At 49.8% G+C, this 53567-nt stretch carries 45 protein-coding genes, 1 pseudogene and 1 riboswitch; of the genes and pseudogenes, 39 read left to right on the top strand and 7 right to left on the bottom strand.

Translation table 11 applies throughout. The features are described 5' to 3' along the window. Positions 1–248 precede the first annotated feature (248 nt). The 9 genes from FYJ45_RS20255 to FYJ45_RS20215 all read left to right on the top strand — a co-directional run bounded on the left by FYJ45_RS20255 (position 249) and on the right by FYJ45_RS20215 (position 9924). Entirely contained in the window at positions 249–1445 is a 1197-nt protein-coding gene (locus tag FYJ45_RS20255) for an ATP-binding protein (RefSeq protein WP_154466990.1), read from the top strand. 33 nt (positions 1446–1478) lie between these two features. Further along, on the top strand, positions 1479–2531 hold the full coding sequence (locus FYJ45_RS20250; RefSeq protein ID WP_154466989.1) for an NAD-dependent epimerase/dehydratase family protein: 1053 nt from the start codon (positions 1479–1481) through the stop codon (positions 2529–2531). A gap of 148 nt (positions 2532–2679) precedes the next feature. Further along, positions 2680–3525 (top strand): hypothetical protein, encoded by an 846-nt coding sequence (locus FYJ45_RS20245; protein ID WP_154466988.1) that lies wholly within the window; start codon positions 2680–2682, stop codon positions 3523–3525. A 48-nt stretch (positions 3526–3573) separates the two neighbouring features. After that, on the top strand, positions 3574–4422 hold the full coding sequence (locus FYJ45_RS20240; RefSeq protein ID WP_154466987.1) for an SAM hydrolase/SAM-dependent halogenase family protein: 849 nt from the start codon (positions 3574–3576) through the stop codon (positions 4420–4422). Positions 4423–4554: 132 nt separating this feature from the next. Beyond that, complete coding sequence (gene hisC / locus FYJ45_RS20235) at positions 4555–5607, top strand: histidinol-phosphate transaminase (RefSeq protein ID WP_021634497.1); 1053 nt, start codon at positions 4555–4557, stop codon at positions 5605–5607. Between the two features lie 37 nt (positions 5608–5644). After that, positions 5645–6145, top strand: a complete 501-nt coding sequence (locus FYJ45_RS20230; protein ID WP_021634498.1) for a COG2426 family protein — start codon at positions 5645–5647, stop codon at positions 6143–6145. 81 nt (positions 6146–6226) lie between these two features. Continuing rightward, positions 6227–7006, top strand: coding sequence for a class I SAM-dependent DNA methyltransferase (locus FYJ45_RS20225; protein ID WP_276891994.1), 780 nt, complete (start codon positions 6227–6229; stop codon positions 7004–7006). Beyond that, positions 7003–7887: an Hsp33 family molecular chaperone HslO gene (gene hslO, locus FYJ45_RS20220; protein ID WP_154466986.1), complete on the top strand. Its 885-nt coding sequence runs from the start codon at positions 7003–7005 to the stop codon at positions 7885–7887. The genes FYJ45_RS20225 and hslO overlap by 4 nt, the downstream gene beginning before the upstream one ends. 120 nt (positions 7888–8007) lie before the next feature. Beyond that, a complete protein-coding gene (locus tag FYJ45_RS20215; protein WP_154466985.1) occupies positions 8008–9924 on the top strand; it encodes an NAD(+) synthase in 1917 nt (638 codons plus the stop codon). 42 nt (positions 9925–9966) lie between these two features. On the opposite strand, the gene FYJ45_RS20210 is transcribed toward FYJ45_RS20215, so the two are convergent. Further along, on the bottom strand, positions 9967–10626 hold the full coding sequence (locus FYJ45_RS20210) for a hypothetical protein (protein WP_320620462.1): 660 nt from the start codon (positions 10624–10626) through the stop codon (positions 9967–9969). A 663-nt stretch (positions 10627–11289) separates the two neighbouring features. Between FYJ45_RS20210 and FYJ45_RS20205 the strand changes: the two genes are divergently transcribed. The 11 genes from FYJ45_RS20205 (at position 11290) to FYJ45_RS20155 (ending at position 23963) form a co-directional block, all read left to right on the top strand. Beyond that, positions 11290–11517: a hypothetical protein gene (locus FYJ45_RS20205; protein ID WP_154466984.1), complete on the top strand. Its 228-nt coding sequence runs from the start codon at positions 11290–11292 to the stop codon at positions 11515–11517. A 212-nt stretch (positions 11518–11729) separates the two neighbouring features. Then, entirely contained in the window at positions 11730–13073 is a 1344-nt protein-coding gene (gene glnA / locus FYJ45_RS20200; RefSeq protein ID WP_035322982.1) for a type I glutamate--ammonia ligase, read from the top strand. Between the two features lie 147 nt (positions 13074–13220). Then, positions 13221–13766, top strand: a complete 546-nt coding sequence (locus FYJ45_RS20195; protein ID WP_276891992.1) for an ANTAR domain-containing response regulator — start codon at positions 13221–13223, stop codon at positions 13764–13766. A 63-nt stretch (positions 13767–13829) separates the two neighbouring features. Beyond that, a complete protein-coding gene (gene dapF / locus FYJ45_RS20190; RefSeq protein WP_334296513.1) occupies positions 13830–14669 on the top strand; it encodes a diaminopimelate epimerase in 840 nt (279 codons plus the stop codon). Positions 14670–14685: 16 nt separating this feature from the next. Continuing rightward, positions 14686–15900: an LL-diaminopimelate aminotransferase gene (locus tag FYJ45_RS20185; protein WP_154466982.1), complete on the top strand. Its 1215-nt coding sequence runs from the start codon at positions 14686–14688 to the stop codon at positions 15898–15900. Positions 15901–16410: 510 nt separating this feature from the next. Further along, positions 16411–17742: an aspartate--tRNA(Asn) ligase gene (gene aspS / locus FYJ45_RS20180; RefSeq protein WP_154466981.1), complete on the top strand. Its 1332-nt coding sequence runs from the start codon at positions 16411–16413 to the stop codon at positions 17740–17742. A gap of 185 nt (positions 17743–17927) precedes the next feature. Further along, positions 17928–18221: an Asp-tRNA(Asn)/Glu-tRNA(Gln) amidotransferase subunit GatC gene (gatC, locus tag FYJ45_RS20175; protein ID WP_154466980.1), complete on the top strand. Its 294-nt coding sequence runs from the start codon at positions 17928–17930 to the stop codon at positions 18219–18221. Positions 18222–18321: 100 nt separating this feature from the next. Further along, positions 18322–19875, top strand: coding sequence for an Asp-tRNA(Asn)/Glu-tRNA(Gln) amidotransferase subunit GatA (gene gatA / locus FYJ45_RS20170; RefSeq protein ID WP_154466979.1), 1554 nt, complete (start codon positions 18322–18324; stop codon positions 19873–19875). Continuing rightward, positions 19876–21312 carry an Asp-tRNA(Asn)/Glu-tRNA(Gln) amidotransferase subunit GatB gene (gene gatB, locus FYJ45_RS20165; protein WP_154466978.1) on the top strand — a complete coding sequence of 479 codons (1437 nt, stop codon included), beginning with the start codon at positions 19876–19878 and terminating at the stop codon, positions 21310–21312. It abuts the gene before it with no gap. Between the two features lie 313 nt (positions 21313–21625). Then, positions 21626–22585 carry a GGDEF domain-containing protein gene (locus FYJ45_RS20160; RefSeq protein ID WP_154466977.1) on the top strand — a complete coding sequence of 320 codons (960 nt, stop codon included), beginning with the start codon at positions 21626–21628 and terminating at the stop codon, positions 22583–22585. A gap of 142 nt (positions 22586–22727) precedes the next feature. After that, positions 22728–23963, top strand: a complete 1236-nt coding sequence (locus tag FYJ45_RS20155; RefSeq protein ID WP_154466976.1) for an AfsR/SARP family transcriptional regulator — start codon at positions 22728–22730, stop codon at positions 23961–23963. Here the strand turns inward: FYJ45_RS20155 and FYJ45_RS20150 are convergent. Both FYJ45_RS20150 and FYJ45_RS20145 read right to left on the bottom strand, forming a co-directional pair. Then, entirely contained in the window at positions 23944–24369 is a 426-nt protein-coding gene (locus tag FYJ45_RS20150; RefSeq protein WP_154466975.1) for a hypothetical protein, read from the bottom strand. The genes FYJ45_RS20155 and FYJ45_RS20150 overlap by 20 nt on opposite strands. A 500-nt stretch (positions 24370–24869) precedes the next feature. After that, the gene (locus tag FYJ45_RS20145; RefSeq protein WP_154466974.1) at positions 24870–25556 is read right to left on the bottom strand and encodes a hypothetical protein; all 687 of its coding nucleotides are present in this window, start codon (positions 25554–25556) and stop codon (positions 24870–24872) included. Positions 25557–25945: 389 nt separating this feature from the next. Between FYJ45_RS20145 and FYJ45_RS20140 the strand changes: the two genes are divergently transcribed. The 6 genes and pseudogenes from FYJ45_RS20140 (at position 25946) to FYJ45_RS20115 (ending at position 31670) form a co-directional block, all read left to right on the top strand. Continuing rightward, positions 25946–26440, top strand: coding sequence for a DUF6106 family protein (locus FYJ45_RS20140; protein ID WP_021638158.1), 495 nt, complete (start codon positions 25946–25948; stop codon positions 26438–26440). Positions 26441–26842: 402 nt separating this feature from the next. Further along, positions 26843–28297 carry an IMP dehydrogenase gene (guaB, locus tag FYJ45_RS20135; RefSeq protein ID WP_154466973.1) on the top strand — a complete coding sequence of 485 codons (1455 nt, stop codon included), beginning with the start codon at positions 26843–26845 and terminating at the stop codon, positions 28295–28297. Positions 28298–28812: 515 nt separating this feature from the next. Further along, positions 28813–28999, top strand: a pseudogene (locus FYJ45_RS20130) (sugar O-acetyltransferase); the annotation flags it as partial. 292 nt (positions 29000–29291) lie between these two features. Further along, entirely contained in the window at positions 29292–29894 is a 603-nt protein-coding gene (locus FYJ45_RS20125) for a TetR/AcrR family transcriptional regulator (RefSeq protein ID WP_021638163.1), read from the top strand. Positions 29895–30023: 129 nt separating this feature from the next. Then, complete coding sequence (locus FYJ45_RS20120) at positions 30024–30773, top strand: biosynthetic peptidoglycan transglycosylase (RefSeq protein WP_102288583.1); 750 nt, start codon at positions 30024–30026, stop codon at positions 30771–30773. 111 nt (positions 30774–30884) lie between these two features. Then, on the top strand, positions 30885–31670 hold the full coding sequence (locus tag FYJ45_RS20115) for a sensor histidine kinase (RefSeq protein ID WP_195841903.1): 786 nt from the start codon (positions 30885–30887) through the stop codon (positions 31668–31670). A 102-nt stretch (positions 31671–31772) separates the two neighbouring features. On the opposite strand, the gene FYJ45_RS20110 is transcribed toward FYJ45_RS20115, so the two are convergent. Further along, positions 31773–33203, bottom strand: coding sequence for a hypothetical protein (locus tag FYJ45_RS20110; RefSeq protein WP_154466971.1), 1431 nt, complete (start codon positions 33201–33203; stop codon positions 31773–31775). Between the two features lie 167 nt (positions 33204–33370). Next, positions 33371–33449, top strand: a riboswitch (ZMP/ZTP riboswitch). A gap of 125 nt (positions 33450–33574) precedes the next feature. Here FYJ45_RS20110 and FYJ45_RS20105 point away from each other — a divergent pair. Next, the gene (locus FYJ45_RS20105) at positions 33575–34288 is read left to right on the top strand and encodes an IMP cyclohydrolase (protein WP_154466970.1); all 714 of its coding nucleotides are present in this window, start codon (positions 33575–33577) and stop codon (positions 34286–34288) included. A 15-nt stretch (positions 34289–34303) separates the two neighbouring features. Beyond that, entirely contained in the window at positions 34304–35482 is a 1179-nt protein-coding gene (locus FYJ45_RS20100) for a phosphoribosylaminoimidazolecarboxamide formyltransferase (RefSeq protein WP_021638171.1), read from the top strand. Positions 35483–35635: 153 nt separating this feature from the next. On the opposite strand, the gene FYJ45_RS20095 is transcribed toward FYJ45_RS20100, so the two are convergent. The 3 genes from FYJ45_RS20095 to FYJ45_RS20085 all read right to left on the bottom strand — a co-directional run bounded on the left by FYJ45_RS20095 (position 35636) and on the right by FYJ45_RS20085 (position 38495). Next, positions 35636–36481 (bottom strand): Rpn family recombination-promoting nuclease/putative transposase, encoded by an 846-nt coding sequence (locus FYJ45_RS20095; protein ID WP_154466969.1) that lies wholly within the window; start codon positions 36479–36481, stop codon positions 35636–35638. A gap of 308 nt (positions 36482–36789) precedes the next feature. Further along, positions 36790–37362, bottom strand: a complete 573-nt coding sequence (locus tag FYJ45_RS20090; RefSeq protein ID WP_154466968.1) for a hypothetical protein — start codon at positions 37360–37362, stop codon at positions 36790–36792. A 128-nt stretch (positions 37363–37490) separates the two neighbouring features. Beyond that, on the bottom strand, positions 37491–38495 hold the full coding sequence (locus tag FYJ45_RS20085) for a DUF975 family protein (RefSeq protein WP_102287797.1): 1005 nt from the start codon (positions 38493–38495) through the stop codon (positions 37491–37493). Between the two features lie 501 nt (positions 38496–38996). On the opposite strand from FYJ45_RS20085, the gene FYJ45_RS20080 reads away from it, so the two are divergent. The 11 genes from FYJ45_RS20080 to gtfA all read left to right on the top strand — a co-directional run bounded on the left by FYJ45_RS20080 (position 38997) and on the right by gtfA (position 53215). After that, positions 38997–40679: a glutamine--tRNA ligase/YqeY domain fusion protein gene (locus FYJ45_RS20080; RefSeq protein WP_330588771.1), complete on the top strand. Its 1683-nt coding sequence runs from the start codon at positions 38997–38999 to the stop codon at positions 40677–40679. Positions 40680–40753: 74 nt separating this feature from the next. Next, positions 40754–42169: a MocR-like pyridoxine biosynthesis transcription factor PdxR gene (gene pdxR, locus FYJ45_RS20075; protein WP_154466967.1), complete on the top strand. Its 1416-nt coding sequence runs from the start codon at positions 40754–40756 to the stop codon at positions 42167–42169. Between the two features lie 24 nt (positions 42170–42193). Beyond that, positions 42194–43606 (top strand): aldehyde dehydrogenase, encoded by a 1413-nt coding sequence (locus tag FYJ45_RS20070; RefSeq protein ID WP_268890960.1) that lies wholly within the window; start codon positions 42194–42196, stop codon positions 43604–43606. A gap of 93 nt (positions 43607–43699) precedes the next feature. Beyond that, a complete protein-coding gene (locus tag FYJ45_RS20065) occupies positions 43700–44077 on the top strand; it encodes a DUF3783 domain-containing protein (RefSeq protein WP_025488793.1) in 378 nt (125 codons plus the stop codon). A gap of 985 nt (positions 44078–45062) precedes the next feature. Further along, positions 45063–46046 carry a LacI family DNA-binding transcriptional regulator gene (locus FYJ45_RS20060; RefSeq protein ID WP_154466965.1) on the top strand — a complete coding sequence of 328 codons (984 nt, stop codon included), beginning with the start codon at positions 45063–45065 and terminating at the stop codon, positions 46044–46046. A 662-nt stretch (positions 46047–46708) separates the two neighbouring features. Next, positions 46709–48061, top strand: coding sequence for an ABC transporter substrate-binding protein (locus tag FYJ45_RS20055; RefSeq protein ID WP_154466964.1), 1353 nt, complete (start codon positions 46709–46711; stop codon positions 48059–48061). 180 nt (positions 48062–48241) lie between these two features. Continuing rightward, complete coding sequence (locus tag FYJ45_RS20050) at positions 48242–49126, top strand: carbohydrate ABC transporter permease (protein WP_021638196.1); 885 nt, start codon at positions 48242–48244, stop codon at positions 49124–49126. After that, positions 49126–49986 (top strand): carbohydrate ABC transporter permease, encoded by an 861-nt coding sequence (locus FYJ45_RS20045; RefSeq protein ID WP_021638197.1) that lies wholly within the window; start codon positions 49126–49128, stop codon positions 49984–49986. Before FYJ45_RS20050 ends, FYJ45_RS20045 begins: the two co-directional genes overlap by 1 nt. Before the next feature lie 117 nt (positions 49987–50103). After that, positions 50104–50622 carry an alpha-amylase family glycosyl hydrolase gene (locus tag FYJ45_RS20040; protein ID WP_154466963.1) on the top strand — a complete coding sequence of 173 codons (519 nt, stop codon included), beginning with the start codon at positions 50104–50106 and terminating at the stop codon, positions 50620–50622. A gap of 133 nt (positions 50623–50755) precedes the next feature. Next, a complete protein-coding gene (locus FYJ45_RS20035) occupies positions 50756–51745 on the top strand; it encodes a LacI family DNA-binding transcriptional regulator (protein ID WP_154466962.1) in 990 nt (329 codons plus the stop codon). Between the two features lie 21 nt (positions 51746–51766). Continuing rightward, entirely contained in the window at positions 51767–53215 is a 1449-nt protein-coding gene (gene gtfA / locus FYJ45_RS20030) for a sucrose phosphorylase (RefSeq protein WP_154466961.1), read from the top strand. Positions 53216–53567: the final 352 nt, after the last annotated feature.

Below are 53567 nucleotides of genomic sequence, written 5' to 3'. Positions count from 1 at the left end.
GCACTCATCCGTAGGGTTTTTCCTTTCATAAGGATAAGGCTATTGTAAAAGAAAAAGAGCACCGTGGCAACGGTGCAGAGAAAAGATAAGAAAGGCTATTGCACAGCATGTGCGATTTGGTTCAAAATTAATTAAAGCTTATGAAAATTTGAATTCTAGCAAAGTCTAATGTGTTTTACAACGTAAAGTTACGGCAGAGTATTGACATCCACATGAAAGTACGGGATACTATAGTAGGAGGTGGTAAAATGTTTAAGGTGAATCCATATAGGCCGGGGGCAGGATTAATGCCAACCTACCTGGCAGGACGTGATGAAGAAATTAATAACGTGGAACAGATGTTTCAGGCACTCATATTGAATATACCAATGCAGTCGGTTATCTTCAGCGGTTTACGCGGCGTCGGGAAAACGGTTTTAATTAATAAATTACAGAAAATAGCAGAAGTAAAAGGCATTTTCTGCAAACATATTGAAGTGGAATCAAGGAATGATTTTATTTCCCAGATTGCGGCCTGTTCACAGATGTTTTTAAGAGAAATAAGTACAAAGGAAAAGGTTAAAAATCTTGTTAAAAAATCACTGGATGCGATTAAATCTCTTGTAATATCTTTTGATCCGGATGGAAGTACATTTTCATTGTCCATACAGGACAGGGAGTTATATAAGTCTAATAATCTGACCCAAAGCCTGACCGATGTGTTTACTTCTGTTGGAGAGATGGCATATGAGACAGAGACACCAATTTGCTTTTTTATCGATGAAATCCAATATATGAGAACAGAAGAACTCGGCGCGCTGATTGCGGCACTGCATCGTGCCAATCAATTGGGTTATCCGATAATGATTATTGGTGCCGGCCTTCCCAAAATATATAAAATGCTTTCAGATGAAAAAACGTATTCGGAAAGGCTGTTTATTTATAAAGAGATTGATTCTCTTACTTTTAAGCAGGCAGAGAATGCGATTATAGAGCCTGCCAGACCATTTAAAGTGACTTATACAGAAGATGCGGTAAAAAAGATAATAGAGATAACAAAAGGATATCCGTTCTTTATACAGCAGTTCTGCCAGCTGGTATATCAAAATACTGATACAAATTATATAGGAATTAATGAAGTTAATGATACGGTTGATTTATATTATAAAACGCTGGACAGCGGATTTTTTAAAGTAAGATATGAGAAATGTTCAGATGGGGATAAAAAATTCATTTTTGCTATGGTGAAATGCGGCGAGCTGCCATGTACCATTTCTAATATATCAAAGCAGCTTGGCAAAAGAGGAAAGTCATTATCTCCTGCAAGGGCACAGTTAATCAATAAGGGAATCATTTATCCGGTCAAATATAGTGAACTTGATTTCACTGTTCCGGATTTCAGCGGATTTATTCAAAGGCTGGAGGAATATAAGGAATGGTGTAAGTCTAAAAATAAAATGGTTTAAATAATAAATCATATTACACGGACAGGAGGGACTATGAAAATATTATTTATTGGGGGAACAGGCACTATCAGTATGGCGATTTCCAGAAGGCTTCTGGAGCAGGGCCACGAACTGTACCTGATTAACAGAGGAAACAGAAACGCAGGGCTGGCGGCGCAGCTGCCAGGCACGGGAGAGTGGAACCGGCCGAAGGAAATTCTGGTGGATATCAATGACGAAGAAAAGGCTTCGGAGCTGCTGGAGGGACTTGAATTTGATGTGGCAGCGGATTTCATTGCTTTTCGGAAGGAACATCTGGAGCGGGACTACAGGCTTCTTCGCGGAAAAACAAAGCAGTTTGTCTATATCAGCTCCGCTTCGGCCTACCAGAAGCCGCCGGCAGATTATCTGATTACGGAAAGCACGCCGCTTGCCAATCCTTACTGGCAGTATTCCAGAGATAAAATCGAAGGAGAGGATTACCTGATGAAGCTTTACAGAGAGGAGGGCTTCCCGGTTACGATTGTAAGGCCGAGCCATACCTTTGACGAGCGTTCCGTTCCGCTGGGGCTTCACGGAGCCGGCGGCAGCTGGCAGGTGCTGAAACGGATGCTGGAGGGGAAGCCGGTGATTATCCACGGCGACGGAACCTCCCTGTGGACAATGACTCACAACAGTGATTTTGCCCCGGGCTTTACCGGGCTTCTGGGCAATCCCCATGCCCTGGGACAGGCGGTTCAGATCATGTCCCCGGAAAGCATGACCTGGAACCAGATTTATCAGGTGATCGCGGATGCTTTGGGAGTGAAACTGAATGCGGTCCATATTTCCACTGAATTCCTTGTGGCTGCGGACGGCGGCAGATATGATTTTAACGGATCCCTTCTGGGAGATAAGGCAAATACGGTGGTCTTTGATATCTCAAAGCTCAAAAGGCTTGTCCCCGGTTTTGCACCGGAAAAGAGCATGGAGCAAGGTCTCCGGGAAACCGTACAGAACGTTTTAAAGCGCCCCGAGCTGCAGAGAGAGGATCCGGAATTTGACGCCTGGTGCGACAGGGTAATTGCGGCCAGACAGATGGCGCTTGACAGCCTGAAGCAGGAGTGATACACTGGATATCACCAATTACCAACTGAATGTAAACGAAGCTTAGTGACCTGTCTGCCTGATTCGGCGGACGGGTCTTTTTTGTCCTGCCGCAGGGATATCTGCGGTCGGGACGGTACATGTTGACAGTCACATTCAGGAGGTATCTATGAAACAAATCAATGGCAAATTAAAGCCGGATAATAATTTTAAGTGGAAATTCAGAAAGCAGCTTCTGGCCGCCTGTTTTTTTCTGCTCGTATGCATCACAGGCATAACCGCCGCGGCAAAAGGGATGACAGAGAATGCGGGAACAAATCAGAAAGAGAGGATTCCTGGCTGCGGTCTTGCCACTGCGGCCTATTCCTACGACGGCGGAAAGACCTGGACATCGGATTCCTTTCTTGAGGTTGCCGGGAACGGCACGTATGAAGTAATGGTGAGGGATCGTCTGGGGAATATATCCTCAGGCAGCTTCCGTGTGGATAAAATAGATCGGACGGCGCCGGCTGCGGAGGCTGTGGTACGCCCGGAGGGTTTTGTGAAGGACAAGGCCGTGATCATACTGTCGGCATCGGACGATGGCTCCGGCCTGGCCGGAAGGCCTTATTCCTATGACGGAGGAAGAACCTGGACTGCGGATTCCATGCATGAGGTGGAGGAAAACGGCAATTATCAGGCGGCGGTAAGGGATGCGGCCGGCAACATCACCAGGCTGACGGTTCCGGTAAAAAATATAGACAGGGATCCGCCGGAAATCAGTTTTTCGCTGACGCCCGAACACTGGCGGAGCGGAAGCGCCGTGCTGACGGTGCACGCCGTGGATCAGGGCTGCGGGCTGGATGCCAAGGCTTTTTCCTTTGACAATGGAAGAACCTTTCAGATATCCGGAAGGAAGGTAATTCAGGAGCCGGGAGAAATCAAGGTGCTTGTCAGGGACGCGCTGGGCAATTTTTCCCATGGCTATTACCGGGCCGTACCGTTACGTAAGTTAGAATGGACACGGCCGGAATAATCTGTTACCATCAAGAAAAGATGCAATTGAAAGGAGAGAGAAAACAGTATGAATCCACTTATATTTCAATCCGATTTCGGGCGGGCGGACGGCGCCGTCAGCGCCATGTACGGCGTTGCCTATTGTGTGTTTGGTGATTTGAAAATTTCCGATTTGACCCATGAAATTCCCCAATATGATATTTGGGAGGCCTCCTACAGGCTGATTCAGACGGTAAGCTACTGGCCGGAAGGCGCGGTATTCGTATCTGTTGTGGATCCGGGCGTTGGCTCTACACGCCGCAGCATTGTGGCACAGACAGAGGGCGGACAATATGTGGTAACTCCGGATAACGGAACGCTCACCCATATCAAAAAGCTGTGCGGCATCCGGGCAGCCAGAGTGATAGACGAATCGGTGAACCGCCTTCCCGGCTCAGGGGAAAGCTATACCTTCCACGGCAGGGATATCTATGCCTATACCGGCGCCAGGCTGGCTTCCGGTATTATTGGTTTCGAGGGCGTGGGCCCGGAGGTGCCGGTGGAGAGCGTGGTGGAAATCCCTTTCGTCCCTGCGAAGCTGGAGGAAAATGAAGTATCAGGAACCATCGATGTCCTGGACGTGCGCTTCGGCAGCCTCTGGACCAACATTCCCAGGGAGCTGTTCCTTAAGATGGGAGTCTCCTACGGGGAACGTATTGAAGTTATTATAGAAAAAAGAGGACATACTGTTTACCGTACCTCCCTGATTTACGCCCACTCCTTTGCAGATGCCTTTATTGGTGAGGCGCTGGTCTATGTGAACAGCCTGGATTTTATGGCGGTGGCCATCAATCAGGGTAACTTTGCCAGGGCCTACAACGTGGGAACCGGGCTTTCATGGCGGATTACCATGCGAAAATCAACACTTAACAGGTAATTATTGCTATTGAAACATTTTCATACTATAATAGAAAAGTTAAAACCGGACCGCCTGTCATAAACCGGGCGGAGATTGAATATGCGTCTGCCGGACGGAAGGCCGGGGACACAGGAAAAGAGGTAGCGAAAGATGGGCTGGGAAGAACAAGTACGTCGGGTGGTTCCCTATATTCCCGGAGAACAGCCGAAGCAAAAAGGGATTATCAAGCTGAATACCAATGAGTGTCCGTATCCGCCGTCACCGCTTGTGAAGGAATATGCGGCGGCGTTTGAAACGGAGCTTCTGCGTCTGTATCCCGATCCGGAGGCATCCCTTCTGGTGAATGCGCTGGCAGACTACTACGGCGTGGATGCGGATCAGGTTTTTGTGGGAGTTGGCTCGGATGATGTGCTGGCAATGAGCTTTCTTACCTTTTTTAATTCGGAAAAGCCGGTGCTTTTTCCTGATATTACTTATTCCTTTTATGATGTCTGGGCGGAGCTTTTTCATATACCTTATCGTTGTCCTGAGCTGGACAATGATTTCCGGCTGGTAAAGGAAGATTATCTTACGGAAAACGGCGGAATCGTCATCCCCAATCCCAATGCGCCCACCGGTTTATTTGAAAGCCTTGATACCATTGAGGAGATTGTGGCCGGCAACCCGGATTCCATGGTGATTATTGACGAGGCCTATGTGGATTTCGGCGGCGTCAGCGCCATGTCCCTTGTGGATAAGTACGATAACCTGCTGGTAGTCCAGACCTTTTCCAAATCCAGGGCTATGGCGGGAATCCGTATTGGCTTCGCCGTAGGAAGCAAAAAGGCAATCGGTTATCTGAAGGATGTGAAGTTCTCCTTTAATTCCTATACCATGAACGCGCCTTCCATTGCATGGGGAACGGCAAGTATCCGGGACGATGGGTATTTTAAGGAAACAGTGGGAAAGATCATTAATACAAGGGAACGGGTAAAAAAAGAACTGGCGGGCCTTGGCTTTACCTTCCCGGACTCCATGAGCAATTTTATTTTTGCCTCCCATGAAACCATTCCGGCAGCAGAGCTTTTTCAGGCGTTAAAACAGGAAGGAATCTATGTCCGCTATTTCAACAAGCCGCGGATTGATAATTACCTGCGTATCACCGTGGGAACGGATGAGGAGATGGACAGGCTTCTGACCTTTTTAAAACAGATAATACATTAACAAATAAGCAGTCAACGAACGGAGGATAATTTATAGTATGGATTCAATAGCATTGTGGTTTGCCTCAACTCTGGGACAGTATGTGTCCAAGGAAGTGGTTATTTTCATCATTTCCATGATTCCCATTCTGGAGCTGAGAGGAGGCCTTCTTGTGGCCTGGTCTCTCGGGGTGCCGATCCTGAAAGCGATTCCCATCTGCATTATTGGAAATATCATCCCGATCCCTTTCATTTTGCTGTTCATCAGGAAGATTTTCCAGTGGATGAAAAAACTGCCCTTTTTTGCAAAGCTGATCGGTAAGCTTGAGGACAGGGCGATGAAGAAGAGCGACAGCATCAAGAAATATGAATTCTGGGGCCTTGTGCTCTTCGTAGGGATTCCGCTTCCCGGCACAGGCGCCTGGACAGGCTCCCTGATTGCCGCACTGCTGGAAATAGATTTCAAAAAAGCCGTCCTGGCCGAGCTGCTGGGCATTATTATTGCAACTGTCATCGTATCCCTGGTAAGCTATGGCCTGCTGGGAAGTATTGTGGGCTAAGCCAGTTTGAAATTTGCTATGGGAATTTATGACGTGCCGCAGCCGGGCGTGTCAGAGTGCTGGGACAGGAGGATACGGTAAGTGGAGGCTTATTCGGATTTCGCTTATGTATATGATATTTTCATGGATAATACGCCCTACGAAAAGTGGGGCGGATTTGTGCTGGACAGATTAAGACGGGCCGGGATTGAGGACGGCATCCTGCTGGATTTGGGATGCGGCACCGGAAATATGACGGAGCTTCTGGCGGATGCAGGCTATGATATGATTGGCGTGGATTTGTCGGAGGAAATGCTGAATGTGGCCATGGAAAAAAGGGCGTGCTCCGGCCATGAAATCCTTTATCTTGCACAGGATATGAGGGAGTTTGAGCTTTATGGAACGGTGCGCGCCGTTGTCTGTTTCTGTGACAGCCTCAATTATCTTCTGGAGGAAGAGGAGCTGGCGCAATGTTTCCAGCTGGTGAATAATTATCTTGATCCGGGCGGGCTCTTTATCTTTGATTTTAATACGGTTTATAAATATGAAACGGTGATAGGCGATGCCACGATTGCTGAAAACCGGGATAACTGCAGCTTTATCTGGGAAAACTTCTATGACAGTGAGGATCAGATCAATGAATATGATCTGACTGTTTTTGTGGAGGAGGATCAAAAAGAGGGTCTTTACCGCAGATTTACGGAAACCCATTACCAGCGGGGATATAGGCTGGATCAGATAAGGCGTCTGCTGGAGGAAAGCGGGCTTGCGTTTGTGGAAGCCCTGGATGCGGACACGATGCAGGAGGTGACGGAGAAGAGCGAAAGAATCTTCTGCATCGCCTCGGAACATGGAAAATGTGGGACAGGAGAAGCAAAATGAAGGATTATCTGGTAAGAGCAACGGCTGCGGATGCCCAGGTGAGGGCATTTGCGGCGACAACAAGGCAGACGGTGGAAACAGCCCGGCAGAACCATAATACCAGCCCGGTGGTAACGGCGGCTCTGGGGAGACTGCTTACGGCAGGCGCCATGATGGGCAGCATGCTGAAGGGAAAAGAGGATCTTCTGACACTCCAGGTAACCGGCGACGGCCCTATGGGCGGCATGACGGTTACTGCGGACAGCATGGGCGGCGTCAAGGGCTATGCCAATGAACCGCAGGTGATACTTCCTGCCAACAGCCAGGGAAAGCTGGATGTGGGAGGCGCTGTAGGAAGCGGGATCCTGCGTGTCATCCGGGATATGGGGCTGAAGGATCCGTATGTGGGCCAGACCGCTCTGCAGACCGGTGAGATCGCGGAGGATCTTACCTATTATTTTGCCACCTCTGAACAGGTTCCTTCCTCCGTGGGGCTAGGCGTGCTGATGGAAAAGGACAATACCGTGAAGCAGGCGGGCGGCTTTATTGTGCAGCTTATGCCGTTTGCAGAGGAGGAGACAATACAGAAGCTGGAAAGCAACCTGTCAAAAATCCGTTCGGTAACCTCCCTTCTGGATGAAGGCGTTACACCGGAGGGGCTTTTGGAGCTTGTCCTGAAGGGCATGGATTTTCAGTTCCTGGAAACCAGGGATGTTAAGTTTGCCTGCAACTGCAGCAAAGAACGGGTGGAAAAGGCGCTGATCAGCATCGGACGCGAAGAAATCGGAAACATGATTGCGGATGGGGAAACCATTGAAGTAAAATGCCATTTCTGTAATAAGGGCTATCATTTTTCCATACCGGAGCTGAAGGGGTTACTTGAGAAATGCGGGAATAAATAGCTGTGTCCGCCGTCTTTGGCGGCAGGCCGGACGGGCTGGGAGAAAGGCGCTTTCTGCCGGCCTGATTTGTATCATATTTTAGCCGAATGTACGCATTGGCGTGCAGAATAGGAGTGAAAATTGAAACATGGTTATGTAAAGGCCGCAGCCCTGACTCCCGGAATCAGGGTTGCGGATACGGTTTATAATACGGAGCAGATAAAGAAAGGGCTGGACGAGGCTTTTGCCGAAGCAGCGAAAATTATCGTTTTTCCTGAGCTTTGTATCACCGGCTATACCTGCCAGGATCTTGTTTTCCAGGAAACGCTGCTTAAGGGGGCGACGGAAGGCTTAAAGGAAATCAGGGAATATACCAGAGGGCGGGACGCGCTTGTTTTCGTAGGGCTTCCTTTGGAAAAAAGCGGGAAGCTGTTCAATGTGGCGGCGGTTCTCCAGAACGGGAAAATCCTGGCATTTATCCCGAAGGAAACCATACCCAATTATGGTGAATTTTATGAGGCGCGGTATTTTGTGGCAGGAAATGCGGAAGCGGAAAACTTTATGTTTGACGGAGAGAAAATCCCGTTTGGCACGCATATCCTTTTCTGTGTGGATGCAGTGGACGGGCTGCAGGTTGCCTGTGAAATCTGCGAGGATGTGTGGGCGGCGGAAACACCTTCCACCTCCCATGCGATGGCCGGAGCGACCGTAATCGTGAATCTGTCCGCTTCCAACGAAACGGTAGGAAAGGATGCCTACCGGGAGGATTTGATAAAGAGCACCAGCGCCCGCCTGATTTCCGGTTATGTGTATTCCAGTGCGGGTGAGGGGGAATCCACGCAGGATCTTGTTTTCAACGGTCATAACATAATTGCGGAAAATGGCACGATTCTGTCCCGGGCCAGACGCTTTGAGAATGAATCCATATATGGGGAAATCGATGTTCAGAGGCTGCGTCATGAACGCAGGCGCATGAACACCTTCCTGAGGAATAAGGAAGGCTATCTGTATCTTCCGGTGCATATGGAAAAAACGGATACCGTCCTGACACGCAGGTATGACAGCATGCCCTTTGTGCCCTCGGATGAGGCGAAAAGAAACCACCGCTGCGATGAGATCCTTTCCATCCAGTCCTTCGGCCTGAAAAAGAGATATCAGCATATCGGCTGCAAAACGGCGGTCGTGGGTATTTCCGGCGGACTGGATTCCACACTGGCGCTTCTCGTTACAGTACGCACCTTTGATATGCTGGGGCTTCCCAGGGAAAATATCCATTCCGTTACCATGCCCTGCTTCGGAACGACGGACAGGACCTATGATAATGCCTGCAGGCTGGCCAGTACGCTGGGCACCACTCTGTCCGAGGTGAATATCAAAGAGGCGGTCAGTCTGCATTTCCGTGATATCGGACAGGACAGCGATGTACATGATGTAACCTTTGAAAACAGCCAGGCAAGAGAGCGCACCCAGGTGCTGATGGATATCGCCAACAGAGCAGGCGGGCTGGTGATCGGAACAGGCGACATGTCCGAGCTGGCATTGGGCTGGGCAACCTATAACGGGGATCACATGTCCATGTACGGTGTGAATGCGGGTGTGCCGAAGACGCTGGTGCGTCATCTTGTAAAATATTATGCGGATACCTGCGGGCAGGAGGAACTGAGGGAGATTCTTCTGGATGTGCTTGACACTCCTGTCAGCCCGGAGCTTCTTCCCCCGGTGGACGGCAAAATCAGCCAGAAGACGGAGGATTTGGTAGGGCCTTACGAGCTGCATGATTTTTTCCTGTATTATATGCTGCGCTGCGGCTTTGAACCCTCCAAGGTGTACCGGATTGCCAGGATGTCCTTTGCGGGAAAATATGATAATGCAACTATTTTGAAATGGCTGAAGAATTTTTACCGCCGTTTTTTCCAGCAGCAGTTCAAGCGTTCCTGTCTGCCGGACGGACCGAAGGTGGGAAGTGTGGCGGTATCTCCCAGAGGGGATCTGCGCATGCCCTCGGATGCCTGCGCGACGCTGTGGCTGAAGGAAATTGAAGGGCTGCAGGCGGAGTAAGATGGCCTTTGGAATGAAAAAGAATAAGAAAAACAGCGGTGGCTATTCAGCCGCCGCTGCCGTTTCCGCCGGAGTATCCGCTGAGGTCTCCGGCGTATTTTCTGCCGTATTTTCCGCTGCGTTCTCCTGATTGCTTTCCGGCGTCGTTTCTGCCGTGTTTTCAGCGGAGGGCGTGCTTTCTGCGGGAGCGGCGGGAGTTGTTTCCTCTATGGGTTCCAGAGAGGTTTTGGATTTTGTACTTTTTTCTTTCGTGCTGCCCGGGTTCTTTTCCGCTTTTGAAAGAGCATTGGTGATGGCATCGAGCAGTACCTGAGAGGTATACTTATTGTCATCGGAATAAGTAATATCGTCCAGAGACTGCTTTTCGCAGATCTGGGCAGCCAGATCATTCAGAGCCGGCTCCATCAGCGGGTACATGGTCGTTACCGCTTCATCCAGGTTCACAAGCCGTATGGAGTTGATATTGTTATCGTCCACAACGACCTCCACATCTACTGCGGAATTTCCCAGAATCAGGGAAGTTGTGTATTTCCCAGGGGTATAGCGGCCTTCATCGGCGCCGGTTGCTTCCGGCGTTGTCTTTTTCCCGGGCAGGAACATGATAATGAGAAGAAGCAGGAAAAGTATTCCCAGCACCACAAAGATGCCGGTATATATCAATTCTTTTAAGTGCAGTACGACTATTTTGGTCTTGGAACTCATATCAATATCCCCGATTCATGTTGTTTATACAGTTTACTCCGCATGGGGGATTTTTATTACTGAAAGTTTTCTTGGGGTGGTGGGGGCCCGGCGGAGGAGAATTGTCCTGGCGGTGGGGGGCGCGGGGAGATTTGCACAGGGGGCGGGGTGTGAGGGGGTTCCCGGATGCTATTCAGTTTTGGGCTGTTTCTAAAAGCCTCCGGCAGTCGCTTTGGCGGCCCTGATACGGCAGGAACTCGTCGCAGGCTCCTCGGACAGCTGCCGTATTGCGGGCAAAGCGTCTGTCGGAGGCTTTAAGAAACAGCTCCAAAACTTCGTAAGCATCCGGGAATCCCCCTCACACCCCGCCCCCTGCGCAAATCTCCCCGCGCCCCCACCGCCAGGACAATTCTCCTCCGCCGGGCGGGTAGGTTGTGAAGGGGAAAAAGGATAGGACAAAAGGACAGGGCAAAAGGACAGGGAAAAAGAACAGGGCAAAAAGGGAAGGGAAAAGGGCAGGGTAAAAAACAGGGCAGGGTAGGAGGAAAAAAAGAACTGGGCGGGGGTGTAGATGGGGGGAATGGATTTCAGATGCATTCCAGGACCATGACGTGTTCGCCGTGGATGTCTTTTTCGCCGTTGAAGCGGAAGCCGTAGTGGGTGTAGAGGGAGGCGGCCGGGGCGTTGCCGGGGTTTCGCAGCTTTGGGCTGAAATGGGAGAAGCTGGGGGCGGCGGCCGGCGGAGTGATATGTCTTGTGGTGCATGCGGTTTTGGGGCTGGCGCCGGAAACGTTTGTTGTGGGGCTGTGTGATTTCATTATTATTTATGGGATGCTGGCGGTCCGGGATTATACAGGGAATGCCTGGGGCTGTGTGCTGATTTATTTTTTCTTCTGGAATGCGTTAGCTTAGCGGTGAAACACGGCTGCGGAGAGTAAAAAAATGTTGACAAATCCGGGGAGCTGCTGTTAGTATATGGAAGTAGGGCAACGGCGTTCTTACCAGTGGGGTAGGAGCGCTTTTTTTCGTTTGATGGGATATATGCAATAGTTCAAATGGCTGAACTGTTACGAAGTGTTATCAATAAGCAAGGGGATTATTTTGCAGGGAAAGGAATGGTAGCTATGCAGTTAGCGGGAAAGAAGTATACGAAAGAAGATATCCTGAGACTGGTGGAGGAGGAAGATGTGGAGTTTATCCGTTTGCAGTTTACGGATATGTTCGGCTGTCTGAAAAATATGGCCATTACCTCCAGCCAGCTGGAAAAGGCGCTGGATAACCGGTGTATGTTTGACGGTTCGGCGATAGATGGTTTTGTGAAAATAGAGGAATCGGATTTATTTCTGCATCCGGATTTGGATACGTTTGAGATTTTTCCGTGGAGACCGCAGCAGGGGAAGGTGGCGCGGCTGATTTGTGATGTGTACCGGCCGGGAGATAAGCCTTTTGAAGGGGATCCCAGATATATTCTGAAGACGGCGCTGAAGGAAGCGGAGGAAATGGGATATACGTTTTATGTGGGGCCGGAGTGTGAATTTTTTCTGTTCCATATGGATGAAAACGCCATGCCTACGACGATTACCCATGAACAGGCGGGGTATTTTGATCTGGGGCCGGTGGATCGGGGGGAAAATGCGAGAAGGGATATGGTGCTGACGCTTGAGGATATGGGGTTTGTTGTGGAAACCTCCCATCATGAGGCGGCCCCGGCACAGCATGAAATTGATTTTGAATATGATGAAGCGCTGGCGACTGCCGATAATATTATGACCTTTAAGCTTACGGTGAAAACCATTGCAAAAAGACATGGGCTGCATGCTACCTTTATGCCGAAGCCGAAAGCGGAGGTGAACGGTTCCGGTATGCATATCAATATGTCTCTGTCCAGGGACGGAAGGAATATTTTTCAGGACGCCGGGGATGAAAACGGGCTGAGCAGGGAAGCCTATTATTTTATCGGAGGAATCCTGAAGCATATCAGGGCAATTACGGCGATTACGAATCCGCTTGTGAATTCTTATAAAAGGCTGGTTCCGGGATTTGAGGCGCCGGTTTACATCGCGTGGAGCACGGCTAACAGAAGCCCTCTGCTACGGATTCCGGCGGCGGGAAGCGAGAAAACCAGGATTGAACTGAGAAGTCCTGATCCGGCGGCCAATCCCTATCTGGCGCTGGCGGTATGTCTGCGGGCCGGATTGGAAGGTATCCGGGAAAAAACGGAGCCGCCAAAGAGCGTGAACTGCAATATTTTTGCCATGACAGAGGATGAGAAAAAACTGATGGGGATAGAGCGTCTTCCGGGTACCTTGATAGAGGCGGTTGAAGAGCTGGAGAAGGACGAATTTATCAGGGAAACATTGGGCGAGCATGTGGCGAACAAATATATTGAGGCCAAAAAGGAAGAGTGGAACAGGTACCGTGCGCAGGTAACGGACTGGGAGATTAATGAGTATTTGAACCGATTCTGAGCGAAGCTGCTTCATGGCCATACGGGCCATGTGTCGTAACGGGCGCTGCTTCATGGCCGTACGGGCCATGTGCTGTAACGGGCGCTGCGATATGGCCATACGGGCCATGTGCCGTATCGGGAGCTGCTTACAGATGGAGGTACTCATGTGACAAATATCATTGTGGTTTTACCGAAAATAGAGGATGCCAAAAGCATAAAGAATGTTCTTGTGCGTAGCGGCTTTTCAGTGATGGCGGCCTGCAGCACCGGCGCCCAGGCGCTGGGGGCTGCGGATGCTTTATCCGGCGGTATTGTTATCTGCAGCTATAAGCTGATAGATATGGCATATTCGGAGCTATATGATTATCTTCTCCCGGGAATGGATATGCTCCTCCTGGCCTCCCCGGGATATTTAAGCGAGGTCAGCGTGAAGGATATTGTGTGTCTTTCCATGCCCTTGAAGGTGCAGGAGCTGGTCAGCACGGTGGATATGATGTGTCAGTCCAGGGAAAGGCAGAGGAGAAGGCAGCGGCTTGCGCCCAGGGAACGGAGCAAGGAGGAGGAGGCGATTATCAAAGAGGCCAAGGCTTTGCTGATGGAGCGGAACCGGATGACGGAAGAGGAAGCGCACAGGTACATACAAAAGTGCAGTATGGACAGCGGCACCAACATGGTGGAGATGGCGAAAATGGTGCTGGTAACAAGGAATTGACATGAGTGGCTGCAAAGGGACAGGGCAGTTATTTTTCAGGAAAGAAGGAAAAGATACATGAAGATAAATTTTACAAAAATGCAGGGCTGCGGAAATGATTATGTGTATATTAATGGTTTTACGGAAAAAATCCCGTTGGAAAAGAAGCCTGATTTTGTCAGACGGATGAGCGACCGGCATTTCGGGATCGGAGGAGATGGCGTGATTTTTGTGAATTCGTCCAGTCTGGCGGATTTTGAAATGGAGATGTACAATGCGGACGGGACGCGGGCGGAGATGTGCGGGAATGGCATCCGGTGCGTGGCGAAGTTTGTGTATGACAAAGGGCTGACGGATAAGACGGAAATTACTGTTGAGAGCTTCGGACAGGTGAAGTATCTGCGGCTTTTTACGGAGAATGGCAGGGTGAAGCAGGTGCGTGTGGATATGGGGGAGCCTGTGCTCAGGGCGGAGGAGATCCCTGTTGTATGTGACGGTGAGCAGGCGGTGGCTGAAGCGATTGAGGTGGAGGGCAGGAGTTATGAAATGACCTGTGTTTCCATGGGAAATCCTCATGCGGTGGTGTACATGGAGGATGTGGCAGGTCTGGAAATTGAAAAGACAGGGCCTTTTTTTGAGAATCATCCCAGGTTCCCCAGAAGGGTGAATACGGAATTCGTGAAGGTTTTGGACAGGAATACGGTGGAAATGCGTGTCTGGGAGCGCGGCTCCGGGGAGACGCTGGCCTGCGGGACGGGCTGTTGCGCTGTGGCTGTGGCCTGTGTGTTAAATGGGCTGACGGAGAGACGGGTGACGGTTAAGGTCCTGGGAGGGGAACTGGAAATCGAGTGGGATGAAAAGAACAACCGGGTTTATATGACAGGGCCTGCGGAGACGGTGTTTGAGGGCTGTGTGGAGGATTGAGAGGAGAAATTTTGATATGTACAGGATAAATGAAAATTATCTGAAGCTTCCGGGAAGTTATCTTTTTTCAACAATTGGGAAAAAGGTGAGTGCGTTTTCTGCGGCAAATCCGGATAAGAGGATCATCCGCTTAGGGATCGGGGATGTGACGCAGCCGCTGCCGGGCGCAGTGGTGGAGGCTTTGCACAGGGCTGTGGATGAGATGGCGGATGCGGATACGTTTCATGGGTATGCCCCGGATTTGGGGTATGAGTTTCTGCGGAAGGCCATTGCGGAAAATGATTTTCAGGCAAGGGGCTGCGCGGTTGAACCGGATGAGATTTTTGTTTCTGACGGGGCGAAGTCGGATTCTGCCAATATTCAGGAAATTTTTGCGGCGGACAGTAAAATTGCGGTGTGTGATCCGGTGTATCCTGTGTATGTGGATTCTAATGTGATGGCGGGCAGGACCGGGAGCTATGATAAGGAGTCGGAGGTCTGGAGCGATGTGATTTATATGCCGTGTACGGCGGAGAACGGGTTTGTCCCTGAGCTGCCGGAAAAGACGCCGGATTTGATTTATTTGTGTTTCCCGAATAATCCTACGGGCTGTACGGTGACGAAGGATCAGCTGCAGGTATGGGTGGATTATGCGAACCGGGTGGGGGCGGTGATTATTTTTGACGCCGCTTATGAGGCGTATATTTCCCAGGAGGATGTGCCTCACAGTATTTATGAGTGTGAGGGGGCGAGGGGCTGTGCCATTGAGCTGCGTTCTTTTTCCAAGAATGCGGGCTTTACCGGCCTGCGCCTGGCTTATACGGTAGTGCCTAAGGATATGGTGTGCGGCGGAGTGTCTTTGCATTCGCTCTGGACCAGGAGGCATGGGACGAAGTACAACGGCGCGCCTTATATCGTGCAGAGGGCCGGGGAGGCTGTTTATTCGGAGGAAGGGAAGGCGCAGATCCGCAGCATGGTGGACAGGTATATGAAAAATGCGCGTTATATTCTGGAGGGGCTTAAGAGCGCCGGGTATGAGGTGTACGGCGGGGTGAATTCTCCTTATGTGTGGATGAAGACGCCGGGGCAGATGGGGAGCTGGGAGTTTTTTGATTATTTGCTGGAACGGGCGAATGTGGTCGGGACGCCGGGAGCGGGGTTCGGGCCGAGCGGGGAAGGGTATTTCAGGCTGACGGCGTTTGGGTCGTATGAGAATACGGTGGAGGCTGTGGAGAGGATTAAAGAGATATAAAGAGGGATTAAGGAAAGTCTTGCTTTTGGGGATGGGTTGTGGTATGATGTGAAACAATTTATAGTAATGGCATTGAACGGGACTCTTGTCAGGGGAAGCGACAGGAATGCGGCGTCACCGACTGAGAGCGCTGCTTGTGTAAGCTGACAAAGGGAACACCCGGGAGCCGGTTATTTGAAATTTCGTGAGAAACGTAGGGTAATCCGTGTAACACGCGTTAAGTGTAAGAGTGGGTAAGGCGGTAAAACACTTTGTTGGAAGTGGCGTCTTATCAATGCGGGTGGTACCGCGGATCCGTTTGGAGTCCGTCCCGGAATGCAGATTGTATGCATTCCGGGATTTTTTTATTTCCGAGGAACGAGCCTGGCAGCCTTGCCTTATATCTGGCGGCTGCCAGGATGGAGTTGAAGGCAGAGAGACTCAGGAAATAAAAGGTTACGGGTTTCTTTAAAATGGTTCCGCCCCGCAGTGGAACTTGCAGACCAGCCACAGAAAAAGGAGACCAAAGTTATGGAATTTTTGACAGGAGTGAAGCAGAAAGAGGTATTGGAAATCGGAGATCTTCTCTTACCGGAGATGGTGGGAAGGGAGGTAAAGGTGAATGGGGCTGTCCATGCCATACGTGATATGGGGACGATAGCCTTTGTCATCCTTCGGAAAAGGGAAGGGCTGGTGCAGTGTGTGTATGAACCGGGTAAGGCGGATTTTTCCTTAAAGGAGCTGAGAGAGGGCGGTGCGGTGGAGGTTTCAGGCTTCCTGGCGGCTTCGGAAAAGGCTCCGGGCGGTGTGGAAATCAGGATGAGGGCGGTGGTTATTCTTTCGGAGCCTGTGCAGGCGATGCCGATTCCCATTTCCAAGTGGAAAATGAATATTTCCCTGGAAACCAGCCTGGATCTGCGTCCTGTCTCTTTGAGGAATATCCGGGAACGGGCGAAATTCCGTATTCAGGATGGGATTGTGAGGGGCTTTCGTGATTTCCTTGTCACACAGGGGTTTACGGAAATCCACACTCCTAAAATCGGAGCCAGGGGCGCTGAGGGCGGAGCAAATATTTTCCGCCTGGATTATTTCCACAGGCCGGCGGTGCTCGCCCAGAGCCCTCAGTTTTATAAACAGATGATGGTGGGCGTATTTGACAGGGTTTTTGAGACCGCTCCGGTGTTCCGGGCAGAGAAGCATAACACAAAGCGTCATTTGAATGAATATACCTCCCTGGATTTTGAAATGGGCTACATTGACGGTTTTGAAGATATTATGGATATGGAAACCGGGGCCCTGCAGAACATTATGGGGCTTTTGAAAAGGGAATACGGCAGGGAGCTGGCCATTTTGGATATCGAACTCCCGGACACTGAGAAAATCCCCTGTGTCCGGTTTGACGAAGCAAAAAGGCTTGCGAGTGAAAAATACGGCAGGCTCATCCGCAACCCGTACGATTTGGAGCCGGAGGAGGAATCGCTTATCGGCAGGTATTTTAAAGAGGAGTATGGAAGCGATTTCGTATTTGTCACCCATTATCCCAGCAAAAAGCGTCCCTTTTACGCGATGGATGATCCCGGGGATCCTGCTTTTACGCTGAGCTTTGACTGCCTGTTTAAGGGTATGGAGATTACCACCGGAGGGCAGCGGATCCATGATTACCATATGCTGCTTGAAAAAATGGCGAAACGGGGCATGACGGAGGAGGGAATGGAGCACTATCTGATGGCCTTCAAATATGGAATGCCGCCCCACGGCGGCCTGGGCATCGGCCTGGAAAGGCTCACCATGAAGCTCGTGGGAGAAGACAACGTCCGCGAAACCACACTGTTTCCCCGTGATTTGAGCCGTTTGGAACCTTAGGGCAGTGAAGAAGTAAAATCAGCTCAAATCACGTGGGATTCTGAGCCGTTTGGAACCTTAGGGCAGTGAAGAAGTAAAATCGGCTCAAATCACGTGGGATTCTGAGCCGCTTGGAACCATAAGAAACTGTCCGGCAGGCCTGCACATTTACTGCGCAGGCCGTACAAAAAAAGGAGGAGAACAACATGGCAAACGTAATAACCGACGCCACCATCGACTACGTAGGCATTCTGGCAAAGCTGGAGCTTACAGGGGAAGAGAAGGAGCAGGCCAAGGCCGACATGGGACGGATGCTGGATTATATAGATAAACTGAATGAAATGGACACGGAAGGCGTGGAGCCCATGAGCCATATATCTGCCGCCGCCAATGTATTCCGGGAGGATGTGGTAACAAACGGCGACGACAGGGAACAGATACTGAAAAATGCGCCGGGATGCAAAGACGGGATGTTTAAGGTCCCCCGTACGGTGGATTAGTTCATAAACGAAACTATGCGTCATGCAGGAAGCCTTGAGTCAGGCGGAAAGAGGTAACAGTTTGGCCGAAGGCTGAACTGTTGCGGAAAGAGAGGCAATTATGAGTCTTATGGAATTTTCGGCCGTACAGCTGGCCGGTAAAATAAAGAAAAAAGAATGTACCTGCCGGGAAGCCGTGAAAGAAGCATTCCGGCAGATAGAGGAAAAGGAGGCAAAGTTTCATTGCTATATCAGCCTGGATAAGGAACGTGCCCTGAAGCGGGCGGAACAGGTGCAGGCAGCAATTGATGCCGGGGAGCTGACCGGGCCGCTGGCAGGCGTGCCGATAGCCGTCAAGGATAACATCTGCACAAAGGATGTTAAAACAACCTGTGCATCCCGCATCCTTTCCAATTTTGTCCCGTCCTACAGCGCAGAAGCTGTGGTGAGGCTGGAGCGGGCAGGGGCTATTATCCTGGGAAAAACCAACATGGATGAATTCGCCATGGGGTCCACAACGGAAACCTCCGCCTTCGGAGTGACCGGGAATCCCTGGAACCCGGGGCATGTGCCGGGAGGCTCCTCAGGCGGTTCCGCGGCTGCGGTAGCGGCGGGAGAATGCTTTGCAGCCCTGGGCAGCGACACCGGAGGATCCATCCGCCAGCCGGCCGGGTTCTGCGGCGTGGTGGGAATGAAGCCCACCTACGGAGCTGTTTCCCGTTACGGACTGGTTGCCTATGGCTCTTCGCTTGATCAGATAGGGCCGCTGTGCAGGGATGTGGCGGACTGCGCGGCAATACTGGAGGTGATCGCAGGACATGACAGCAAGGATTCCACCTCCGTGGATTTTGCTGCCGCAGGGGAAAAAACGGATTTTACCTCCGCGCTGAAGGACGACGTGAGTGGGATGCGAATCGGCATTCCCCGGGATTATTTCGGAGAAGGGCTGCATCCGGAGGTACGGAAGGCCGTCCTGGAGGCAGCGGAGCTTTTGAAGGATAAAGGGGCTGAAGTGGAGGAATTTGATCTTCCTTTGGTGGGATACGCAATTCCCGCTTATTATACCATCGCTTCCGCGGAGGCCAGCTCTAACCTGGAACGTTTTGACGGTATTAAATACGGATACCGTACCAGTGAATACGAAGGACTGCATCAGATGTATAAAAGAACCCGCTCCGAAGGCTTCGGCCCGGAGGTGAAGCGCCGTATCATGCTTGGCTCCTTTGTATTAAGCTCCGGCTATTATGATGCTTATTATCTGAAAGCCCTCCGTGTCAAAGCGCTGATAAAAAAAGCCTTTGACGAAGCCTTTGCCCGTTATGACTGTCTGCTGGGGCCGGTGGCTCCCACAACAGCGCCGGGGCTGGGAGAGAGCCTGACGGATCCGATACGGATGTATCTGGGAGATATCTATACGATTTCCGCCAATCTGGCGGGACTTCCCGGAATCTGCCTGCCCTGCGGCCTGGACAGCCGGGGGCTTCCCATCGGCCTGCAGCTGGTTGGTGACTGCTTCCAGGAGAAAAAACTGATTCAGGCGGCCTTTTCCTATGAGCAGGCCAGAGGCCGTTTCCCGGACTGTCCAGGCCGGGCAGAAGAGACGGCAGTACCAGAACCAGCAGCAGCTGGCAGCAAAGCCGGCGGAACGGATTCTGATGAAAGGAGGCGCGGATAAATGGCAAAGCAATACGAAACAGTAATCGGCCTTGAGGTTCATGTAGAGCTGGCAACCCGGACCAAAATCTTCTGCGGCTGCTCCACCGCCTTCGGCGGAGCGCCCAATACCCATACCTGTCCCGTCTGTACCGGAATGCCGGGCTCCCTTCCCGTACTGAATAAGCAGGTGGTGGAATATGCCATGGCTGTGGGCCTTGCCACCGGCTGTTCCATTACCAGGTTCTGCAGATTTGACCGGAAGAACTATTTTTACCCCGACAATCCGCAGAACTATCAGATTTCCCAGCTCTACATCCCCATCTGCCAAAACGGCTGCGTGGAAATCGAGACGCCTGCCGGGAGGAAGAAAATAGGAATTCATGAAATCCACATGGAGGAGGATGCGGGAAAGCTGATACATGATGAATGGGAGGATATTTCCCTGGTGGATTATAACAGATCCGGCGTCCCACTGATTGAAATCGTATCCGAGCCGGATATGCGAAGCGCCGATGAGGTGATTGCTTATCTGGAAAAGCTGAGGCTTATTATTCAGTACCTTGGCGCCTCAGACTGCAAGCTGCAGGAGGGAAGTATGCGCGCCGATGTCAACCTTTCCGTGAGGGAAGCGGGCGTACGGCAGCTGGGGATCCGGACGGAGATGAAGAACCTGAACTCCTTCAAAGCCATTTCCCGCGCAATAGAAGGGGAACGGCAGCGCCAGATCGAACTGCTGGAGGAGGGAAAAAAGGTAATCCAGGAAACAAGACGGTGGGATGACAACAAGGAATCTTCCCATGCCATGCGTTCCAAAGAGGATGCCCGGGATTACCGCTATTTTCCGGATCCGGATCTTACGCCCATATATATCGGGGAGGATTGGCTGGAGGCTGTCCGCCGGAAGCTGCCAGAATTCCGGACGGAAAAAATGACCCGCTACAGGCAGGAATATGAGCTGCCTGATTATGATATCGAAATTATCACAGGATCCAAACCGCTGGCGGATCTTTTCGAAGAAACCACGAAGCTGTGCGGACAGCCCAAAAAGGTGAGCAACTGGATTATGGGGGAAACCCTGCGGCTGCTTAAGGAAAAAGGTGAGGAGCCGGAGGATATCCGTTTTTCCCCGGCTAATCTGGCGAAGCTGATAGAGCTGACGGAAAGGAAGGAAATTAACGGCAGCGTAGCGAAGAAGATTTTTTCCGTGATGTTTGAAGAGAACGTGGAGCCGGAAGCTTATGCCCTGCGTCACGGATTAAAAACGGTGAATGACGAAGGCCTGCTGCGCAGCACAATTGAGGGCATTATTGCAGACAACCCGCAGTCGGCTGCGGACTTCCGAAACGGCAGGGAAAAGGCGGCCGGCTTCCTGGTAGGACAGACGATGAAAGCCATGAAGGGCAAAGCTGACCCGGCTTTGGTAAATGAAATGGTAAGGGAAATTCTGCAGGGTTAAAAACCGTTTTTTCAGAATGAACCAATATTTTATCAGATAAAAATATGACCGGATGGAACCTGAGTTCTATCCGGTCATACAGATCTTCCCTCGTATTTTGCAGGGAAAGCCAGGCGGTCCGGAAGTTTTAAACGTTACAAACAGAGAAAAAATGTTTTAAAAAGCGTGCAAGTGTTATATTGTTTTTGCCATTTAGACACAGAAATTGCCGTTCGCGCACCAAAACTTGATTTATTGCAACTACTGTGATATTTTTAAATTAACCAGTTTTTGATGGCCGGGATATGTCTTTTCGGCATGAAGGAGGAACCTTATGGGTATTGGCCTGATGGAAAAGGAAATACTGGAGCTTCAGGAAGAAAACTCCCGGCTGAAAATGTTGAGTGAGGCCGACGGCCTGACCGGACTGTACAATCGAATAACTGCTGAAAATATCATTATTGAACGGCTGAAAAAAAATGAGGGCGGCAATTTAATGGTGGTGGATGTAGACGGTTTTAAAAGGATCAATGACAGGTACGGTCATCTGTTCGGAGACGAAGTATTGAAGGGCCTGACGGCTTTGATGAAGGAGATATTTCCGCCGGAGAATGTGGTGGGAAGGTTCGGCGGAGACGAGTTCATTATTTTTACGGTAAGGGAATGCACGCTGCAGGAGGCAATGCAAAAGGGCAAAGAATTAATCCGGCGAATGCAGCTGATGGGTGATAAAATGGGAGTGGAGGGGCGGCTTTCCGCCACCATTGGCGTTGTCGGCTGCAGGCAGGAGGATAACTACACCTCTGCTTTTGACCATGCAGATTATGCCTTGTTCCAGGGAAAGAAGAAGGGGAAGGCAGCGGTATGCAGTTATGATGAGGAGCATGGAAAACCGGAAATCATTTCCGCAGCGGTAAAGAACCATACGGAGGATACCGGAATTGATCTTGATATGGAGTTGCTCTGGATGGAACTGAGAGAAAAGACGTCGCCGCAGGGCGCGTATTGCCAGGATTTTGCAACCTTTAAGCAGCTGTACCGTTTTGTAGAAAGAGGTTTGATGCGTCTGCCCATCAGTGCCTATACAGTTCTGCTGACGCTGGTGGATGACAGGAAGCAGTTCGTTACACTGCAGGATCGGGAATACCTGATGGAAAAGCTGGGGGGGGACAATCTGTGCCTCACTGCGCAGCGGAGATGTCTACACCCGGTACAGCAGCTGCCAGTACCTGCTCATGGTAATAGGGGCCAGCCTGGAAAACGCCTGGAAGGTGGTGGAGCGCATCAGGAGTAACTATGACTGCATTACAGAAAAGTATTCCGTGTATATTGGAGCCAATGTCAGGCCCCTGCTGTGTGCGGGCAGAGGAATTACGGAAATGCAGCGGAAAAGAAATGAAAAGCAAACAGGAGAATGAATGGGGTAAAACAGAGAAATGAACAGAAAATCGGTTGATAAGACAATTTTACAGGTAAATATGCTGGGCGGCTTCTCTCTGGTTTACGGGAAAAAGCCGTTGCCTAATAATTATTCCGGAACATCCAAAATGATGCAGCTGTTTCAGATTCTTTTGTATGCTGGCAGAGAAGGAATTCCCCGGGCGGAGCTGATTGAAAGGCTGTATGGCAGGGAGGAGCTGGAGGATGCCGGAGCCACGCTGCGTGTGAATATTTACCGTCTGCGTAAATATATCCAGAAGCTGAACTGCTTTGAGAATACGGATTGTATCTGGTTCCAGGAAGGGTTATACCGCTGGAATTACTGCGCGGTTCCGCTGGAACGGGATACGGACAGGTTTCGCCTTACAGCTGAAGAGGCGCTTCAGGAGACGGATCCTGACAAGAAAGCGGAGCTGCTTAAGGAAGCCTGCAGAATGTACCGGGGGGAATTCCTTCCGGAGCTGGCCGGCGAGGAGTGGGTTGCCATCGAAAGCTGCAAGTACCAGAAGCTGTACGTGGACTGCATCAATGAGGCTTCCGCTCTGCTGCGGGAAAGACAGGAGTACGAAGAACTTCTGGAACTTAGCGCTCAGGCTTGCGGAATTTACTTTTTCGAGGAATATTATCTGATGCAGATAGACTGTCTGATGGCTCTGGGAAGATATAAGGAGGCCATGGAAATCTATGACACGGCGGCGGCCTTCTACTTTGAGGAGCTGGGGCTGGAGCCTTCGGAGGAAATGCTGGAAAGATTCCGGCAGATGCGGGAGAAGATTCATTACAACGCTTCGGTAATTACCGATATCAAGCAGGGACTTCAGGAAAATGAAGAGAAAAACGGCGCTTACTTCTGCAGCTATCCTGGTTTTGTGGACTGCTACCATATTGTCTGCCGTATGGCGGAAAGAAGCGGGCAGCCGGCTTTCCTGATGCTCTGTACCCTGGTGGACGGGGAAGGCATGCCGCTGACGGAGGATGCCAGGCTGGACAGCTATATGGACAAGCTGAAAAGCGCGATCCGCTCTGCACTGCGCAGGGGAGATTCCTTTACCCGCTACGGAAACAACCAGTTTCTCGTTCTTCTTGTGGGAATCAGGCAGGAGAACTGCGAGATTACCCAGAGCCGTGTTTCCAACTGCTTTTTAAGCTATGGGTTCAGAGGAAAAATATCCATCCGCTATGAGGTGTATCCGGCGGCAGAGGAGAATGAAACTAATCCCCTGTTTTGGTGACAGTGAAGGAGAGAAATCCGTCCTTTGCGGCAAGCCCTTCGCTGACGCAGCCGGTTTCATGCATAAGCCTGTAGGAAGAAACCGTGTCTTCTATCGGCAGCATGATATGGGAAGCGGGAAGATCTGTCAGCTCTTTCCCGTCCACGGACAGAACAATACGGAAGGTTTCCTCCGAAGGCCGGAGTAAAGTTACCGAAAACAGGGAATCATCTTCAGGGATTTGTTCTTCCAGCCAGCTGGTAGGGAGCCGCAGAAGTATGCCGTTATGTTCAAAGGGAATGAAGTCGGGATAGGATCCGGACAGGAGTTTCAGCCTGGCTGCGGAGAGGACAGCTGGCCGTCCCTCAGGGCTTTCCGTCTCTTCAGGCAGATCTGTGGCAGGCTCCTGTATATCCTGAGGGGACATGAAGAAAGTCTCTGTCTCAGGAACAGCGGCGGAACCGGAGGCGGTATCCTGAGCGGGCGGAGTGTCCGGTATATCGGGAGCCGGCTGGGTAATAGGCGGCTTTGTCTGCTGTTCGCTGTCTCCGCCATCACGGTTCCCGTCCACATAGGTGACAGTAGGAGCCGGAAACGGACTGCCGGCTTTATTTCCGGCCGTGGGAAAAGGTATATGAAAATGAATGGCTGGAGGAAGGCGGTCCGTCCCTTGCCGCGGTGGTGGTAAACGGCGCTGCCGGAATGAACTGCTGCCATGAAATACGAAAAAGAAGCGGAAGGCTTCCGGTATTATGGGTCAGCGATCAGGAAGGGTTCCTTGCGGAAAGCAGAAGGATCCCCGTGCAGGAATTCTGGACACAGCCGGTTTCCTGCCGTCTGCTGAAACGGATTATACAATGTATGCTTGCGGAATATAGAAAAAGCAGGCCGTCCGGGTGATGATCGGACAGCCTGCCTTTTTTCATTTTATTCCATATCCAGATATTCCAGGAATTTCACCGCATTATCAACATGCTCCGAATTGACAACGATTCCGAACAGCGCGTCATTGGTAACGGCATAAGCCTGTGTCCTGACAACTCCCGGCGCATCGGCAAGCTGGATGCCGATGGGGATTTCCCCCTGCTCATCATCGGGCACATCATAATAGAAGAAACGATCCTGGTATTTATCAACCAGCTCCTTTGGAAGAACCTCATTCAGATTGGAGAAATATCCCGGATCCGCATAATTGGTAAAGGTCTTGGTATCCGCCATAATGACATCAATTTCCTTGGCGGCGACAAGCGCCATAAGCTTCTGTACATTGGCCATGGTATACTGATCCATAGCCTCCTCCTGGATGGTGAAATTCATCTCCAGGGAAGTGGTGTATTCCTTGGTGTCAATTCCCGCATATTCATTAAAGCCATTCATAAAGGCCTCGGTATCCATCTCCGAATATCCGTTGATGAACAGAGCGGATAATACGCTGTCTTTAGCTGTTGCAATGGTGTAAATCAGGTTCCCGGCAAAAGCGATGACAAGTATAATCACCAGTGCGGGTATCCTGTAATATTCCCAGAAATAGAGAAGCTTTTCTTTCGGTGTTTTTCCCGCAAGCTTTTTGCGCTGGGCTTTGATTTCATCTGAAACGGAATTTCCTTCTGCCATAATCATCCTCACTTCCGCTGCCGCGGCAGCTCTTTTGTCGTACAGCTCAGCCAGGCGAACTGTTATAGGCATCCGGCTGTAAAAAATACTGCGTGATGGGCCGGACGCCAGCTGCCACCGCGTATTCGCACAGACAGCGCAGTTAATGCGCAGGCCTGTCGGAACTGTTGCTTTTTGTTTCCTTATATATGATAGTCGGTTGTTCAAATGATGTCAATGAAGCGTTTTGCCTAACCTCTAAAATTTTTCTAAAATCCCTGTGAATTTTTAGCGAAACCAGGCGGAAAAAGGGATTCTTGCTTGCATGTTACAGCATTTTGTAATATCATATTACCTGAAGATAAAAATGCCGGAAGGGCATTGCAGAATAATAAAGGGTGGTATGTGTAATGGAGACTTACGTAGAATGCATGGTGAAGAAAAAGGCGAACGGATTAATGTCGGCATTGAAGGTTCTGCTGATCGGGATCGCCGTAATCACAGGGCTTCTTGGCTTTATGGGACTGATTGTTTTCCTTATTATAGCGGTAGTGGCCGGAGTGGGGGCTTATTTTGTCAGCCTGAATGCGAATCTTGAATATGAGTATCTGTACGTGGACAAGCAGCTCACCGTGGACAAGATCATGGCGAGAACCAGAAGGAAAAAAGTGGAGACCTTTGACCTGGAAAGAATGGAAATTCTGGCGCCCATCAAGTCCTGGCATCTGGATGATTACAAGAACAGGCAGCTGAAGGTCGTGGATTACAGCAGCGGCGTGGAGCAGCAGCCCGACATCCGCTACAGTATGATATATAATGGAGAAAAGAGGGTAATTTTCGAGCCCAACGCCGAAATGGTAGCGGCTATTAAATCAATTGCACCGAGAAAAGTTTTTACCGATTGACAATCGTCCGCAAGTTTGGTACACTTTTCAAAACAAAACTGTCAGTAATTTACTGGCAGTTTTATATTCACAATTTTTAAGGTTTTATCCGTTCCGCAGTTCCCATTGCGCTTCGGGCAAGGCGGTTCTGCGTCCCCTTTTTCAGGCAGCCCCCTGCGGCCAGGCAGTGCTTTCTGTTCGGGGACGCTCCCGCTCGGTTAAAAACGCAGCAGTACTAACGCCGCAAAGAACGCGGCATAAGGACTGGCGTTTTTAAACGCCCCTTACAGAAAGCACTGCATGGCCGCAGGGGTGCTGCCTGAAAAAGGGGACGCAGAACCGCCTTACCCGAAGCGCAATGGGAACCACGGAACGGATAAAACCGTCAAATCCAATTCAAATGAAAAAACAGGAGGAGAAGAAATGGGTCAGATTATAGGTGACGGCATTACCTTTGACGACGTGCTGCTTGTCCCGGCATATTCCCAGGTAATTCCGAATCAGGTTGATTTGACAACCTGGCTGACAAAGAAGATCAAACTGAACATTCCGATGATGAGTGCAGGAATGGATACCGTTACTGAACACAGAATGGCAATTGCCATGGCAAGGCAGGGCGGCATTGGTATTATCCACAAAAACATGTCTATTGAAGCGCAGGCAGAGGAAGTTGATAAAGTAAAACGTTCAGAAAATGGAGTCATCACCGACCCGTTCTCGCTTTCCCCGGAGCATACACTGGAGGATGCGGACAACCTGATGGCAAAATTCCGTATTTCCGGCGTGCCTATCACCGAGGGACGCAGGCTCGTTGGTATCATTACCAACCGTGATCTTAAATTCGAAATCGATTTTTCAAAGAAAATCAAAGAATCCATGACCTCCGAAGGCCTGATTACAGCCAAAGAAGGAATCACCCTGGATGAGGCTAAGAAAATTCTTGCCAAAGCCAGAAAAGAAAAACTCCCTATTGTAGATGACAATTTTAATCTGGTGGGTCTTATTACCATTAAGGATATTGAGAAAACCATCAAGTATCCCCTTTCAGCAAAGGATGCCCAGGGCCGCCTTCTCTGCGGCGCAGGCGTAGGCATTACCGCCAATGTTCTGGACCGTGTGGGCGCTCTTGTGGATGCAAAGGTGGATGTGGTAGTTCTTGATTCCGCCCACGGACATTCCGAAAACGTGCTCAGATGTCTGCGCATGATTAAGGAAAAATATCCGGATCTGCAGGTTATCGCAGGCAACGTGGCAACAGGCGAGGGCACCAGGGATCTGATTGAAGCCGGCGCAGATGCCGTTAAGGTAGGTATCGGGCCCGGTTCTATCTGTACCACACGTGTGGTTGCAGGTATCGGCGTACCTCAGGTAACGGCAATCATGGACTGCTATGCGGTTGCCAAGGAATATGGGATTCCGATTATTGCGGACGGCGGTATCAAGTATTCCGGAGATATGACAAAGGCCATCGCAGCAGGCGGCAATGTCTGCATGATGGGAAGTATCTTCGCAGGCTGCGACGAAAGCCCGGGAACCTTTGAACTGTATCAGGGACGTAAATATAAAGTATACCGCGGCATGGGATCCATCGCCGCCATGGAAAACGGAAGCAAGGACCGTTATTTCCAGAATGATGCCAAGAAGCTCGTACCCGAAGGCGTGGAAGGCCGCGTAGCCTATAAAGGCACTGTGGAAGACACCGTATTCCAGCTGATAGGAGGCCTCCGTTCCGGTATGGGCTACTGCGGAACACAGACTATCGAGGAACTGAAGGAAAACGGCAGATTCATCAAGATTTCCGCCGCATCCCTGAAGGAAAGCCACCCTCACGACATCCATATCACCAAGGAAGCTCCTAACTACAGTGTGGATGAATAAAAAATGTAAAGGAGCTTACTTTGGAGGCTCCTAACTATATGCAGGTGGAAAATTTCTGACCCGCCGAATCAGGGAAAGCTGTCCCGAAAACTGCAGAAATGCGGTACGGGGCAGCTTTTTTATACCGCAGGCAGGCATCCGGCCATTAATAAGCGCTGCGCAATAGGCCGGTACGGTTGCCTGCTTCTGCTGTGTATTCGTATGCTCCGTGCAGTAAATGCGCAGACCTGTCCGAACGGTTACAATTTACAAATATATATGTTGTCAAACCGCCGCGTTCATCGCAATATGATATTACGTAATTATGCTGTCTGAGTTTCGGGAATGAGCCGGCAGAAAGAGAATATGTGGCAGAGCCTGCTATGCTGAAAAAAGCTCCGGAGACTGAAAAGTCCGCTCCGTCCACTGCACATCACCGGACGGCGGTGCAGGAACATATACCCAACCAGCAGGAAAAATAAACAGAAATGGCATAATCGTCTGCCGGATTATGCGGATAAACATAAAAGCTATGAATCAATATAGGAAGCCATGTAATGTTCGGCCCGAATGTGACGTTTGCCACAGCGGGCCACCCGGTGGAGCCTCTCCTGCGTTCCCGCCAATGTTGTGGCTTATGGAAATCCCTGCAAAGTGGTAAGGGAAATCGGGGAAAAAGACAGAAAATATTATTACAGAGACAGGGAAATCGATCTGGACTGAAAAAAACGGCAGCCAGGAAAATCTTTAAAAAGAGGCGGGACTGAAATAATAAAAATTCAGTCCCGCCAAATTTTTTGCGTCTTAAATGCCTCTCGTCCCGCCCATCCGGCCTGCATCAGCCCGTTTTCATTTAAACAGCGCTGCCCTGAATCCGCTTCCTGAGGTTCCAGTCGGTATCCCCTTTGCCCTTTTGCAGGAATATGGTATCATAAAAGCAGATAATATAACATCAGGTATGCACGCTTGCTGCGCATAAACAGCAGCAGATACAGCTTGAAAGGGAGGCGGCGATATGGGAAACGATCACAGAACCAGAGTAACCAAAATACTGATCCGTAAGGCTTTTACGGATTTGCTGAAAAAAAAGCCCATCCAGAGCATCTCCATTAAGGAGCTGTGCGAAGCGGCCCAGATTAACAGAGGAACCTTCTATACCCACTATGCAGACATTTATGATCTGCTGGAAAAAATGGAAGAGGAAATGATGGAGGATTTTCAGAAAGCGCTGGAGCCTCTTTTGTCCATGGAGCCGGAAGGGCTTACGCCTGTAAAAATAACCACCGGGATTTTTCAGTGCCTGAAGGAAAATGCGGATATCTGTACGGTGACTCTGGGGGATTTCGGCGATAAGGAATTTGCGCTGCGCCTCATTAACCTGGGACGGGAAAAATGTGTGGAGACCTATTCCCGTTACTTTGAAACGGCCACGCCGAAGCAGATTGAATTTTTCTACGCCTTTGTCAGCGCTGGCTGTATCGGCCTTCTCCAGAAATGGCTGGCGGAGGGCATGGTAACAAGCGCCGAGGAAATCGCGGAAATGGCTGAAAATATCATGATGTTTGGTATGGGGGCGTTGAAATCCGGGAATATACAAAAAAACTTTAAAGAATTTTAAGAACTCTTTCCGGTGATAAGATAAAAAAATATGCTATACTCGTAACTATCCGGTGTTTTACGGGCGCAGCTTGCCCTGCACCGGGAAATTCCTGCGGATGGTTCCGGAAAGATGAAGGAGTTTTTGTTCATGAAATTTATTAAGAAGCTTATTTTGTCATTATTTTTTCTTCTGCTGTTGGCGGCCTGCGCCGTAGGCGGGCATTTTGTGTGGCAGGGCTACCAGATATACCAGCAGGTAATTCAGGAGACGCCGCTTGCCGATAAGGTGGAGGAAATTCGTTCCAAGCCTCACTACACAACCATTTCCCAACTGCCTGACATCTACAAAAATGCGGTGGTGGCAGTGGAGGACAAACGTTTTTACAGACATGGGGGAATCGATCTCCTCTCTACGGGAAGGGCGGTTGTCACGAATATCAGGGAAAAAAAGCTGGCGGAGGGCGGAAGCTCCATCACCCAGCAGCTTGCCAAGAATCTTTATTTTTCCCAGGAAAAGAAATTCCTGCGGAAGGTGGCGGAGTTGTTCGTTGCCTTCGACCTGGAGAAAAACTACAGTAAGGACGAGATATTGGAGCTGTACCTGAACACTATTTATTTCGGGAGCGGATATTACTGCGTCTACGATGCTGCCGAAGGTTATTTCGGAAAAGAACCGGGACAGATGAATGATTTCGAAAGCACGCTTCTGGCGGGAATTCCCAATGCGCCCTCCGTTTATGCGCTTACCAACAAACCTGAGCTGGCGGCTCAGAGACAGCGCACCGTCCTGGAGTGCATGGTGGACCAGAAATATCTGACAAGTGACGATGCAAAAGAAATCCTCAAATGGGGAGAACAGGCGAAGCAGGCCATGGCCGGTGAGACGGAAATCCAATAAACCGGTACAGGGCTGCCGCAGGGAAAAGCCGGAAAGACAGAAAGTAATAGAGACAGAAAGACAACAGAAAGACAGGTAGATAAAAGCAGGAAAGACAGGGAGAAAATGCATATGACGGAAGAAAAATACAGGGACGGCGCAGAATGGCGGCTTTATATAGGAGCTGTCAGCGCCGCGGCATTTTTAATGGTAACGGCTCTGACAGGGGCCTTTTTTATATACAGCCGTTCTCTGGCAGTATTGTATATGGGCCTGGCGGCAATTTCGATTGCGGTTGGCTGGGGCTGCCTGATTCTCACCGGCCTGCGCAGACACCTGGATCAATTTATGACAGCAACAGGGGAACTGATGGATGCGGTGATGGCATCCGGGAATACTCTGTATGAAGACACAGCCGGCCCTGCATCGCAGCAAATGGGACACCTCCTGCGGAATATTACAGATTTGGAGGAGGACACACTGTTATCCAGGCTTGGGAACAGGATCCTGCGCCTGTATGAAGTGGTGCAGAACAGCCGCAGCCGTGTGGAAGAAGAAAAACAGCGTCTCCAGGAACTGGTTTCCGATATCTCCCACCAGGTAAAAACCCCGGCGGCCAATCTGAAAATGCTGGGGAACACCCTCCTGACCCATACCATGCCGCCCCAAAAGCAAAAAGAATTCCTGGAGGCCATGAACGGCCAGGTGGAGAAGCTGGACTTCCTCATGCAGGCGCTTGTCAGGACCTCCCGGCTGGAATCAGGAATCCTCGCCATACGCAAGCAACAGGAATCCCTCTACGAAACGCTGGCCTCTGCCCTGGGCGGCATCCTGTTTACAGCGGAAGCAAAGGACATCTTGTGGGCGGTCAGATACTGCGGGAAGGAGCCATTGATTCAGCGTATTAAATCAGAGTAGGGGGAAATAATTCCTCCCTCTGTGATACCTGCCCCTGCTGCCACTAAAGCCCGCGCTGCACATCCTTCCGGCCTTCGGCGGCGCCGTGCCTGTTCCGGACGGTCAGCCTGCGAGGTAGTGAGGGACTACGACGCGCAGGACGGAGTAGAGGAGGGCGGCTGCGGTAAAGAAGATGATGCAGGCGGTGAGGATGGCAGGGAGTTTTTCGGCAAGGGTGCGCAGCTTAAGCCTGTCTGCCAGCTCCTGGAGGAGGAAGGCAAGCTTGCGGATGCCCAGGGTTACGAAGAACATGAAGGCGGGAAGCATGGGCATGAGGTATCTTCCCTGGGGCTGGAAATCCCAGGTGTAGGAGTAGTAAATGCAGAGGAATATGGGGATAATGCAGGCGAGGAGCATACAGCCGTTGAAGAACCAGCGGCGTTTCTGTTCCTGCCAGGTAAGGTAAAACGAGTGGCCGATAGGAAGCATACATGAGATCAGGCCCAGGATGAAAATGCGGTAGTAGGTTTCATAAATGTAGTAGTGAGTAGGCAGGTTCATGGGACCGAACATGGCCACAAAGCTTCTGACCAACAGGGTAAAATAGTCGGTTCCGAATATCATGGTGAAGACGCCGATGCCCTGATTTTGGTAAGTCTGGCGCAGCGCCGGGTGGAATTCGGGAGTGCAGGTGGCCGCCACGCAGAGATTTCTGGCCTCCATGCCGAGAAAATCGCCATGATAGAGAATTGCATTGCGGATAAACCACCAGCCGGCTCCCACGAGGAAAATAGCGGTGATAAACAGGCCCGCCTGCAGCAAAGGCCTCCATTCCAGGTGGTAGCTGTCTACGGGAGAGGCGGTTCCGTCGGAGGTGATGGTCCGGGCGGATACCTTGCTGATAAAGCAGCTGATAAATAAAACCACGGTAACAAGAACGGCGCCGTAGGCGTTGTAGTAGGAAAGCGCGCACAGTATGACTCCTACGGCAGTCTGGATGCAGGTGGAACGTGTAAAGCCGTTTTTCATTCCCTCCAGCACAGCGGCGAACATAAGGATAACGGAGAACAGGGCGCAGGAATCCGTGTTGATATAGGTATGCAGAAAAATGCTCTGGGGGAGAAAAACCACCAGGCAGGAAAACAGCCACTGCGTCATTTTTTCAGGAAAGAGCAGCCTGGACAGGCGGCGGGTGAAAAAGGCCGCGGCCATGCCGAAAGCTACGTTTATCAAACGGGCTGTAACAAGCAGCACGTCAAAGCGTTCCGTAAATACACGGACAGCGCGCAGCAGGTATCCATCCAATATGTAGGTAAGCATTGGCTGAAAGGCATATGAACCGCCGTAGCCCGGAATGAGCACCGCCGGATTATCGCCTTTGGGTAGCCTGCCGTTCTCATAGATGAAACGGACAACCCGGAAACGGTTGATTTCATCCGGCCCTTCCCCGAAGGGCTGGATAAAGGCAAAGATCAGCATACAGATCAGCGCAAGTGAAAAAAAGAGAAATTCATGAAAAAGTTCATTAGTATAGAAACGGCGCATTTTTGTCATAGAGTGCTCCTGTAATCTTCTTATAATCGATGTATGGTTATTGCCGGAACTGTCCGGTTAAAATCATTATAATCGAAATCAGCCTTAATTTCCACAAAAATACTTGTCACGGGAAAAAGGATAGGATATACTGTCGATATAGGGCGTTATCGCCCGATTAAATTTAAGGTAGTACGTACGACTGGCGGATTGGTGGAGCACCACAGGGAGTATGTATGAAGAAAGCCGGCCGCCTGGGTACCCTTATAGGAGTAACCAGGCGGTTTTTTATTTCCGCGTGAGGCTATGGAAATAAAAGCCGTCCGACAGGCCTGGGCCGGCGGAAAGAATTCTGTAAAAAGCAGCCGTAAAGCGGCGGAATGGAGGAAGCGATGAATTTATTGTCTCTGGTAGAAGAACTGAGGAGCAACGCCTATCCCGGAAGAGGTATTGTTCTGGGAAGGACACCTGACGGCAGAAAAGCGGTAGCGGCTTATTTTATTATGGGCAGAAGCTCCAACAGCAGAAACCGTATTTTTGCAGAGGACGGAGAGGGGATACGTACCCAGGCATTTGACCCTTCCAAGCTGGAGGATCCCAGCCTGATCATTTATGCGCCTGTCCGCGTGCTGGGGAATAAGACGATTGTGACCAACGGGGATCAGACAGATACGATTTATGAAGGCATGGATAAGCAGATGACCTTTGAGCAGTCCTTAAGAAGCAGGGAATTCGAACCGGACGGCCCCAATTATACCCCCCGTATTTCAGGCATTATGCATATCGGAGAAGGCAATTATAATTTTGCCATGTCCATTTTAAAGAGTGATGACGGATGTGCTGACAGCTGCAACCGTTTCACCTATGCTTACGAGAATCCTGCGCCGGGGAAGGGACGTTTCATCCATACCTATATGCATGACGGCAATCCGCTTCCCAGCTTCGAAGGCGAGCCTAAGCTTGTGGAAATCAAAGGGGATATCGATGAATTTACGGATATGCTCTGGAACAGCCTGAATGAAGAAAACAAGGTTTCCCTTTTTGTCCGCTATATTGATATCGAAAACGGAAGCCATGAAACAAGAATCGTGAATAAGAATAAATAACAGGAGAATGATGGGATGAATGAAATTCAGTTAAAATATGGCTGCAACCCGAACCAGAAGCCTTCCCGCATTTATATGGAGGATGGAAGCGAGCTTCCGGTCACTGTCCTTAATGGAAAACCCGGTTATATTAATTTCCTGGATGCCCTGAACGGCTGGCAGCTGGTAAAGGAATTAAAGGAGGCCACCGGGCTTCCCGCTGCAACATCTTTCAAGCATGTGTCTCCGGCAGGCGCGGCAGTAGGCCTTCCTCTTTCCGAAACTCTGGCCAGGATTTACTGGGTTGATGATCTGGGTGAGCTTTCTCCGCTGGCCTGTGCTTATGCCAGGGCAAGAGGAGCGGACAGGATGTCTTCCTTCGGTGATTTTATTTCCCTTTCCGATGTATGTGATGCGGATACGGCGAAGCTTATCAAAAGAGAGGTTTCCGACGGCGTTATCGCTCCCGGTTATACGGATGAGGCGCTTGAAATCCTGAAGCAGAAGAAAAAAGGAAATTATAATGTGATTTCGATCGATCCTTCCTACCAGCCGGCTGCATTGGAAAGAAAGCAGGTATATGGGATTACCTTTGAACAGGGAAGAAACGAACTGAATATCAATGAGGAGCTGCTTTCCCATATTGTGACGGAAAACAAAGAAATTCCTGCGGAAGCGCTGATCGATATGAAGATTGCGCTCATTACTCTGAAATATACCCAGTCCAATTCCGTATGCTACGTAAAAGACGGACAGGCTATCGGCATCGGCGCAGGCCAGCAGTCCAGAATCCACTGCACCCGCCTGGCAGGGAACAAGGCTGATAACTGGTTCCTCCGTCAGTCTCCCCAGGTGCTTTCCCTGCAGTTTGCAGACGGCCTGGGACGCGCGGACAGGGATAATGCCATTGACGTTTATATGAGCGATGATTATATGGATGTACTGGCAGACGGCATCTGGGAAAAGACCTTTAAGGTAAAGCCTCCCGTATTTACCAGGGAAGAAAGAAAGGAATGGCTGGAGAAGCTGGAAAATGTAACACTGGGCTCCGATGCCTTCTTCCCCTTCTTTGATAACATCGACCGCGCGCGTAGAAGCGGCGTAAAATATATCGTTCAGCCCGGCGGTTCCGTTCGTGACGATGCGGTTATCGATGCCTGCAACAGATATGGCATGGCTATGGTATTTACAGGAATCAGGCTGTTCCATCATTAATAAAATAAAGCCGTACAGGAGGCTGTGCGGTTGTATGGCTGTGCGGCTATAGTTAGAGGTAATAGTTGGTTACTGAACTGTTATGGTAAAAGAGGTGTTCTCCCGGCGGGCAGCCGGAAGAACACCTCTTTTTGCCATTTTTTACAGCAGGAATTATGCGTCCAGAATTCTGCGCACCTGTTCAGGAGAGATGTCGCAGAGTTCGGAAATTTCCGATTCGCTGCGGCCCTCCGCGGAAAGCTTCAGGACTTTTTTTGTAAGCTGAATTCCTTTTTCAAGGCCTTCCTCCAGGCCCTTAGAACGTCCTTCCTCCAGTACCTGCAATTTTTCTTCCCATGCCTGCATATACTTCACTCCCATCTCTTCGCTGGATTTGAGCATGCGGATGTGTTCATGAATTCTGAGGATTTTCTCATTGTTCGAATTCAGAGCGGAAATGTCGTCCGTTTTCTCCGCATATTCCAGGAACTGTGCCAGCTCCTCGCCGGCTTCCTCCCTGTTAGTTCCTTTGGTGTTAAGGAAAATCCGCGTTGCGCCGTCAGGAAGAATACAGGAAGTATTCTCGTCGCATCTGGCGCGGAAGGTATAGCGGTATTTTCCCAGTCCGAAAACATCGTAGGGCGTTATGATGATAATGAAGGAATCATTCAGCAAATTGAAATGTACGGAACCGGGTTCCAGCAGCGAGGAATCCAGCAGACCCTGGTAGTAACGGCTTCTTTTGGGCAAGTCAGGCCTGGGCTGCTTCTGAGCTTCCGTATTGTAGATGAATCCTTCTTCGTCCATGGAAAAGACATCCATGCGGATGGAACGCAGAAGCGGGCTTGTACGCAGTTCCTTTTCCGTTTCGGCCCTGGTCAGGAGGGCGATATCCTTTCCTAATATAATTTCAAGAATGAGCTGGTGTATCTGTTCATTTTCCATAACTTCATCGAAAAGAAACCGATCCAGCAGCGTCAGTTCGCTGAGCGGAACCATTTTGCTTTTTTTGTCTGTCATTTGTTATCTCCTTTATTTTATCACAGGTATGGGAAACATAGCAATATATAAACGAAAATCAGATAAATCAGTACAAAGGCATCCCTCCCTTTCCAATAAAATAAATGAGTGAGAACTGTCGGCAGAACTGCCGGAATAAAAATAGAATTATAGATGAAAAAATAATAACACAGGCAGCGTAAAAAAACAAGAGACAGTAAAGTAAAAATTTCATAAATAAAGTTAGATAAAAAAGGCCTTCGGAACACAGCAGTTCAGTTTATCTGAACTGGCGGTTTCCGGGGCCTTTATATTGGTTGCTTTTAATTTTATTTCGTTTTAGTTACTAAGGGAGGTTCCTCCTGACGGATGAGTTCAGCGGGAATATAGGAAATAGCCAGCTGTTCCTCCTCAGACAGGTTGTAGTTGTTATCCAGCCATTTGAGGGTGTCCGGTGACAGCTCCTCCTCGCTGAAATATTGTCCCTGATATTCTGTCCATCCCGGCGTCAGGAAAAGAATGTAGATTCCATCGATTTCCACAGCCATTGCATGTTCGGCTGCGGAAACGTAGTCCGCACCGACGCTGCCGAAATTGGCCTGTCCGTTTTCGGAGAGCTCCTGGTTTGGCGCTGTGACGGAAGTGATATTGCCGTCTGCAGTACCGCAGGTTAATATGGCTTTTCTGCCGGTGGAGACAAAAAGCTTATCCCGGGCATACAGCATGTTGGGCAGCGGCTGCTCTGTTTCGGATTCCACAGGGCTTTCCCAAGAGAAGGAGGCCTCCGTTGATTCGGCAGCAGAAACGGCAGGCTCCTTCTGTTCTAAAGGCCTTCCGGAACAGGCGGCAAAAAGCATACCAATGCACAGGGCGATCATTGCGTGATATAATTTATGTTTCAAACTTGCCTCCTTTCAGTAAAAAGCAGTGAATTGTGGATTATTTAAGTAATCCGGAACTGGATTGTGGAAAAAAACTAATAAAGAAAAGGAATCCCCATGACGGCGGATTCCTTTTAAGTAGCTGTTTATCAGACAGGCTGATTTGTATCAGTACCGGCTTCCGCATTATAATCCTGCGGAGTACTGTTTTGCTGGTAATTAGGATCAAAACCCTGCGGGTTACCATTCTGCTGGTAATTGGGGTCAAAGCCCTGCGGATTGGCATTCTGCTGATAGTTAGGATTAAAACCCTGCGGGTTGGCATTCTGCTGGTAATTAGGATCATAGCCCTGCTGATAAGGATTACCGAAGCCCTGCTGGCCATATCCCTGCTGGTAGCCGCCCTGACCCTGCTGATAACCGTTTTGCTGGAATCCGCCCTGCTGGTAAGCTCCATAATTGGGGCCATAGCCGTTTTGCTGATAGCTTCCGCCGTATTTCAGGCTGTTGTAGAAGCCTGCATTGGTAATTCCGACATAAGGAGTGACGTAGATTCCGGCGATTCCACAGGTAACGCCTGCCAGAAGATACCAGAGGATAAAGGACAAATCCAATACGAATTTATCCATTTTATGTCCGTACATCATGGCCTTGCTTTCGTTGATGCAGTCCATGATTCCCTTTTCCGGATTTTCAGCAAGTATGTAAAAGGCCTGGGAATAGCGGTAATAGGCAATGATGCCGGGGAACCAGAAGAGCAGGGACCAGAGCATTACAAAAATGCCCATTACGATGGTCAGTCCCCAGATTTTCAGGCAGTAGCGGGCATAGGCAAATAAATCATTAATGCCTGCGGGCTGCCGGTTCACCACGCGAAGCGTATAGGCGGTGTAGCCCATCTGTATAAAGCCGATAACCAGGGTCGCGGCCAGAGACAGCAGCAGGGAAGGAACGAGCATTCCCAGGGAAATAGCGGCTGCGGCATCCGGGTCCGTTACCAGGACCGTAAACAGCGAGGAAAAGCCGGACATCATGGAAACCACAAAGTTGACTGCTGTAAGGATTACCAGATATACCAGAGTTACAAGGACAGGATGAGGATTGGCCTGCTGCATGGCAGCTTTGGCATCCATTTTGAGTTGTACACGATCCATTTTTAGTTCCTCCTCAAAAGATATGTATTTTGATTTTCAAAATATGAAATCATTATAGCACTGTGCCGGAGGATGCGCTACAAAGGATATGAAAATTTTACAATAATTAAGTTATTAACTGCGAAACGGAAAAGAAAATACGTTGAACAATACTATGGTAATATTTCCGGAAACCCGCTCTCTGGCCCGGACGCTGAAGTGTTACTGGAAACCTGATAAAAACGGGGCTTTCCCGTATTTTTTCTTTGCGTATTCCGAATACTTGTGATAAGATAATTTTTAACAGCTATTCACCAGGTCTGCGCATCGGCTGCGCAGATCATGAAAAAGTGCAGCGCCGGAAGGTAAAAATCCGCCGTTGAAGGCGATGGGACATGGATTTTTACATTTTTACCCGCCGCTGAGATAATGCAGTTACAGATTATAATAAAGTATGGTTCAAGGAGGGAGTACCCGCCGGAAAGACAGGCAGCGCAGGCTTACAGGAGCTGTGAAGGCCGTATGGGCGGGAAAAAGAGCATGAGCAGTGAGATAAGCAAGAATTTTATTGAGCAGATGATTGACAAGGACCTGGCAGAGGGTGTCTATGATACGGTGCATACCCGTTTCCCGCCGGAGCCCAATGGCTACCTGCATATCGGACATGCCAAGAGCATCCTTTTAAACTCCGGTCTGGCAAAGGAATACGGCGGAAAATTCAATCTCCGTTTTGATGATACGAATCCCACCAAGGAAAAGCAGGAATTCGTGGAATCTATTAAGGAAGATGTGAAGTGGCTGGGCGCAGACTGGGAGGACAGGCTTTTCTTTGCCTCCAATTATTTTGACCAGATGTATGAGGCTGCTGTTAAGCTGATCAAAAAGGGAAAGGCTTATGTATCCGATCTTTCCGCAGAGCAGATCAGGGAGTACAGAGGTACGCTGACAGAACCCGGCAAGGAGGATCCTGCCAGCGCAAGAAGCGTGGAAGAAAATCTTACGCTGTTTGAAGATATGAAAAACGGCAGGTATGCCGACGGGGAAAAGGTGCTGCGCGCCAGAATCGACATGACATCCCCGAATATGAACATGCGTGATCCGGTAATTTACCGTGTGGCGCATATGAACCACCATAATACGGGAGATAAATGGTGCATTTATCCCATGTATGATTTTGCCCATCCCATTGAGGACGCGATTGAAGGGATTACGCATTCCATTTGTACGCTGGAATTTGAGGATCACAGGCCGTTGTATGACTGGGTGGTGAGGGAACTGGAATATCCGCAGCCCCCCAGGCAGATCGAATTTGCAAAAATGTACCTTACCAACGTGGTAACGGGAAAACGTTATATCAAGAGGCTGGTAGAGGAAGGCATTGTGGACGGCTGGGATGATCCAAGGCTTGTTTCCGTGGCTGCCCTGAGAAGAAGAGGCTTCACGCCGGAGTCCATCCAGATGTTTGTGGATCTTTGCGGTGTATCCAAGAGCAACTCCTCCGTGGATTACGCTATGCTGGAGTACTGCATCAGGGAGGATTTGAAGCTGAAGAAGCCCAGAGTCATGGCGGTTCTGGATCCTATTAAGCTGGTGATTGACAATTATCCGGAAGGACAGATTGAGACGCTGGAGGCTCCCAACAACCTGGAAAATGAGGAACTGGGAAGCCGTGAGATTCCTTTCGGGAGAGAGCTGTATATCGAAAGAGACGATTTTATGGAAGAACCGCCAAAGAAGTATTTCCGTCTGTTCCCCGGCAATGAGGTGCGCCTGATGAACGCATATTTTGTGACCTGCACGGGCTTTGAAAAGGACGAAGACGGCAATGTGACGGTGGTGCACTGTACCTACGATCCGGAAACCAAATCCGGCAGCGGCTTCAATGCCCGTAAGGTGAAGGGAACCATACACTGGGTGTGCGCAGATAAGGCCTTCAAGGCTGAGGTGAGGCTGTATGAGAATATCATTGATGAGGAGAAGGGCGTTTATAATGAAGACGGCAGCCTGAATCTGAATCCCAATTCTCTAATCGTTAAGGAATGCTATCTGGAGCCTTCCCTGAAGGAGGCGGCTCCTTATGAGAGCTTTCAGTTTGTAAGGCAGGGCTTTTTCTGTGCGGACTATAAGGATTCCAAACCGGGTGCGCCGGTGTTCAACCGTATCGTATCCCTGAAGAGCTCTTTCAAGCTGCCCAAACAGGGCTAAGCCGGGAAGGCGCTTTCCAATTACTGGGTGATGCAGTATCACAGGAGGACCTGTGATATGCAGCAGGTAAAAATATGAATGATTTGGCAATACAGCTGACGGAGGACGGCAGCAGACATCTGTATGAACAGATTTACGAATACATCAGAGATGAAATTAAGGAGGGGAAGCTTCTTGCAGGAGAGAAGCTTCCCTCCACGCGTTCCCTGGCGGAATATCTGCAGGTGGCGCGCAGCACGGTGGAGCTTGCCTATGGGCAGCTGCTCTCGGAGGGGTATATAGAAGCCTCCGCTTACCGGGGCTATTATGTGTGCCGGGTGGAGGAGCTTTACCAGATGATGTCGGAGCTTTCCCGGGAGAAGGGGGATGGCGCTGACAAACCCGACCTGCAGCAAAAGCAGCAGAAGGCTTTTGATTACGATTTTTCTCCCAACGCCATTGACATGAGCGCCTTTCCCTTCGGAACATGGAGGAAAATAACAAAAGAGATTCTAAGCGGTGACAGGAAGGAACTGTTTGCGCTGGGAGAGCCGAGGGGGGACAAGGATTTCCGCCTGACTATCTGCCGTTATCTTCATTCCTCAAGAGGGGTGAATGCATCCCCGGAGCAGATTATCGTGGGTGCGGGAAACGATTATCTTCTGCTTCTTCTGCAATACATTCTGGGCAGGGATATCTGTGTGGCCTTTGAAAATCCCTCCTACCGGAGAGCCTATCGTATTTTCTCGTCCTTTGCATCCGGAGTGGTGACCGTCCCTGTGGATGAAAACGGGATTTCCGTGAAGCAGCTGGCGCTTTCCGGAGCAAATGTAGCCTACTGTATGCCCTCCCATCAATATCCCACCGGCGTGGTGATGCCTATCGGCAGGCGGATGGAGCTTTTGAAATGGGCTGCGGGGGCGTCGGACAGGTATCTGATTGAGGATGATTACGACAGTGAATTCCGTTACCGGGGCAAGCCGGTGCCGTCCCTGCAGGCGTCGGATACGGCGGGAAAGGTGATTTATATCGGTACATTTTCCAAGTCCATAGCGCCGGCGATCCGCGTAAGCTTTATGGTGCTGCCGCCTGCGCTGCTGAAGCGGTATGAAAGGGAGTGCGGCTTTTTTTCCTCCACGGTGTCCCGGATCGATCAGACCATACTTAACGAATTCATACGAAGCGGCGCGTTCGAACGTCATTTGAACAAAATGCGCAAGCTGTATAAGGAAAAGCATGATATCCTCCTGGAGGAGCTGAAGCCTTTGCTGAAAAAATACCGTCTGTCCGGGGAATATGCGGGCCTGCATGTGCTGCTCACCTCCAGGGAGCATGTGGAGGAGGAAACACTTTTACGGCGGGCGGAGGAGAAAAGAGTCAGGCTGTACGGGCTGCATGAAGCGTCGCTGGGCCCCTCCCTGGAGCAGGAGGCTACGTTATTAATCGGTTATGCCGGATTGGAGAAAGAAGAGATCAGGGAAGGGATTGGCAGGCTTAGGGAAGTGCTGTAGGAACGGGAAACACAGTTGACGGAACTGTTATGGGAGCCGGTCGCAGTTGCTGAAAGGAGCAAGGGTATGGAAATAGAAGAACTGGTGCAAAGACAAAGGGATTTTTTCCGGACAGGGCGTACGAAGGACGTGGCCTTCCGTATAGCGGCCCTGCAGAAGCTGGAGAATTCCATCGTGAAATATGAGAAGGAAATCAATGAGGCGCTGTATGCGGATCTGCACAAATCCGCCTTTGAGGGCTACATGACGGAAGTAGGGTTATCCCTGAGCGAGCTTCGCTTTCTCATAAAGAACACTGCTGCGTGGAGCAAAACCAGACGGGTGCGCACGCCGCTGGCGCAGTTTCATGCCAAAAGCTATGTGGTGCAGGAGCCTTACGGCGCGGCGCTTGTCATGTCTCCCTGGAATTATCCCTTTATGCTGTCCCTGGAGCCTGCGGCGGGAGCCATTGCGGCAGGTAACTGCTGTATTATTAAGCCCTCGGCCTATGCGCCGGCAACCTCTGCCATTCTCAAAAGAATTATCGGCGAGACCTTCCAGGAGGATTATGTGGCGGTGGTGGAGGGCGGCAGGCAGGAAAACGCCCGGCTCCTGGAACAGAAGTTTGACTATATTTTCTTTACCGGAAGCGTGGCGGTGGGACACCTGGTGATGGAAAAGGCCGCAGCCCACCTGACTCCTGTCACGCTGGAGCTGGGAGGAAAAAGCCCCTGTATTGTGGATCGGGATGCAAAGCTTTCCCTGGCGGCAAAACGGATTGTGTTCGGCAAGTTTTTAAACAGCGGACAGACCTGCGTAGCCCCGGATTACTGCTTTGTCCATGAATCGGTGAAGGAGGAGTTCATCGGTTATCTGGTGAAATGGATTGATAAAATGATCGGGAAACAGCCCTTCAGCAACCCTGAATATCCCAAAATGATCAATGAAAAGCATTATGATCGGGTATTGGGGCTTGTGCAGGGCGAGACGATTGTCACCGGCGGCTGCGGGAAACGGGAAACTTTACAGATCGCGCCTACGGTTTTAAAGGATGTAAGCCCGGATGCGCCGGTGATGCAGGAGGAAATTTTCGGGCCTGTGCTGCCGGTAATGACGTTCCGGGATATCAGCGAGGTGGAGCGGTTCGTGACGGACAGGCCCAAACCGCTTGCGCTGTACCTGTTTACAAACAGCAGGGAGACGGCAGATCGGATTACGGGCAGTCTTTCCTTCGGCGGCGGCTGCATCAACGATACCATCATCCATCTTGCCACTTCCCGTATGGGCTTCGGCGGCGTGGGAGCGAGCGGCATGGGCTCCTATCATGGGAAAAAGAGCTTCGAAACCTTCAGCCATGAAAAGTCCGTTGTGAATAAATCCACCTGGATGGATTTGCCTGTTCGCTATATGCCATATACGAAAACGAAGGATAAGCTGATGCGGAAATTTTTAAAATAATCTGACAGGGCGGCAGCTGTGAAGCACAAAACATTACAGTTCCGCCCGCTGCAGTGAAGGAAGCGCGTGCCCGGCACGCAGATGGGAGCGAATATGGAGAAAATGGTTCTGCTGTATCATTTTGAAGGAATCCGGCTGGCACAGGCGCATAAAGCCCTGGAAAAGCTGCCGTTTCGGATTCGTGAAGTAAAAAAGGAAGAATACGGATATCCGTTGGGCTATCTTGCCGGATTACCGGGAATCCTTCCGCTGGGAAAAGTATATGAAGGCCCCCAGCTGGAGCAGGAAATGGTGGTTTTTGCGGGATTCATCGGAGACGATATCGATAAGGCGCTGGACGCCTTCCGTCAGAACGGGCTGGCTGGGGTAGGCCTGAAGGCTGTCCTTACGGAAACCAATCAGGTCTGGAGTTCCCTGCAGCTGTTCGAAGAACTGAAAAAGGAACATGCCCAGATGCATGGGAAGCGCTGAGCATTTGAATGAGATCGGAGTTTCCTCCAATATAAGGAAGCCTTTATATAACAGCAGCCTGCCGGGCTGCTGTTATATTGTGCGCCAATAAAGCAATATGAGCGGCTGGACCTGCAAAAATACAGATAAATTTTATGTAAATAAGGGATGTCAACCGCTTGTTATAAGAACATGCCGGAGAAAAATCGGACAAATTCGGCGCTGATTCCAGAAAGAAACATGACAAAGTGCGGAAAACGGCACAAGTGGTGAAAAAAAGAGGGTTAAAAAATTAACAAAAACTGAATCTGAAAAAGGAAACACTTGTGGAAAACAACGATTCTTATGACAACCGATTGACATAGAAAAAAAACCGTGTTATTATCTAAGCACAGTAAGACATACCCCAATAAAAACACCGCTGTCTCCCCAGAACAGCTCCATAGAACACTTTTTCCCCCTCCCTTTTCTTTGTGTTTGGACAGTTGTTTGACGGCGGTGAACCCCCCCCTTTATAAATAAATTGTCTTGCTGTAAACAGCCCCCTCCCGATATCTTTCAACCCGGAAGATATCGTTACCATAGAAATAAGGGGCGCTCCAAAGGATTCCCCCCGGAGGAACGTCCCTAACCCCCCTTCTTTTTCCTAATCCGGATGGGCCAGCGATGACCCATACGGTTTTTTTGTTATAGAAAACTATGTGAGGAAAAAGTGCGTTTTTTTGGAGATGCAGCCTGGGATTTGCTTTGCGGCAGCCTTTTATGGCAACAGTCTGCATTTGGAACAGAAGATTGCGCCGTTCCTTCATTATGATGTAATAATGCTGTAGACGACATTATAACTGTAAGAAAGTGCTTCAGGAGCGCTGAAATCCATCGCCAAAGGCGATTTAGAATGGATTTTAGCAGTAACTGTGAGGGATACTGAACAATTACGTATAATAAATAAAAATTCAGGTAAAGGATTGAAAAAGCGGCATTTGAAAGCGGCTGACCGGAGGAGAGTATGGCAACACTGAAGGATGTGGCGAAGGAAACCGGGCTGACTGTAAGCACGGTTTCCAGAGTATTGAATAATCGCGGCTATATCAGCGCAGATGCGAGGGAAAGGGTTTATGAAGCGATGAAGAGGCTGAATTATCAGCCCAATGAGCTTGCAAGATCCCTTTCCAAACAGACGACAAATACAATCGGTGTGATTGTGCCTCACATTGATCATCCTTATTTTGCCAGACTTCTGAGCAGTCTGGAAACGGCGGCTTACAAAAGCGGCTATAAGCTTCTTCTTTTTAATTCAGGAGAGAGGGACGAAAAAGAGGACAGATACCTGGAAATGTGTAAGGGCAGCCGTGTGGCAGGAATTATTCTGTGCAGCGGCAGGGTGGAAACGCAGTGTTTTGAAGGACTGGGCGTGCCGCTGGTTACGGTGGAACGGTTTCTTGAGAGCGGGACGGCTGCGGTGGAATGTGATAACCGCCAGGGCGGCCGTCTGGCGGCTAAACACCTTTTGGAGCGCGGCTGCAGGAAAGTGGTATATCTGGGCGGTGAAAATGAGGAAAATATGCCCGCCGATGACAGAGCGCTGGGCTTCATGGAGGTTTGTCTGCGCGAGGGCCTGGAGTTTCTGGATCCGGGACGGGAAAAGGATGCCGGGTTATATGCTTCCCTGGATTATCACAGCTATATAGAAAAGGTACTGGAGGCTCATCCGGAGATTGACGGTATTTTTGCAGGTAGTGACGTTATTGCCGCGCAGGTCATACAGATCTGCGGCAAAAAGGGGATCCGAATTCCGGAGCAGGTGAAGGTGGTGGGCTTTGATGACTGCGGCCTCGCTTCCATGACCACACCGAGCATTACCACGATCCGGCAGCCTGTGGACGAAATGGCACAGCTTGCGGTGGATATGCTTATCCGGGCAAACCGCAATGAACTGGTGCCAAGCCGTACAACCCTTCCGGTTACTCTGATACGCAGGGAGACCACCTGATACATTGCCGGACTGATGTACGGCAAAGACGTATGGCAAAAATTCATGATGTAATCTGTTGCGGACTGTTATATGATAATATGATATAGCCGGTTATACTTTCGTGCCTGTTTTTACAGGAAGCAGTATAAGCCGGCGTATTTTTTATTGGGTAAAAATCTGTCACATCTGTCTCTGTTTCACTTGTATGTAAAGTTCACTTTTTTTCCACAATTGATTTCAAAAGTAAAAAAATTACTGCCGGATACTTATTTTATCTGGCAGATGACGAGCCTAACGAAGAGGGAATGCGACTGCCGGGGAAGGAATAAACGGTGATTTTACAGGCTTAATGCTTCCATTGCAGGCGCGTAAAATATCAACAATAAGTGAATCGATTCACAAAATGGTGCAAAAATGTAAAATAATAATTTATGAATCGTTTTATATTTTCAATATGCACAATTATAGAAGTGCTTTATGAGGATGAATTTATAGAAATATCATTTATATACAAAAAATAAAATAAGTTATTGACAATTATATTGCAGGGTGGTATTGTTAAAGCACGATATGAATCGATTCAAGTTCATACAGACAATTATTACAGAGTAAATGTGACATAATTGTAATCAGTAAGCAGAAGAGATATCTGCTATCCAATTTCAAGGAGGAGTAAGAAGATGAAGAAGAAATTACTCAGTGCAATTCTTTCAGTTGCCATGGTGGCAACAGTGCTTGCAGGATGCGGCGGGAGCAGCTCATCCACAGGTGAGAGCACAACAGCGGGAGACAGTGCAGCAGCTGTGGAGGAAGGAAGCGCGGCAGCTTCCACGAATACATCCACGGACGGTGTGAAGATTACCATTCTGAATACCAAGAGCGAGATTCAGACACAGTGGGAGGAGCTGGCACAGGAATATAAAGAGCTGACAGGCGTGGATGTAGAGGTTTCCGTAACCGTCGGCGATTCACCTTCCCAGGATATTACCAAGAGATATGCTTCCGGCGAAGTACCGACCATCTTCATGGGAGACATTCAGGATATCATTATGCTGGATGAATATGCGCTGGACCTGTCAGGCGAAGACTGGGCCAAGGACGGCGGCTCCGATTACGGATGCAATTACAACGGCAGGCTGATTGGCTTCCCCTTCTGTATTGAAGCCCGCGGCCTTATGTATAACAAGACAGCAATTGAAGCGGCTACGGGAGAGGCCTTTGACCCTACGGCTGTGAAATCCCTGGATGACTTTACCGCACTGCTTGACAAGCTGGTTGCCGGCGGCATGGAAACACCGGTTGCCCTGAATATGGAAGACTGGTCACTGGGCGGACATTATCTGACACAGGTATATGAGGAACAGGACGGCACCCTGGAAGGCGCAACAGCATTCCTTGACGGCCTGAAGGCAGGTACTGAAGATTTGAAGACCAATGCAAGATGGAACTCCCTCATGGATACCTTTGATGTTTTAATGAAATACAATATGAACGGCGCGGATCCTCTGGCAGCTGATTACAACAACAACGCTGTTTCCCTGGCAGAAGGCGACATTGCATTCTGGTTCAACGGAAACTGGGCATGGGCTGAAATGTCAGACTTTGCGGTAGAAGGAAGCGAATACGGAATTATGCCCGTAGCACAGCCTGACAGCTCCAACGGTGCAGTTGACAAGCTGGCCGGCGGCGCAAGCAAGTACTGCATGATTGATACCAAGTACAACAGCGAAGCACAGCAGCAGGCAGCAAAGGATTTCCTGAACTGGCTTGTATATGATGAAAAAGGACAGGATTTCCTTGTAAACCAGTGCAGCCTTGTTCCCGCATTCTCTAATATCACCATGGAAGTAACGAATCCCATGGGATGTTCCGTACAGAGCTATGCAAATGAAGGCAACCTGATTCCCGGATATCCGGAATATCCTGGAGACCACTGGAAAGAAATGGGCGCCGAGATGCAGAAATACCTGGGCGGCCAGGAAAGCAGGGACCAGCTTGCAGACAACATTGCGGCATACTGGAAGGCACAGTAAATAGGTATATTTTTTGAAATATGGCTGAAAACGAAGGGCCGGATCTGAAAGGGTCCGGCCCTTTTTTCCGGGGCGTGTCTGAAAATTATTAACAGCGGATTGTGGGCAGGGCATCACACCGGCTCCTGTAGTTTTCAGACGCGCTCCGGGTTCTCCCATAGAGAAGAGAGGAGCGATTCAATGCAGAATCAGAATAAGTTCCATTACAAAGCGATGATGTTTCTCAGCTTTGCGGGTCCTGCTGTAATATTGTTTTCAGCAGTAGTCATTGTCCCCTTCCTGTTTGGTCTTTATCTGACCTTCACGGGCTGGGACGGTATTTCCAGCAGCATTCCCTTCGTAGGGCTGGAAAATTATGTGGCGCTGTTTCAGGATGGAAGCTTTTGGGTTTCCCTGGGAAGGACCATCCTGTATGCCTTTGTTGCCGTAATCCTCGCCAATGTGGTGGCCTTTGGCCTGGCATATCTGGTGACGAGCAAAATAAAAGGAAGTAATTTCTTCCGGGCGGCATTTTTTACCCCTAACCTGATTGGCGGTATCGTACTTGGTTATATCTGGCAGTTCGTATTCAAGCAGGCGATTCTTGTAATCGGCGATGCCACAGGCTTCAGCCTGTTTTCCACCTCCTGGCTGTCCGACCCGATCAAGGCCTTCTGGGCATTGATTATCGTAACAGTGTGGCAGCTGTCCGGTTATCTGATGCTGATTTATATCGCAGGCCTTATGGGCGTATCCGATGACCTGAAGGAAGCGGCCAAGATCGACGGCTGTGATGAAAAGAAAACCACGCGTTATATCACCCTCCCCATGATGGCAGGAACCTTTACCATCTGTTTCTTCCTTGCAATTACGAGGGCATTTGTAACCTACGATGTGAACATATCCCTGACGGAAGGCGGCCCTTACGGTTCCACAACCCTGGCGGCCATGTACGTTTACAATATGGCGTTCTCATCCAAGAAATACGGCCTTGGCCAGGCGGAAGCCCTAATCCTGTTCCTTGTAATTGCAATTATCGCAGTTACGCAGGCATTCATCGGTAAGAGTAAGGAGGTAGAAGCATAATGGATCTGAATACAAAAGGATTTATTAAGAAAAAAGTCTCTTTGGTATTAAAGATGATCGTATTGCTGGCATGCTTTATCATCTACATGTTCCCTTTTGTTATGGTGGTAATCAACTCCTTTAAGACAAAAAGAGATATTATCAAGGAACCTCTTGCCCTGATTGGAACGAACGGCGCATCCGTTACCAACTATCTGCAGGCCTTTACGAAAATGAATTTCCCCAGGACGTTTATGAACTCCCTGTGCATCACGGGCATCAGCGTTCTTTTGATAATCATTGTTTCTTCCATGTGCGCATACATTTTCGTGCGTACTGATTACAAGCTGAATAAAATTTTCTTTTCCCTGATGATTGCTTCCATGGTAATTCCGTTCCAGGTAATCATGATTCCGCTGGTTTCCATTTACGGCGGACAGCTGCACCTGCTGAACCACAGACTGACGCTGATTCTTATGCATGTGGGATTTTCCACGGCCATGTCTGTATTCATGTACCACGGCTTCATCAAGAGCAGTATCCCTTTGTCGCTGGAGGAAGCGGCGCGGCTTGACGGCTGCTCCAGGCATCAGACCTTTTTCCGGGTAGTACTGCCGCTGCTTAAGCCTACCACGGCGACGCTGGTTATCCTGTATGCCATGGCCCTGTGGAATGACTTCCTTCTTCCTTCCCTGATTTTGACGAAGAAGGAGCTGTATACACTGCCCATCGCAACACAGATGTTCTATGGCACTTATTCTTCAGATTTGGGACTGATTATGGCGTCCCTAATTATGGTTGTCATTCCGGTAATCATCCTTTACCTGTTCCTGCAGAAGTACATTATCGCAGGCGTGGTTGCCGGTGCGGTAAAATCCTGATTTTTTACGGAAAGGGCTTTTTCCCGGTTCTTCACCCGCTGTCCCGGAGGACTGCGGTGTGGGTAAGCCCTTTATGCCGGGGCATACGGCAGTGATCATCCCTAGTTCCTGGAATCCATGGAGGCGGAAAAAAACGAGTATACTGACCAGTATGTGGAGGATCTGGTTTCTGTGGAGGGCGGCTATGAGAGAACCGGGAGCAGAAGCCCGATGCAGTGGGATAAATCCACCAACGCAGGATTTTCCAGCGCGCCTGCTGAGGCTCTTTATATCCCTCTGGATCCGGGAAATGACAGGCCCGATGCGGCTTCCCAGATGGAGAAAACGGGTTCTTTGTACAATACGGTAAAAAAACTGATTTCTGTGCGACAGGCCCACAGCGCCCTGCAGGGGGACGGAAAAATTGAATTTCTGTATGCCGGAGATCATACGTATCCGCTTGTTTTTGAAAGAAGCTCGGCAGAGGAAAAGGTGCTTGTTATCATTAATCCGTCGGGAAAGGAGCAGAAATGCCAGGTTCCCTGCGAGGGCTCCTGGGAGGTTATTTATTCCTGCGGAGGGCTTCCGGTAATGGAAAGCGGGAAAGTGAAGGCGGCTGCCGTCAGCGCCTGCTGGATGAAAAAGATACTGATTTAAGAAAGTTTCTGATTGCCATTACAGTGAGGACAAGGTATCATGATGACAGGAAGAGTGTCGAATTTTGGAGGGAGGTTAATGAATTAACGGTCCCTGAAAAAACGGACGGATATTCACTGGGAGGTAGGTAAGAATGGTAACGATTAAGGATGTAGCGGCGGATGCCGGCGTATCGGTGGGAACAGTATCAAAGGTATTGAATAATATGTATGTCAAGGCTGACAACCGGCGGAGAGTGGAGGAATCCATACACAGGCTGGGCTATCAGGTAAATACCTATGCCAGGGGCCTGAAGGCCCAGCAGACATTTACGGCGGCGATTATTGTTCCGGATTTAATCAACCCATTTTTTGCCCTGCTGGTGAACTATGTGGAGCAGGTGCTGGCGGCGGTCGGCTATAAGCTGCTGGTATGCAATTCCCATTGTAATGAGGACAGGGAGCTTGCCTATATCAATATGGCAAAACAGAACAAGGTAGACGGCCTGATTGCCGTTACCTACAGCAATACGGATGAATATCTGGAGGCGGATATGCCTCTGGTTTCCATAGACAGACATTTCAAGCATCAGATATGCTGTGTGTCCAGCGATAATGAAATGGGCGGCCGCCTGGCTGCTCAGAAGTTTATAGATACAGGCTGCAAAAATGTAATTTACATCAGAAACGGTTCCAATGTGGAGGGGGAAACCCTGAAGAGAGGGAAAGCGTTTGTGGATACCTGTGAGCAGGGAGGCGTGGAGGCTACCCGGATGGATTTCGGGGAGGAAACCACGCTGTCCAAGCAGCAAATGAATAAAATTAACAGCTTCCTGGAGCAGTGCGTAAAGGGCGGAAGCTTCCTGTATGACGGTATTTTTACCAGCTCTGACGTACATGCCATTGTGGTAGAGAAGCAGCTGACTGCGATGGGGATTCGTGTGCCGGAAGACGTACAGATCATAGGCTATGACGGGCTCCGTATCCTGAACGTGGGGGATTACCCGGTGTCCAGCATCGCGCAGCCGGTAAAGGAAATGGCGGTGATCTGTGTGGACACGCTCATCAAGCTGATTGAGAAAAAGCCTGTGGAAAGGCGGATTATTCTGCCCGTTACTTTTGTGGAGGGCGGAACTACAAGATAAAGTTTGAAAGGCGGCAGTAAAATGAAAAAATTAGAAAATAAAGTCATGTTGATAACGTACTCCGATTCCATGGGGCATAATCTGAAGGATCTGGAGAAAATACTTTCCGAATATTTCAGGGATGCAGTGGGCGGCGTCCATATTCTTCCCTTTTTTCCCTCTTCAGGGGACAGGGGCTTTGCGCCCATGGATTATACCAAAGTGGATCCGGCCTTCGGCGGCTGGGAGGATGTGGAACGGCTGGCGGACAAATATTATCTGATGTTTGACTATATGATTAACCATATTTCAGCGCAGAGTGAGTATTATAAGGATTTTATTGCAAAAAAGGAGGAATCGGAATATAAGGATCTGTTCATCCGCTATAAGGATTTCTGGGAAGGCGGCGAGCCCACGCAGGAGCAGGTGGATGTGATTTATAAAAGAAAACCGCGAGCGCCTTATGTGGACGCACATTTTGCGGATGGGACGACGGAAAAGGTTTGGTGTACCTTTGATGAGGAGCAGATCGATATCAACTGCAAGTCGGAAACCTCGAAGAAATTTATCAGGGACAATCTTGTGGGGATGTGCAGGCACGGCGCTGCCATGATCCGCCTGGATGCCTTTGCCTATGCAACCAAGAAGGCGGGAACCAGCTGCTTTTTCATTGAGCCTGAAATCTGGGAGCTGCTGGATGAGTGCACGGAAATCCTGAAGCCTTATCAGGTGGAAATCCTTCCGGAGATCCATGAGCATTACACGATGCAGAAGAAAATAGAGGATAAGGGCTATTATGTGTATGATTTTGCGCTTCCCATGCTGCTTATCAATGCGCTGTACTACGGACAGACAAGGTATCTGAAGCACTGGCTGGAAATCTGCCCCAGAAAGCAGTTCACCACCCTGGATACCCATGACGGAATCGGCGTTGTGGATGTGAAGGATCTGCTTCCGGATGAGGAAATCAACCGGACAAAGGAGGATATTTTCAAATACGGCGCGAATGTGAAGAAAATCTACAATACCGCCGCTTACAATAATCTGGATATTTATCAGGTAAACTGTACCTATTATTCTGCGCTGGGCGATGATGATGACGCATATCTCCTGGCAAGGGCGGTCCAGTTCTTTGCACCCGGCATTCCGCAGGTATATTATGTGGGCCTGATGGCGGGAAAGAACGATCTGCAGCTTCTGGAAGAAACCAAGGTGGGAAGAAATATTAACCGTCATTATTACACGGAAGAGGAAATTGCCGAAGAGGTGAAGCGTCCTGTTGTGGAGAAGCTGATCCGGCTGATGGAATTCAGGAATTCCTTCCCGGCGTTTGACGGAAGCTTTGCCATGAAGGAATGCGAGGACGGAAAACTTATCATTGTGAGAGAAAGCAACGGCTATACGGCGGAGCTGGAGGCGGACTTCGCGGAGAAGAAGTTTACGATATACACCACTCAGCCCGGAGGTGAGAGGCAGGTCCTGGATAAATAAGGCTTTTGCCGGGAGTGACTGGTTGTTATCAGCAATTGTTTATATTGAATGTGTATAAAACAGGAAGCAGCGGTGACTGCAGCCGGAAATTTTGGGCTGTGGCGCTGCTGTTTTTTTGTGGTTTTCATGAGGTTTTCATGGGGGGCATGGGAAGTTCTTCCGGGAACGGTGACCTTTCTGATGTGGGAGTATGACAGGGGAATGGTAAAGGTGGGAAAAACAGGAGCAGCTCTGAAAGGCGAAAATTTCTCGCACAAAAATTACTGATAAGCACTGAAGATTTAGCCGATGCATGATAAAATAAAAAAAAGTTTTTCGCAAAGGAGAAAATTTATCGTGACAAGGGCTGAAC

Origin of the sequence: Eisenbergiella porci (genome assembly GCF_009696275.1) — a bacterium.
Taxonomy (GTDB): domain Bacteria; phylum Bacillota; class Clostridia; order Lachnospirales; family Lachnospiraceae; genus Eisenbergiella; species Eisenbergiella porci.
This window is presented reverse-complemented; position numbering and strand designations above follow the sequence as displayed.

Bases quoted from the DNA above. Each gene is read 5' to 3' on its own strand.
- FYJ45_RS20255 (WP_154466990.1), top strand. From the start codon at position 249: ATGTTTAAGGTGAATCCATATAGGCCGGGGGCAGGATTAATGCCAACC.
- FYJ45_RS20250 (WP_154466989.1), top strand. From the start codon at position 1,479: ATGAAAATATTATTTATTGGGGGAACAGGCACTATCAGTATGGCGATT.
- FYJ45_RS20245 (WP_154466988.1), top strand. From the start codon at position 2,680: ATGAAACAAATCAATGGCAAATTAAAGCCGGATAATAATTTTAAGTGG.
- FYJ45_RS20240 (WP_154466987.1), top strand. From the start codon at position 3,574: ATGAATCCACTTATATTTCAATCCGATTTCGGGCGGGCGGACGGCGCC.
- hisC (WP_021634497.1), top strand. From the start codon at position 4,555: ATGGGCTGGGAAGAACAAGTACGTCGGGTGGTTCCCTATATTCCCGGA.
- FYJ45_RS20230 (WP_021634498.1), top strand. From the start codon at position 5,645: ATGGATTCAATAGCATTGTGGTTTGCCTCAACTCTGGGACAGTATGTG.
- hslO (WP_154466986.1), top strand. From the start codon at position 7,003: ATGAAGGATTATCTGGTAAGAGCAACGGCTGCGGATGCCCAGGTGAGG.
- FYJ45_RS20210 (WP_320620462.1), bottom strand. From the start codon at position 10,626: ATGAGTTCCAAGACCAAAATAGTCGTACTGCACTTAAAAGAATTGATA.
- glnA (WP_035322982.1), top strand. From the start codon at position 11,730: ATGCAGTTAGCGGGAAAGAAGTATACGAAAGAAGATATCCTGAGACTG.
- FYJ45_RS20185 (WP_154466982.1), top strand. From the start codon at position 14,686: ATGTACAGGATAAATGAAAATTATCTGAAGCTTCCGGGAAGTTATCTT.
- aspS (WP_154466981.1), top strand. From the start codon at position 16,411: ATGGAATTTTTGACAGGAGTGAAGCAGAAAGAGGTATTGGAAATCGGA.
- gatC (WP_154466980.1), top strand. From the start codon at position 17,928: ATGGCAAACGTAATAACCGACGCCACCATCGACTACGTAGGCATTCTG.
- gatA (WP_154466979.1), top strand. From the start codon at position 18,322: ATGAGTCTTATGGAATTTTCGGCCGTACAGCTGGCCGGTAAAATAAAG.
- gatB (WP_154466978.1), top strand. From the start codon at position 19,876: ATGGCAAAGCAATACGAAACAGTAATCGGCCTTGAGGTTCATGTAGAG.
- FYJ45_RS20160 (WP_154466977.1), top strand. From the start codon at position 21,626: ATGGGTATTGGCCTGATGGAAAAGGAAATACTGGAGCTTCAGGAAGAA.
- FYJ45_RS20155 (WP_154466976.1), top strand. From the start codon at position 22,728: ATGAACAGAAAATCGGTTGATAAGACAATTTTACAGGTAAATATGCTG.
- FYJ45_RS20150 (WP_154466975.1), bottom strand. From the start codon at position 24,369: ATGTCCCCTCAGGATATACAGGAGCCTGCCACAGATCTGCCTGAAGAG.
- FYJ45_RS20145 (WP_154466974.1), bottom strand. From the start codon at position 25,556: ATGGCAGAAGGAAATTCCGTTTCAGATGAAATCAAAGCCCAGCGCAAA.
- FYJ45_RS20140 (WP_021638158.1), top strand. From the start codon at position 25,946: ATGGAGACTTACGTAGAATGCATGGTGAAGAAAAAGGCGAACGGATTA.
- guaB (WP_154466973.1), top strand. From the start codon at position 26,843: ATGGGTCAGATTATAGGTGACGGCATTACCTTTGACGACGTGCTGCTT.
- FYJ45_RS20125 (WP_021638163.1), top strand. From the start codon at position 29,292: ATGGGAAACGATCACAGAACCAGAGTAACCAAAATACTGATCCGTAAG.
- FYJ45_RS20120 (WP_102288583.1), top strand. From the start codon at position 30,024: ATGAAATTTATTAAGAAGCTTATTTTGTCATTATTTTTTCTTCTGCTG.
- FYJ45_RS20115 (WP_195841903.1), top strand. From the start codon at position 30,885: ATGACGGAAGAAAAATACAGGGACGGCGCAGAATGGCGGCTTTATATA.
- FYJ45_RS20110 (WP_154466971.1), bottom strand. From the start codon at position 33,203: ATGACAAAAATGCGCCGTTTCTATACTAATGAACTTTTTCATGAATTT.
- FYJ45_RS20105 (WP_154466970.1), top strand. From the start codon at position 33,575: ATGAATTTATTGTCTCTGGTAGAAGAACTGAGGAGCAACGCCTATCCC.
- FYJ45_RS20100 (WP_021638171.1), top strand. From the start codon at position 34,304: ATGAATGAAATTCAGTTAAAATATGGCTGCAACCCGAACCAGAAGCCT.
- FYJ45_RS20095 (WP_154466969.1), bottom strand. From the start codon at position 36,481: ATGACAGACAAAAAAAGCAAAATGGTTCCGCTCAGCGAACTGACGCTG.
- FYJ45_RS20085 (WP_102287797.1), bottom strand. From the start codon at position 38,495: ATGGATCGTGTACAACTCAAAATGGATGCCAAAGCTGCCATGCAGCAG.
- FYJ45_RS20080 (WP_330588771.1), top strand. From the start codon at position 38,997: ATGGGCGGGAAAAAGAGCATGAGCAGTGAGATAAGCAAGAATTTTATT.
- pdxR (WP_154466967.1), top strand. From the start codon at position 40,754: ATGAATGATTTGGCAATACAGCTGACGGAGGACGGCAGCAGACATCTG.
- FYJ45_RS20065 (WP_025488793.1), top strand. From the start codon at position 43,700: ATGGAGAAAATGGTTCTGCTGTATCATTTTGAAGGAATCCGGCTGGCA.
- FYJ45_RS20060 (WP_154466965.1), top strand. From the start codon at position 45,063: ATGGCAACACTGAAGGATGTGGCGAAGGAAACCGGGCTGACTGTAAGC.
- FYJ45_RS20055 (WP_154466964.1), top strand. From the start codon at position 46,709: ATGAAGAAGAAATTACTCAGTGCAATTCTTTCAGTTGCCATGGTGGCA.
- FYJ45_RS20050 (WP_021638196.1), top strand. From the start codon at position 48,242: ATGCAGAATCAGAATAAGTTCCATTACAAAGCGATGATGTTTCTCAGC.
- FYJ45_RS20045 (WP_021638197.1), top strand. From the start codon at position 49,126: ATGGATCTGAATACAAAAGGATTTATTAAGAAAAAAGTCTCTTTGGTA.
- FYJ45_RS20040 (WP_154466963.1), top strand. From the start codon at position 50,104: ATGGAGGCGGAAAAAAACGAGTATACTGACCAGTATGTGGAGGATCTG.
- FYJ45_RS20035 (WP_154466962.1), top strand. From the start codon at position 50,756: ATGGTAACGATTAAGGATGTAGCGGCGGATGCCGGCGTATCGGTGGGA.
- gtfA (WP_154466961.1), top strand. From the start codon at position 51,767: ATGAAAAAATTAGAAAATAAAGTCATGTTGATAACGTACTCCGATTCC.